We start from the raw sequence: 57,671 nt of genomic DNA, 5'->3' as shown, positions 1-57,671 counted from the left end.
AAGATTTCCCGTAAAGAATTGGTGATTGACCCAAAGGTGTGGTTTCAGCATGATTTTCATTTGATGGCGATGCGCAAGCTTAATGCATTCGATGATTCCTGCGGTACTTTCTCCCCACCATTGTTTTTTATGATTGTAGATGACAGCAGCCTTATCCATGTCTACGAAGGCATAGGGAATAAGTGAAATAGAATTTATATGATGCTCTGCTAGTTCTTGAAAGGTTATTTTATCGATGGCCGATCTGGGTGCGACTAAATTCATGCCTTTGTATTCCGGATTGTATTTAGCAACACATATTATGGTTTTTGCAGTGCTGTAAAGTGCAAAGCCACTTAGCAAAACCGTAATAAGTAAAAGAAGAATGATTGCCGACTTTTTCATACTTGTAAATTTAGTCAAAAAGGAGGATTAGTACGTTTTTTTGGCTATAATTAACTCTTTGGCATTGTATTAGGAAAACTACAATTCAAAACAAAATATTCCTATGCAAACGAATTTGCACAAGGGATAGCAGTGGAAATTCTTTTTATTATGTAGCGATAGCGGAATAATAAAAAGATTGTAACGAATAGCCCGACCGCACTGAAACGGAGTGGAAGTGGGGTTGTGCCCTAATTGTTTTAATCTTCTTGCTCTTGTTCTTGTTTTTTTTCCTCTTTTTGAGGGATATGACAAAAACTATCAGGTTGGCGGGATTTAGCATATTCATAACCGTCATTCCACCATTTTGTCATTTCGGCGGGGTCGAAAATCAAGGGGTTGTCTGTGAGTTGTTCAGGAGTGAAGTAAAAATTGATTTTGATATTTTGGTTTAAACCAATGAGTTTTCCAATGATGATGTCCTTAGAGTTGTTAGTGTTTTTCATGAACTGAAAAGTTCTAAACAGAAGCGAGAAAGCATTTTTTATTATAGGTAAATGCAAATTTTGGACTTCATTTTCGAGAATGATGACGTCAATTTCGGTAGCTCCATTTTCGATAGCACAGGAAATAGGAACGAAATTCCCAAAACCGCCATCGGCATATTGGTACCCATCTTTGCTAAACAAACTCATGAAAGGAGTGTAATTAGACGAGGCCCAAGCCCAATCGCAAAACTCTTCATGGGTACATTCCTTTGAATTAAAATATTCGATTTGGTTCAAGGTTAGGTTGGAAACCGTTACGATGACTTTTTTATTTTCTTCTTGTAGTCGATTATACTCCTCGGCAGTAATGCTCTTTTTAATAAGACGTCTCAGGTTGTGGCTTTCGCCAAAGGTAGGACAGCCCTTGATAAAGGATAATACAGAATTAAAGTGATTAATTTTAGTATCGTAGCCGTCTTTGGTTTTTTTGATGATAAAAGGAGAAATACTGAAAATATCTTCTTGAGAAACAGAAGTATATATTTTTTTAATTTTTTCAATTTCGCCCAAAGCTAAATGAGGCAATAATAAGCAGCCCGTCGAGCAACCTACATACAATTCGTATTGGTTGCAACAATCATTGATTAAATATTCGGCTATTCCACCTGCAAAAGCGCCTTTGCTGCCTCCGCCTGAAATGATTAATGCTCTCATTAATGCCTTTTTTTTGGGGTTATACTTTTTTGATTTGGTCTATAATTGCGTTCTTTTTTTCGGGACTTAATTTTTCTGTTTTATTTGTCTCACTAAATCTAAACCATCGGTTGATTAAACTATCAATGATTTTAGATTGTTTTTCATAGGCATTACAAGTCTTACACATCGCTTTATGTGTTTGTAATTGGAGCTTTTCCTTTACAGATAGTGGTGTTAATTGTTGTTTGTCAATTAGCTCCGTAGTTATTTTACAAGATTTTACTAGCATTTGCATTAATTTGTTCATTATGTGTCTCTCTAGTTAGTCCCATTTTGATTCTAGACATTGTTTCAAGAGCAATTTGGCTCGGTGAATAATTTGCCAATAGTTTGACGCTTTGATATCCAGTTCCTTACAGATAAGCTCTGCTTTGTTATTGGATAAATATTTAGCCGTAACGGCTAGTTTCCATTTTTGAGGTAGCTCTTCCATACAATATTGCATGACAAGGTTAAAATCTGGATTGTCTAATAGTTCCTCGTCTTGTTCCCAAACTGGATTTATGTTTTTGTCAATCCAATTTTCGGTTGAATTGAATAAGCCATCAGAAAGTTCAAAACCGCTATCTTCTGTAAGATGAAAGTTGTTTTTGGTTGTTCGAGCTGACTGACGATAATAATCTATTACTTTATTGTTTAAAATAGCAAACAACCAAGTTTTAGGTTGGCTTTTACCTTGAAAACTATCTATTTTATTGAAGGCAGCTAGAAAGGTTTCTTGAACCAAATCCTCGGCTGTTTCTTTGGAAGAGGTCTTGTAAAATGCCCAAGAATAGAGTTCGTCACCAAATTGATGAACCCAGCTTTCTACAGCTGATTTTGTGTTTTCTATAGCGATACTCATTGTATATTGACTTTCTAATGATGTTTAGTCCAAATATACTGATTTTTTAAAGGGAAATTTATCACGAAATTCAAAAATTAGGAATAAAATAACGATACTATATTCTACAGCTATCAATATGAAATTCTCTTTGGAAGTGGCATTAGCGTAAGCACTATAACTTAAAATTACGGTTAAACTCCAAATAATGGGATAGTTGAAACGAGTGAAAACAGCAATTAAAACCAAATTAATGATGTACCAAGGATGCACTGTAGTGGAACTTAAAAAATAAACAGTAAGCACTATCAGAAAACTTTGTAGCAATTGAGTTGTGGTTTTGTTTTTTCCGATTAGCGCTTGGTACACGATAAAAAGCACCATGATTATAGGGATAATTTTTCCCGTGGTATGAATGATATTATAGCCTTTGACCCAAAATCCTATTTCTCGAATGATATAATAGAGACTCGCATTGAATTCAAAATTTGTAAACCAAAGTCCGATAGTTTCGCTGTAATTATGAATCAATTCAGCCGAAAGAAACGGGAGAAAAAATACGATGTTGAGTCCGATGATGATACTGTAGAAATAGATGATTTTTTTCCAACCAATTTTTTGTAAAAACAATGGTAATAAAAGTAAAGGCAATAGCTTAGTCGAAATGGATAAAGCTAGAATTACGGCTGCCCATTTCCATTTGTTTTGGTGTAACAAATAAAGGCTCCAAGTTAAAAAGAACAACATCACTCCTTCAAAATGAAGATTGGCAGTCAATTCGATAATGACTAAAGGATTGAGAATGTACCAAAAGATACGGTGTTTCTCGAAGCCGAGTTGTTGCAATAATTTGGTTCCAAAATAAAGCGTCCCAATATCAGCCAAAATAATAATGACACGCATTCCGATGACCGCACCAAGAATCGTATTGTTGCTAAAAAAAGCAGCAATAGCAAAGAATAATTGATTAACAGGAGGATAATTGGAGAAATGACTGGCACTCAAACTGCCCATGCCTTGGTGTAATTCGGCTGTATTTGCAATAGTAAAGTTGGGTTGTAAAATTAGATTGTCGGGTAAATACAGATACGGATTGATTCCTTCCAATATCAAACGACCATCCCAAATAAAACGGAAATAATCCTGCGATAAATTGGGGACAACCAAAAGTAAAAGCAACCGAATAGCAATGGCTGTTGTTATTAAAAAGGAGGTATTATTTTTTTGTAATTGAATGATTTGATAAGCACAAAAGAACAGCAATACAAATCCAACAACCAAAAGCGCAAATTCCTTTCGTTCCAAAAAATATCCCAAATAGCCATACAAAAACAGACTCAGGCTGAGGAATAGGTATGATTTAGTATTATTTGAAACCATCGAACTCATTTGGGAACAGCAATAGATTGAACAAAAACATAACCATAACCAATACTAAGCATAATGTGTAAAAAAGACAAACTATAATCCCCAAGATAAAAGGCGCTGTATATTCCAAAGGAAAAATAGAGCATCAATAAACCTTCAAAAAAGACATTTTTGGATAGCTTTTTGGGTAAATAACTGTTTTGTTTCCATTTGTCTTTAAGACCTTCGATATTCAATTTTGGTGTGCGTACAAATTCACTTTTCTTGCCCCATAATCCTTCTAAAACCGCTACCGTATTGTGAAATGAAAATCCCATGGCTATGGTGTAAAAGGTAAAAAACAAACCAATGTACTGGATGAAATTTTTGAAACCACCGCCATGAATACTCTTGTAAGTAAACCAATAGCTGATAAAAAACAAGATTGAGGTAATAATGAAAAAGAATAAAAAATGAAACAGGTATTCAAATTGGGGATAACGCTGTTTGATAAAAAGCACGGGAATACTCAATATAGCCATGATAAATAGTGCCAAAAACATCGAGCTGTTTAATAAATGCAAAATTCCGTGTGCTTTGGTTTTAAACGAAATAGTATCTGAGTTTAAAACACGTTTGGCATTTTTGGAGAAATTTTCGGCGCCACCTTTGTTCCAACGAAATTGCTGTGAACGAGCCGCACTGATGATGGCAGGCAATTCAGCGGGAGTTGCAATGTTTTCGAGGTATTTGAATTTCCAATTTTTAAGTTGGGCACGGTAACTTAGATCTAAATCTTCGGTTAGGGTATCGCTCTGCCAATTTCCGGCATCCAGAATACAATCCTTTCTCCAAACGCCAGCCGTTCCATTAAAATTAATAAAATGGGATTGCGAATTGCGACCTACTTGTTCCAATGTAAAGTGCGCATCCAAGGCAAAAGCTTGAATCTTAGTTAGTATCGAATAATTGCGGTTCAAATGTCCCCAACGGGTTTGCACTACCCCAATTTTAGCATCTTTAAAATAGGGAATGGTCAGTAACAACCAATTTTTTTGAGGGACAAAGTCGGCATCAAAAATAGCGATGAATTCGCCTTTGGCAACTTCGAGGCCTTCTTTGAGCGCACCAGCTTTGAAACCAGTTCTGTTCGTTCTCTTTATATGAACAATATCCAAACCAGTTTGCGTTAATTCTTCAATTAATTCTTGGGTTTGGATGACACTTTCATCAGTACTATCATCAAGTACTTGGATTTCAAGTTTGGATTTCGGGTATTCTAATTGGGATATGGTGCGCAACAAACGTTCGGTTACATATTTTTCGTTATAAAGCGGTAATTGTACAGTAACAAAAGGGTAGGCGTCTCCTTTTTCAAAATCATATTGTGGAGCGTTCTCGCTTTGTTTTTTACTTTTCAAATAATTGAGTAGCAGGTTGAATTGTGCCAGTCCATAAAAGAAAATCAATACAATCGAAATAACGTAAAGGATTAAAATAATATATGATAGTATTAACATAGTTTATTTGAAGGTGTATTTAAAAATCCAACCGATGATTTTGATTCCAGCCATAATAGTTCCCTTGACCGTACCAGAAACTTTGGAAACTCCAATTCGATTTTTGTAGCGCACAGGAATTTCGATATAAGTCATTTTTTGTTGGAGGACTTTCAGTTGCATTTCGACAGTCCAGCCATAGGTTTTGTCCTCCATTTTCAAAGCTAACAATTTTTGGTACTTAATGGCTCGAAACGGACCTAAATCGGTGTATTTAGCTTTGAAAAACAGTTCCATTAAAAAAGTAGCCAACCAGTTCCCGAAAATTTGTTGGGGGGTCATCGCGTGTTTTTCGCGTAAAGCGGATACTCTAGCACCAATGACAAAATCGATATTTTCGTTTATAATTGGATTAGTAAGTTTTACTAATTCTTCAGGATAGTCAGAATAATCGCCATCTAAGAATACCACAATATAGGGCTTGTTTTCTTTTTGGGCGAGGTATTCCAAGCCTTTTAAACAGGCATAACCATAACCTTTTTTATTTTCGGATAAAACCGTAGCACCCGCTTTTTGCGCAACTGCCATCGTGTTGTCAGTAGAATTGTTGCTCACTACAATAATTTCGTTTACAAAATCTGGAATTTCGCTGATAACATGACCAATGGCTTTTTCCTCATTGTAAGCGGGTATAATTACGACAATTGAATTCATTTAGTGTTGTCTTTTTGGTAGGCCGAAAGGCTGTTCCATTCGTTTGTTTTACTGCCCATTTTATATTTTTCGGCCTTGACTATTTTTCCGTCTTTGTAGAGGAGGTTTAGTCCGTGTGGTTTGTCGTTTTGATATTCGGTTTTTCGTATAAGGGTTTCATTCGAATCATAAAACAGCCACCATTTTTGTTTTTTGTTGGCAAGATAGTGTCCTTCTTCTTTTTTATTGCCATTTTCATAATAGAAAAACCAATAATCGACCTTTTGGTTTTGGCTTAACCAACCTTCACATTGCATTTTTCCATTTGGATAATAATTTTTCGAATACTGCTTTTGTTCGGAAGTTCCGAAAACAGTCATCATTAAAAGCAGAAAAAGTCCTTTTGTCATTTTATTATGCTCAAATTAATTTTTTTAGCCACAGATTAAAAGGATTAATGTGTGCTTATCCTTTTAATTTTCTGTAATCCTTTTTTATAAATCTGCCTCATCTGCAAAAATCTGCGTGAAAAAATTTGCACGCAGATTTGGCAGATTTACGCGGATAATAATTTAGATTTTATATAAATGAAAGTCCAAATCTACTTTCTTGTAATTTAACTGTACTTATTTTTGATTCACTAAATCCATTAAATCCACATCATTTCCTAATAAGATTTCGTTTGCATTGATACGACCTGAAGGCGTATCATTTTCTAATTTCAATACGCCACGAGGACAAACTGCCGCACAAATTCCACAACCTACGCAGGATGAACGTACAATATTTTCTCCTTTTTGAGCATAGCTACGCACATCGATTCCCATTTCGCAATAGGTTGAGCAGTTACCACAAGAGATGCATTGACCGCCGTTAGTCGTGATTCTAAATCTTGAAAACAAACGTTGTTGCAATCCTAAAACCGCTGCCATAGGACAACCAAAACGACACCAAACTCGATTTCCCATAATGGGATAAAACCCAACGCCAACCACACCACTAAAAGCTGCTCCAATAGCAAAACCGTACCATTCTCTTAATTTATAACTATCGATAAAAAAGATGTTTTGGTTGCCCGAAAAATAATTCATTATGATAGCAAGCACCATAATGACTACTAAAGTTAGCATGGTGTAAACTGCATCCGTATCCAGGTCTTTTCTTTTGAAAGCATATAAAAGCGAAGTGAAGATTCCTAAGAAAATAACGATTCCCCATACAAATTGGTCTCTGGTAATAAAGCTCATTTCAGGATTGTTAGAAAGAAATGTAAATATCACCGCAATGGTACTCACAAAGGCAAATACTAAAACCGAATGAATCATCCAGCGTTCAATTTTCCAAGCTTTAACCGAGTTGTCACTCAAATGTCGGAAACTATCTCCAGCAGTTTCGGCTAGTCCTCCACAGCCACAAACCCAAGAGCAATACCAACGTTTACCATAAAAATAAGTAAGGATAGGGGAGATGATAAAAATCAACGCCACTCCAAAAATCAACATAAAAGCGCCTAAATCGCCACCATTGATAAGGTTTTTTAAATGCCATTCGTCAAAAAAGTAATAGTTCAACGGCCACATATTTTTTAAATCTTTGGCAAAATAAGCTTTCTCAGGATTTAGCTTTTCGAGAATTTCAGGAATTAAAAAAGCAAACCCCAACTGGAAAAACATAACCGAAAGCGTACGAACCAACTGGTATTTGTTATGACGGTATTTTAAAATGAATTTGTAACCCAATCCTAAAATAGCAACCGTATAAAGTGTTCCATATACAAACCATTGACTGGCTGGTTTTCCGTTTAACATCAAACTCAACGGGTCGAAAAAACCAACAATTCCGGTATTTGTTCCGCCTTCTGAATTCAGTCCGAGATAGCTAGGGAACCAATATAACACTACATAAAAGGTTGTCAAAATAATTCCTATCATCCAAGCGACTGTTCCTTTGTTTGTTAGTCCGGATGTCCACACATGGTTATTTTGGATTCCTTCGGGTTTGTTCAGGTAGGTTCTGTTCGAATAAACAAGTATTCCTGTAAAAATAGCGATTATAGATGCTGTCAGCCAAATTTCTTTATTGGGAAAATTAAAATTGAATAGCGCCAACGCCATGATAAACAAACCGATTAAACCAACAGCAATTCCTGATTTTTGGATGCTGTCAAGACCGTTGTTCTCGTGTGAGGCAATCGATATGTTTTTAATTGATTTACTCATGTTATGCAGTTTTAATTTCAACACCTTGGTTAATGAATTGTGATTGAATTTCTTTAGTATGACTTTTGTATAGTTCAGGGTCAAAATTGGCTTGATTCAAATGTTGAATGACATAATCAATTGTTTTGTTTTCAGTGAGAACTTTATCAAAAAAGGCATGACGCATGCGGATGCCGAAGGTGTTTATGCCTAGGAATACTCCTGTTTCTTTGTGATACGAAATTCGGATGGCTTTTTTGCCTGTCTTGTCTTCCCAATACAATTGGGCTTCGTATTCCTTTGGCTGAGCCCAAACCCAACCGTAAGTTTGGTATTCGATATCGAAAAATTTAGCCGAGTTGAACCAATGTCCCGGTTTGTATTCAGTGCGTTTTCCTGTGAGGGTTTGTGCCAAAGCTTCGCCCATCATTCTACCCGTGTACCAAACGGCTTCAATAGGTCGTCGTAAATCAATGCCTTCATGTTGCTCGGCACAATCGCCAATGGCATAAATATCCTTGCAATTGGTCTCTAAAAACCGATTCACTTTGACACCTCGCCCTAATTCAATTCCCGAATCTTTCAAGAAGTCCACATTGGGAGAAACGCCCGCGGTCAATCCTACGATTTGGCATTCGATGGTTTCGCCTTTGTCAGTGATAATGGCTTTGGCATGACCATTTTCGTCTGAAATGATTTCCTTCAAACTGCTGTCTAATCGCAAATCAATATGATGTTCTAGAATATGACGATTAATCATTTGGCTTTCGGCAAAAGGCAAAACACCATCCCAAAAACTCTTTTCACGGACCAAGAACGTCACGGGGATTTTACGCGAATGCAGCATTTCAGCCAGTTCGATTCCGATTAAGCCACCACCCACAATCACGGCTCTTTTAGTAGTAGAAGCCCATTGTTCTAAGTTTTCCAAATCTTGTTTGTGGTATAAGCCTGTAACCCCTTTTAAATCTTGTCCTGGCCAGCCAAATTTATTTGACTTAGAACCCGTAGCAATGACTAATTTATCAAAAGTAAAAACTGTATTTCCGTCTAAAATGATAGATTTCTCTTTTGGAAAAACTTGGGTCACTTTTTTATGGAGTAGGTCAATCTTGTTTTTTTTCCAAAAATCATTTTCATACGGTTGTGTGTGCTCAAACTTCATATGTCCCATAAAAACATACATCAAAGCCGTACGCGAAAAGAAAAATTCTGTTTCCGATGAAATGATGGTGATTTTAGAATCCGATTGTTTCCGAATGTGTCTGGCGAGTGTAACTCCCGAAATTCCGTTACCAATGATGACAATATGTTCCATAAATAGGTGGTATTATGTGAATAGCTTTTTGAAATCGATTTTAGATAGTTTTAAAATCGGCAGCAGGGGTAAAAGTATTGGCATCTACTTTTATGAATTTGATGTTGGATAGCGTTGCATTTCCAATTTCTTCGGTCAAACCTTTATCAGCTGCCCATTCCCAAAAACTCCATTTTGTTGCCACAGGAATGCCGTCAATAGTTGTGTAATCTGTATATTTTATAGCATGCGGATTTTTCTCGGCTTCTTCTTTGTTTTTATTAGCAGTGACAATATAAGCCGCTTTTTCAATTAAATTGGTTTCTTTATTGGAATAAACCACATACCAATCATCAGGAGCGTCGCCCGTTCCTGCTTCAAATGTTAGGCGTTGGCTGTCAAATTTTTCGTGATCAGATTCTTTGTTTTCATAGTTTTCCCATTTAGTACCGCCATCGCTCATTTTATATGGGAATAAAAAGAAATACGACCAAGTATAAGCGTCAAATCGAACCGATTTTTCAGAAGGAACATCAGAGGAGTAAAATACTTTGTCATGGTCTGTAATAATTTTGGAACCATTTTTAAATTCAATTAATCCTTTGCTGGAATTGGTTAAAAGTGTTACAGTAGCGTTCAAACGTTCTTGGCCACCAAATAATAATTGGATGTCAAATTGTATCGCTTCTTTTGCGCTAAAAGCTTCTTTTTGGTGTGCTTTTTCGGTTTTTTGAACGAAAGTTTCTTCTTCTTTGTTTTTTTCTTCTTCTTTAGATGATTTACAACTTGCTAATGAAAGTGTTGCTAGAAAAAGTACTACGGCCGTTTTTGTAAATGGATTCATTTTTATTATTTTTTTAAGTTTAATTCTTTGAAAATGAGTTGTGTTTTTGTGTTAAAGGTTTCAATAAAGGAAGAGAAATCTTTGGCAAAGAAATGTTAACGTTCATTTATATAAAGACATTTTTAAATTAATATCTGCATAAATCTGTCAAATCTGCATGCTGATTTTTTTAGCAGATTTGGCAGATTTTGTTACAATTAAAATGAAATATTTCAAATCTTTAAATTTAGATAATTCAGTAAAACTAAATGATACTTAATTTCTTAATGGTTTTATTGTTTTAGATAATGTTTCTATTATAATATTCTTGTAAGCTATTTATCGAATGTCCCATCCTTTTTTTGAGATGAATCACTCCAAAATGGTATTGTAATTTCCAAACCCCGTTTTGTTTGTGTTTTCGTGCCGATGTAATCAGGTAGTGCGGTATCACAACAAATTGTTTTTTGGCGTAAAGCCGTTCTATAATTTCGTTGTCTTCATAAATAATGCAATTTTCGTCAAAGCCAATGATGCTGTCAAACAGTTTTTTGCATACAAATAATGACTGGTCACCACCACGACAACTCTTGTGATTAAACCGGGTGAACCACTGGCAGATGGATAAAAGCGGGTGTTTCAGGTCAAATTTCATTCGGAAACAACCCGCTTGATTCCCTTTATTAATTTCCTTTTCAATCAATAAATCGAAATCTTGGGGCGGGAAACTATCACAATGCAAAAAATACAAAATTGTTCCAGTTGCCCGTTTAGCGCCCGCATTCATTTGTTTGGCTCTCCCTTTTTCTGATGTTATGCATTGTATTTTGTCTGAAATATTGATTTGTTCCAAGGAACCATCGGTACTTCCGCCATCAACTACAATTACTTCATAAGGGATTTTTTTCGAAATCACATTCTCAAGATACAACAAAACAGACCGAATGGTTTCAGCCTCGTTGTATATCGGGATGATTATCGAAATCTTATTCATTCAAACTCCAGTTATAATCTTTGTAACTTGTTTTTGCTTTAGCATCAATTTTTACGGAGCTGTATTGATTTAAAAAATCAATCAACGAACCTTTGGTTTTAAAATCGCCAGCAAACCAATTGAAAATTTCAGAAACTTCAATTTTAGATTTTGTAATGGTATTTTTAGTTTTATCATTAATGAAACTTTTGGCAACTTGTGCTAGTTGTTTACTTAAATTGGCTTCTGTATAGGCCTCGTTTAACAAATTCGGACAAGAAAATGAAGCACAGTTAATAGCAAAATGGATGCGTGGTTCGCCCATTTTACGTAGAATTTCATGCTCTACTTGTTCTAAACTATATTTTTGACCGCCTAAGGCGAAAAACTTTTTACCCCAAGGATTACTGATTTCTTTGATGCTTTTGACAGGGTAATTATCAATAATTAATTTAACTGTAAAGGCATTGTAAACATTAATCCAATACGCTAAAGTAGCATTTCGGCTCCATGATTTTGAAGGTACATTCGCTTCTAAAACATCTAAATAGGCTTCTAAAGCTGTCTTGTCTTTTAGAAACCCTTTGTAGTTTACATTTCCATTAGCTGAAACATGTTTTTTTAATAAGGCGTCCCATTTAGAGTGATCCACATTTTTAATGGTTTCTGAAGCAATTATCTGAATTGAATTTGGATTAGCGGATGTTTTTTTTTGAATACATCCCATAACCAATAAGGGTATAAATAGGAGGGATAAAAGTATTTTTTTCATCTGTTTATTTTTTAATTATTTAATAGGATAGTCGGGAAGCTTTGTTTTTCCTGACAAAAAATATTATTTTTTTAAGGGATATAATTCTTGTTCGATAAAATCTTCTGGAAATTCGTTGTCATTTTCAAAACCCAGTTCGATATTTTTTCCATCCGATGGAATATAATTGGTTTTAAAAAGATAGTCCCAAAGACTTAAGGAAATCCCAAAATTGATGCCGTATTTGTTGGGGATTTTTTTGCTGTGATGCCAAATATGCATTTTAGGATTATTGATGATGTATTTGAAGATACCATAATCCCAACCAATGTTGGCGTGATTCAAATGACCAATGGCAATGCTGATAAAATGAACGATAAATACATCTTGTAAATTTACGCCACCTATTATAATGATTGGAATATATAATATGGATTTATAGACAATGGGTTCCATCCAATTGTATCGAAAGTGCGCTGCAAACCCCATTTCCTTAACACTATGATGGGTTTGATGGATTTTCCATAAAAACGGAATGGTATGTAGCAATCGGTGAACGTTCCACTGAATAAAATCGCTGATGAGGAAGAATATTAATAACGACCAAACTCGAGGCAATTCTGAAATCGAAAATAACTGAATAGAGCTCAATTCGAGACCAAACAATCCTAGAAAATCATTGATGAGTTGCTCCGAAACATTAGACAACGCAATTAATAGAATAAGATTGAGCAAGAAAAAATTAAAGAATAAATAGAATAAATCCAGCCAGAAATCTTTTCGTAAGACCTTTTGATTTTTTCGCCAAGGAAAAAGCAATTCTAAAATCCAAACACCTAATGAAATAGCGATTAATCCATAGAAATAGTTGTCCCAATTTGGGAAAAGGATTTCGTTTTTTAAATAATTAAAATAGCCTTGGTAGGAATTGATTATGGTGTCAATGTATTTTTCCATTACTTCAAAATGTAATTGCTTTTTTCTAAATCGTCGATGGTATCGATATCATTCAAAGTTTCTAATAAATGTACTTGATTTTTTTCTAAGTCTTTCAAAGTAGATTCCAAAACAGAAGAAGTGCCCCAATCTTTATTTTGAAAAATAAGTTTGTTGTTCTTTTTTAAACCTAATAAATAATAACCACCATCTTCGGCTGGGCCTATGACGGTTTCTATTTTATCTAAATCTTCAAACGCTTGACGGATAATAGCAGTTTTCAGGTCGAATAAATCACTGCCTATGATAATACACTTTTGGTAACCTAAATCAAAAAGCAATTCAAAGGCTGCGTGCATTTTGGTTCCTAGATCGCCTGAAACTTGTACTTTTTTGTGATAATCATTGGGGTTCCAAATGTCATTTTCGATAACAATGGTGTCGTAAAAAACATATTTATCACAATCCAAATTTTGGGTTTGTTCCATGGTATGTTGCAATAAATCTTTGTACACTTGTAAGGCTTTTTCATCGCCGATGGTTTTTGCCAATCGGGTTTTTACTTTTCCTAATTCGGGATTACGGGTAAAAATAATGAGTGCCTTAGTCTTCATATACTTTGATTCCTTTTTTTAAGTAAACACTCCATTGCTTGTTAAAAGCATGAACGCTATCTGTTTCTATGTTATTTGAGTTGACGACTTTACCTCCTTTGTTTTTATACTCAAAAATCCCGCCATATAAGTTGTAAACATTAGTATAACCAGCTTTTTTAAGTTTTTCTCCTATTTGTTCGCTGCGCACACCTATTGAGCAATAGACGATAATAGGTGTTTTTTTGTCTTTGATTTTAGTAGCAAGGTTTTTTAAGTTAAACTGGTTATACCCCACAGCAATCGCTTTAGGGATGTGGCTTATTTTGTATTCTTTAGGTTCACGTGTATCAAGTAAAAGACAATTCGTGCTCTTCAATTCACCAACATTGATGTAGGGAACCGTTTTTTTATTGTATTTTTCGAGTACTTCAGGAATTGAGTTTTGCGATTTAACCACAAAACCCAATAACAATAATAAGGATATAATTAAATAGCGCATTCTAGTTTTTTGATAAAGGTATTTAATTTGGTAGACGTTCAAAAGAAAAATCCTGACAGGAATTCAATAAGCTCTTACTGCTTAGGGGCTAAATTGACTTTGAGATACAAATTTTATATAGAGAGATACAGTCTCAGCTGCTATAATGATTTTATTTGCTTAACTATTAACACGATTAATTATTATTCCTTGGGATAAAATCAAATAAATGATATATGATGAATAAAATAATTTATTTAACCATTGCCCTAATGGGGTTTGCTTTTTTGAATGCACAAACTCAAAAACCAAATATTGTTTTTATTATGGTAGATGATTTGGGGTATGGTGATGTGGGATTTAATGGTTCTACTTTTTATGAAACGCCTTATTTAGATCAATTGGCTAAAGAGAGTTTGGTGTTTGATAATTCGTATGCATATCCTACCTGTTCGCCATCTCGAACAGCAATCTTTACAGGAAAGCAATCATTTAGAACAGGGGTTTATACGGTACCTGTTTTGGAAAAAGGTGATGATAAAGAGAATATATTTTCCCGATGGACAGTTGGAAGAGAACATCCTATTTATTCAGAAGATTTAGCAAAAGCAGGTTATAAATCCATTCATATTGGGAAATGGCATATTGTGGGGCCTAATCCGCTGGTTGAGTTAAAAATGAAATACCCGCTAAAAGAAAAACTAGGACAGCCTAATCCGGGAGAGTACGATTGGGTTGCTCTACATAAGTCCAAAGCAGTTCAGCAATATTATCCAGAAGGACGTGGCTTTATCAAAAATATAGGAGGAACTTTTAGAGGAGATCCTGCTTTTGAATTGGGAGGATATAAAAGTGAAACCAAAGGATATTTGGCACCTTTTAGTAATCCGTTTATCGAACCTAAACAAGGTGACGAATGGTTGACTGATCGATTAACCGATGAAGCAATTGGGTTTATAGCTGAAAATAAAAGGGAACCTTTTTTAATTAATTTGAATTTTTACGCAGTCCATAATCCTATTTTGCCCCGAAGTAAAGCTGCATTGGAGAAATACATGAATAAAGCGGGAGATTCGATTACGGGTCAAGGACTTGGAAAAAGACGTCAAACGATGGTGGAGTATGCTACTATGGTTGAGTCAGTGGATCAAAATATTAAGCGAATCGTGGATTATTTAGACCAAAATAATTTACGTGAAAATACGATGATTATCATTACTTCTGATAATGGTCATAACGAAGGCCCAAGTACTAATAATAGACTTCGAAATGCTAAAGGTTATATTTATGAAGGAGGTATCAAAGTGCCTACGATGATTAACTGGCCAGGAAAAATAACGGCTAGAAGGAGTGAAGCATTGATTTCAGTTTTAGATTTTTACCCTACTTTTATGGAAGTAGCAGGAATCAAAAATCACAAAGGGGTCTTAGATGGGAATTCTTTAGTAGGACAATTTAAAAGTGATAGTGAGTTTTTTAATAATCGCTCTTTATTTTGGCAATTATCTAGTCAATACAAGCATGGAACTTGTACTGCTGTTCGAAAAAATCAATACAAGCTTATTCAATTTTTAGCTGATGGAAAGTTAGAATTGTATGATTTAAGTAAAGACCCCTTGGAAGCTCACAATTTAGCTGATGTTAATAAAGAGGTTATGCATTCTCTTTTAAATGAAATGGTTCATTGGCGTCAAAAAAACAACGTGCCTTTGCCTCCTAATGCAGTGGTGAAATAAATACTATAGTTTTGATACTATTAGAAAGAGCAGTCGAAAGTTTGCTCTTTTTTCTTTCTATTAATCTTGGTTTTTTGTTTAGATGAAATAATCTTTAAAAGCAGGTTGGTCTCTTGTTTAATACTTTATACGGCTGTTTTAAATATTTTTTTTAACACAAATTAATAAAATTATTTCAGGGTTATGTGTTTTGGTTAGTTATCTTGTTATGAATAGGTTATGTTCTTGTTTCGCCTTTTATTTACTCATAAAGACATCTTATTTACCAGTAGAAACAAACATTGTTAAGTTTTTTTTAACCTTTACAATCTGGAATTTTATGCGAAAACAATAAAAATACTTATGTTTTTTTATGGACTATAAAAAAGTTGTCTAAAAATATCCGTGTTTTCGTAAAGAAGAACAATTGATAGATTTAAAGGAACCTAAAAATAATTTTTGAACTAAAACAAACTAAATGATGAAAACTAAAAAACAAAAAAAGGAATTTACGAATTCAGGTTAAAATTGATTATCAGATTGAGTGTCTAAAAAAAAAATAGATTCTCTAATAATTATTAAACATTAAAATTTAATACCGCTTTATTTTCTAATTTAAGGAATACGACTGTTTTATTAGAACAAAAAAAAATAAAGTAAGGATTGAAATTACTTAAAAATTAATCAAATGAAAATTAAAAAAACAATGAAGTCTAGTAGAAAAGTATCTCATTTTTTGAAAATGATGATGATAGTGCTTTTCTGTAATTTCACTGCTCAAGCTCAAGAAATAGTAGTTCAGGGAACTGTAAAAAGTGTAGATGATGGATTTCCTATTCCTGGGGCTACGGTTTTAGTAAAAGGAACAAAAGCGAGTACAGTAACTAATTTTGACGGAGAATATTCTATAAAAGCTAAAATGGGTGATTTGCTCGTGTTTAGTTATATCGGAATGATGACTAAGAATGTTCCTGTAAACGGTAAGTTTATTAATGTTACAATGAAGTCTAGAGCTCAAGAACTTGATGATGTTGTCGTTATTGGGTATGGTACTGTTAAGAAGAAAGAATTAACGGGAGCGGTATCACAATTAAAATCGGATGATATCGAAAGATTTATTACGCCTGATTTAGGTTCTGCAATGCAGGGACAAATTGCTGGTGTGAATATTACAGCTAATTCTGGTGAGCCAGGAGAGCAATCTAGTATCCAAATTAGAGGTATTACCTCGCTTTCGGGTTCAAATACACCTTTATTCGTAGTGGACGGAATTCCGCAAGAAGGAGATCCACGATTGAGTAGTAATGAGATTGAAACCATTGATGTCTTGAAAGATGCCGCTTCGGCTGCTGTTTATGGAACAAGAGGAGCTGCTGGGGTAGTTTTAATTACTACTAAAAGAGGAAAAGATGGTGCAATGAAAGTTGATTTTAATACCACTTATGGTGTACAACGTCTTGGACCAGGTACACCTTTGATGGATGCATCTCAGCAACTTTACTTTGAGGTACAGCAGAAGAACAACTATCCAAGTGCATTTGATCCAGGGCCAACCCGACCAGAATGGTTAACGAATGATAATGATTTAAGAGATATTGTATTGGTTAATGATGCAGAAAGCAAAACCTATAATTTAAATATCTCAGGAGGAAATAAAAATATTACTTATAATGTGGCAGGTGGTTACTTTAATGCTGATGGGGTATTGATAGGCTCTAATTTCAAACGATACAACGGTAGAGCTTCGACAACCTATAAATCAGAACACTGGAAGATTGATACTAGTATTGGATTTATAATTGAGGACAGAGATAGAGCTACGAATGGTTTAATTACAAATGCGATTCGTTACAAGCCTTATTTTCCTATTGTAGATAATACTTCAGATACTTTTTATACGGAGTCAGGTCAAGGAGGAGTAGAAACACCTCTAAATCAATTAGCACAAGATCTTAGACGTAAAGATAATCAAAGAAATGACAAGATAAACCTTAGCTTAAGTGTAACTAGAGACATAACCAAAGATTTAAAATTTACAACAAGGTTAGGTACAAATGTTGATAATTCTATTCGAAATATTTTTAGACCAAGATATGAGTTAGTTGATTTAACGACTGGTTCTGTTGAAGTAGATCCGTTAAAAAGTGGTGTTGCAGCATTTGCTTCACGATTGAATGTTTTTAGCTGGGATGGTATTTTGAATTATAAAAAAACATTTGGGAAGCATAACTTAGATTTAGTTGCTACTGCTTCTTTGGATGAGCGTACTTTTCAAGAATTTAATGCTGCTAGGAATGGAGTGATTTCCAATGAAGTAGAAGTTATTAATAACGCTGGTCAAGATCCTTCTGCTTATTCTGGGATAAATTATGTGCGAAAAAATGAAGGATTTATGGGGAGAATTCAATACAATTACGCTGGTAAATATTTGTTATCAATAGTAGGTCGTAGAGATGGTTCAAGTAAATTCGGTTCTGATAAACGCTGGGGGACATTCCCATCTGTTTCGGCAGCATGGAACGTATCCGATGAGAAATTTTGGGAGCCTTTGAATGGTACGGTTAATAATTTTAAAATTAGACTAAGCCGTGGTACCGTAGGTAATGATAACTTCGATGATTATCAATTTGCTTCTGTTATCTCAGGAAGAAGAAATTATATTTTTGATGTCAATGACACAAATCTAACTTTAGGTTCAGCAGTTGTTTCTTATGCTAATCCAGAGGTAAAATGGGAAACTTCTATCTCGAATAACCTTGGTGTTGATTTGGCTTTCTTTAAAAATAAATTCACGCTTACAGCTGATTATTATGTTACTAAGAAAAAAGACATGTTGTTTCCTGTACGTTTACCAGGATCAACAGGGGTTGTACAAGGTCAAGAACAGGATGTAATTCTAAACATTGGAAATATGACTAATAAAGGTTTAGAAATTGGAGCTAATTATCGTGAAAAAATTGGTAAAAGTTCTTTGAATCTAGGGGTTACATTTACTAGGAATAGAAATGAGATAACGAAGATTGTTGATGGGGTTGATATTATTTATAATCCAAATTCTCAAGTATTGGGTAGTGCAGCAACAGTATTTAAAGTTGGGCATGAAGCGGCTTCTTTTTGGTTGTATCAAACCGCTGGAACTTTAAAAACAGATGCTGAGGTTGCTGCTTATAATAATTTTAGTGGTGGTATCGCTACCAAAGGAGATTTAAGATATGTAGATCAATTAACTGAAGATACCAATAATGATGGAATTCCTGATGCAGGAGATGGGGTGTTAAACGATAAAGATAGAGTGTATTCAGGAAGTGGATTGCCAGATTTCGAAATGGGCTTTAATTTGAATTGGACTTACAAAAATTTTGATTTAGCTATGAACTGGTATGCGACAGTAGGCGCGGAAATCATTAATGGTACTAAGGCAGATGCTTATGCAAGATTCCGTCATGCCGACTTAGTAAATATGTGGACTCTCGACAACCCAACATCAAATATTCCATTAGTAAAGGATAGAGATCATCCTAATGCTAGAGGAATTACAGACCAATTTGTAGAAAATGGGGATTATCTGAGATTAAAATTAGTGACTTTAGGATATACTTTTTCAAAACAACTGTCTAATAAGATGGGTATTAATAAACTAAGACTTTATTTATCAGCTCAAAACCCATTAACAATCACTGGTTATGATGGCTATGATCCTGAAATTGGTGGAAATAATATAGCTCAAAGAGGGTTAGATTTATCAAGATATCCATTAACATCATTGTACTCTTTTGGTGTAAATGTTAGTTTTTAATAAATAATAAATAGAACATATGAAAAAGATAGTTATAATTATGGTCATTGTATTGATAGGCTCAATGCAATCCTGCTCCGAATATTTAGAAGAAACCAATCCAAACTTCCTTTCTACAGATACCTATTGGAGAACTTTAGATGAGTCTGAATCTAATCTTACATCCGTTTATGGAGCAATGGTAGATCATTATATTTTAGATTTAGAAAGAGAATTGTATCGAACAGATTTGGCTTTTCCAGGACAAAGAACTAACCCTACTACAAATTGGTTGCCATGGTATCAACACCGTATCAATTTTGATGATAGCGACCTACAAAGACGTTGGGAATCAAAATACCGTGTGATTTGGCGCGCTAATCAAGTAATTGAAGGACTAAACGGAATGTCTGATGATCTTAAAGCACAAGCACGTTGGAAAATACAAATGGGACAGGCTCGTTTTTTTAGAGGATTAATGCATTTTTATTTGCATTCTGAATTCAATCAAGGAAAAATCGTTATTCGTGATGCTGTGCCTAAAAGTGCTAAGGATTACGCTAAGTCACTATCGACTTCTGATGAAGTAAAAACTTTTTTCAGAGCCGATTTAGAGTATGCCTACGCTAATTTACCAGCTAAAATGGAACCAAAATCAAGAGTTGATGGCGGAGCTGCAGCTACTATTTTAGGGACCAGTTATTTGTACGAAGGGAATTATGATAAAGCCAAAGAATATTTTAATGATATCATTAATAATGTAAAAGGAGATTACGGCTATGCCTTAGTGCAAGATGTAAGTAAAATGTTTACAGGAGCTAATGATTTTAGTTCAGAATCTATTTTTGAAATCAATTATGCCGAAAACTTACAACCAGAAGATGCAATTTTTGATGAAGAATCCTTTTTTAATAGACTGGCGAGATGGACAGCTCCTCCAGCTAGAAATTTAGTTACAAATGATAACTTTGGAGGTCAAGGTCAATTATTACCTTCCGCTTGGTTAACCTATGAGTACTCAAAAGAGCCAATGGATACAAAGGATGTTCGTAATCATACCAATGGATTATTGACTGGGCCAATGCGTACCATTCCATTAAGAGCTTCTCAAAGTATAGCAGTTGTAAATGACGAAATATCTCCTTATTATGGTAACAAAGCTCCTCAAGTTTTCTCTTTTGGAAATACTAGGTTTTCGTTGTTTAAGAAGTATACTAATCATGCTGCACCTGGAATAACTAATGAATTTCAAACGGCGACATCACCTTGGAAATCGGGTAGAAATATCGTTATAAACAGATTGGCTGGGGTGTATTTAATGCAAGCAGAATGTTTAATTCAAGGTAGTGCTCCTAATGTTCAAGGTGCAATTGATTTAATCAATACTGTTAGAAAGAGATGGGGATTACGATTATTAGGTACAGGAAACACAACCTTAAATGATTATGATGGAGTCGCTTACACTACAACTACCTTAATGAATCATTTGATGTATAAAGAGTACCCATTAGAGTTATCGTTTGAAGGGTTTAATACACGTTTTAATGATATGCGTCGTTGGGGGATTACAGCGCAACGTTTTAATTCTCTAAGTAATGAAATATATAGTGTTGCTAATTATACATATACGAAATTACCATCAGGAACAGCAACAAGAAATAATAGTTTATTGGTAAAAGGACCTGGGAACCTTCAGTTTACTGAGTACAATGAGGCCGCTCAAGTATGGGCCGCTAAAGATTTGGGGTATTTTCCAATTCCTCAAAATGAGACGCTTAATAATAACAGTATTAAATAATTAAAATAATAACGAAATGAAAAAATATATAATTATTAGCGCTTTGTTATTTACGGCTTATGCAGTACAAAGTTGCTCTGACAATGGATATGATTTACCTTATGATGATTATGCTAGTTTTACCTGGTGGTCGTCTCCTAAGACAACCTATAATACTACTACAAAAACGGCTAAACTCAATAAGTTTATGGCTTTTCAAGATGTGTCCAAAGGAGATCTTTCACATGAGTGGATTATTTCACAAGGGACTGCTTTTATGAAGCCTGGATTTTCTGAAAATGATTCACTTAATTATGCCAAATTTATTATACCTGATGCAGGTTTAGTAACCAATGAAAAATTGGCTTATGTTCTGTTTCAAGAAGCAGGTGTAAAAACTATTAAAATTAAAAACACCTATAAGGATTCCATTCGTGGAACTAAAAAAGTAGATGGAGTTTGGACAGCGGAACAAACTATTACAGTAACGGTTTCGACTCCTGTGATTCCTTAAATTTACTAATGTTTAAATAGAAAGTCTATGGTATTCTGGTTTTTTAGGATTAGATATCATAGACTTTTTTTTATTTTTTTAAATCAATTTATATGAGTTTTAGAACTATACTTTTATATATCCCAACAGTATTATTTTTTGGAGCAATAACCAATGCTCAATCGAATCCCAATCTACTACAAGATAAGTATTACGGCTTTGAAGAAGCTGGGACGGGTTGGACTACAAATAAACCCGAAAATTGGTCTTTTGATAATACCAAAGCCGCCAGTGGAACCTATAGTTTGAAATTTAAAACTATCGAAAAGTCTTTAGACAGTAAAGATGTCAATTACACCATATCGAAAATTAGAACCGCTATAAAAGACAACAAGTCCTATATCGTTGCTTCTAGTTACGAAGGGACTGTTTTAGGATTACGATATGATGGTAAAAAAATCTGGGAAAACAAATTATCAGGTTTTATGAATCATGACCTTTGGTGCGAAGACATTACAGGTGATGGTATCGATGAGATTTTTGCAGCAAATGCCAATGGTATCTTATATTGTTTGAATTATGATGGTACATTAAAATGGCAATTTAAACCCAATGATGCGCCCATGTATGCGGTCTGTGTGGTTCAAAAAGATGGGATTCCTTATGTAGTTTGCGGCGGTTATGACAAAAACATCTACTATTTGAATGCCAATGGAACAATCAAACAAACCTTAGCTTCTTCGACCTATTCAGATAATAGAGTTTTTGGAGGAGCAACAGCGCCTACCAAAGTACATATTGCCAATTTTATTCGAAAAGTGAAAAAAGCAGATGGAACGGATATGGTAGCAATTGTAGGCGCTAATAACAGCATGCAATCTACAGGAAATATGTATTTGTTTGATGTGTTAGGTACAAGCCTTCTTACCCCAACAGTAAAAATTAACTCCTCAAAACCAGTGGGTGAAATGAGAGTTAGTTCTGTAAATGGTATTACCAAAATTTTAATGGGAAATAGTACTCATAAAAATGACGCTACAGCAGTTGAATTTGATCCCTTAAATCCAAGTGCTGCTCAGGAAGTAATGGATATTTCGAGCATTATAAGTAAATTTAAAAATACAACTTATGTCGTGGCACAAGTTGAAATTATCCCTAATGGAACTTCGTATCAATATTTTATTTTATATGGAAATTACATTGTGCTGTTGCCACCAAATCGCAATTTTACAACTGCCGAAGTGTTAGAATGTCCCTATGCCTTCAATGATATGTGGAAAGATACTGTAACCGGGAAAATTATTTTGGCTAGTAATCAAAATGGAGGTAGCGACATCCATGTTATAGATCCTTCTAGTACGGATTGGAAAACAAAATATATAAATATCAGTTCGCCAGGGAAAACCCAACAGGTTTTGACTAATACAACTTCTTTGGAAACGCAATTAAATGGATTTGTAAAACCAAGTTGGGAACGCAATCCTTTCGAAATTAATTTGATGTACACCAATACTTCTGGAATTAATACCTCTTTATATAATGCGCCTATTTTTATTGACCAATTTTTTACTTCTCATGCTCAGGATGGTGCCACTTGGGATAGACAAAATTTAGCTAACCTAAAATATAGAGATGTCCGTGATAGCAGGCGAACCTATGACTGGACCGAGGCTCAAGCCTTGAGTTTTATTTTTCCAAAAATAGGGGCTAACGGAATCGCCTATTGGGGCGGACATGGAAATGACCCTTATATGTTTAGTAAAGAAACCACTAAAAAAGTAATTGATGAGGTCAATACGGTTTCAGGAAGAAAAACGGTTTTAATTTATCCAGAGTTACAGGATGATAGCGCTGATTTTGAGTTTGTTTTGAATGATTTGTTTTATCCGTTAGCGACTTACGGACAAGACAAAAACCTAAAATTGTTTATTCGTTCTAAGAATATTTTTTGGCAAGGGAGTACTTATTTACCTATGTGGTCTCGATTGCTTTCAGGTGAATTCAAGAATGTTTTTGTTCCTGCGATGGAAGAGACGACTGATAAAACAATGGAGTTGAGTTTGGCTTCTCGAATGGGAATTTGGGCAAGTGGCGCTGTGGATAGTTGGGGAGCCAGAGCGGTTCCAGATAATGCCAGTTACGATCGTATGAGGCAGTTTTCAAGTCAGACCTTAGACAATCATTTTTTACGCCAATTGGTTTATGCTGCTGCCAGTGGCGCACAGTATTTTGATAATTTTACTAAGCCAGAATTGTTTGCAAAATTGTTAGCCAAAGGCGCTTTGTTTGTCCCTAAACGTTCGGAAATTGTGAGTTTGTCTCCAGTGCATTTAAGTATGCTTGCACCAGATGCTCATTATCTTGAAGAAGGTTCAGAATCAAAATGGCTCACCAACTTTGATCAAGCTTTTGAAGATGCCAATCCTTTTGTTTTTAGTCGAATGAATGGGAGTTGGCCAGGAGCGCCTTTGGCCGATTGGGATTTTTCAAAATATGCTGCCGGAATGAAAGAACGCCGTTTGAACTTCCTGCCCAATTATCCTAATGGGATGGTCATGATTACACCCCCGCAAGCAGGAGCCAAAGCTGATTTGACCGCCCCTAGAGGGTTGATGAAAGACAAATTACATTCTTTATATCAAAATATATTAAAAGAGTATTATACGGATGGGCGTTATTATTACGCCGCTGATGGGGTGACTAAATACAATGCCAATACCTACTACCAAACTATTAAATCTGAAATTGAAGCGGGAGCAACCAAAATTCCGATTACCGTTACTGGTGATGTGGCTTGGGTAGTTGCGCAAACTTCTCCAACCCATTTAAGGTTGACTTTAATTGATAACGGCTATATTAATCCTACTGCCAAAAACGCAGTCGTTAAGTTTAACACCGTTACTCCTGTAAAGATTGTCGATTTAATGGATGGAAAACAATTTTTTGTAACCAATCAAACGACTACTGTAGACATTCCTATTGGCTTGTTTCGCTTTATTGATGTCGAATTAAATTCCCCTTTATAAAATGAAAAATTTTAAAAAATACAGCAAATACTTCTTATTCTTCGTTTTACAATGGGGAACAACAGTAATATTTGCTCAGGAAAATACAGCTGTTCCTTATACAATTCGTTGCGGAGAAACCGTCAATGATGCCAAAATTTCCCTATCTTCAGGGAACTACAAAATGTATCTAAAAGTTTGGGTCGCGAATGGTACCGACATCAAGGGAATTAAAACGAGCCTGAATCCAGTTGCTAAGGAATTAAGTTGGGATTTTAAAAATCTGGTCCAAGGACAGTGGGTCACTTTAAGTCAAGAATTTTCGATTGAAGAATCGATAACAGATCAGATTTTTGAAGTGGAAATACTCGAGGACGATTATTCAGGAGTGGGTGCTGGAAATTTTTATTTAGATGCTTTTTATATAGAGTTTGTCTCTAGTTTAGGGACGGAAGATTTTGAGAATAGTACCGTAACTATTTTTCCTAATCCTGTTACGGACTTGCTTAATATTAACTGTCCAATAGGGAGTTCCGTTATGCTTTACAATAATAGTGGAATGCTAGTCAAAAAAATCAATACTCATGAGGAACTAAGTCAGTTTCCTATATCCAATTTGGCTTCTGGAGTTTATGTATTGAAGATAACTAATGCTGAAAAAATATTTTCAAGAAAAATAATTATACGTTAAACTCCTAGTAAAATCAAGGGTTTGTTGACTTATTTATTGAGAGATACATTTTATTTACGCTCACAAACACTAGTTTTTTAGGTTAAAGATACTTTTGAAGTATTAATAATTTAAATAAAAAATATTATGAAAAAATTCTACCTTTCAATTTTATTTGCTATTGCTTTTATGGCAATAACAAATGCGCAAACTTTTAATTTTACTAATTCTAATGACAATTTTACACCAACGGGAAGTTCCGCGGTAACTTTGAATCCCACTACAATTACCTATACAATTACTGGTGGTAGGACTAATTTCTATATTGATCAAGCTACTGTAGCTAACGGGGGCTGGGCTTTAAACTCCGCAAACTACAATTACGTAAAAGTGGTCATGAAAAACAATTCTAACCTAGGTTTTTTAACCATTAGAAATGGTGGTACTAACCTAGGAAACACAGCAGTAACTTTAAGCAAGAATGACACGGAGTTTAAAACCTATTATTATCAACTTAATGCAGCAGCTTACACAGGAACTATAGATGGATTTAGAGTGTTTTTTGGAACTGGAACTACGGCATCTACTGACAATATTGAGATTGATAAAGTTGAATTCATTAATTTCATAGCTACACCAACAAGCAATGGCTTCGTTAAGAACCCAGGTTTTGAAGATCAGTTAGGTAATAGCACACCATGGAAAACGAGCAGTAATGCTTATGTAAAAACGTTACTTGATTATGCTAACGGAAGAACTGGACAAGCAAGTATGAAATTTGAATACTTAAGTAATGACACGCCTGCAAACATGTTTATCTTTAGTGACGACACAATAGGTGTTGAGCCAGGTGCCCCGGGAGCAACATATGGGGTAGGATCTGTAATAGAAGTAAAGTGTTGGATAAAAACTACTGTAGGAACTCCTGCCTTTAATATGTTGATGAGATTCCCTTTAAGAGATGGAGTTAGTACAACACCTCTAAAAAATGTAGATGGAATAGGAGCTGTACCTGCAGGAGATGGTAACTGGCATCAAATAACGTTTAGTTACACGACTACGGCTTCTGATCCAGACTTTAAGACAATAGGAATTTGGCCTGGTATATTATCATCTGAGGGATTAGGTGGCTTAAATACTACACATGCTGTTTGGTTAGATGATTTTACCTCTACCTTTACAGGTATTACTTTAGGAACTAAAAAGAATACTCTTGAAGGAGTTTCAATTTATCCTAATCCAACTACTGATGTATTAAATGTAAACGCTCCAGAAGGAAGTTCAATTGAAATTTTTAATACTTTAGGAGCAGTTGTAAAAACAGCTAAAGGAACAACTTCAGTTTCAGTTTCAGATTTAGCATCAGGTTTATACTTAGTAAAAGTATCTAAAGACGGTAAAACCTACCAAGATAAGATAGTTAAAAAATAACTATAAAACATTTTTTCTAAACCGCCCACAAATTTGTGGGCGGTTTTTTAATTAATAATTTAACCAATAAAACCATAAAAAAAATGAAAATTAAATTAGTATTCGCTTTTGTGTTATTAACTACTAGTGTTTTTAAAATGTCGGCTCAAGAAATAAGCTTTGATTTTGAAGATGGTAATAAAAGAATTTGGACTAAAGCCAAAGAAGTATTTATGGTTACTAATGAAAAAGCAGTTTCAGGAAAATCAAGCTTAAAGTATAATGTCACCGAATTGCCAGCTAATGAGAAAGAAAATTTTCAACTTTTTCTAGGTGGAAATGAAAATGTAAAATGGAGTTCTGGAACCTATATTATTTCTTTGAAATTTATGGCCGATGAAAACTTAAAAGCAACAGGTTTTAATATCAACGTTATGAAACCTTTTGCGGCAGCTAATTTTAAAATTAATAAAGTTGAAAAAGGAAAATGGATAGACCTTTCACAAGAATTGGTAATTGCTGAAGATAGTGAACGATTGAGTCTTTCTGTTTCTGGAAATCCTAAATGGGGTGGAACAGGAACTTTTTATGTTGATGATATAAAAATTGTTAAAAAGTAATCGCAACTAAACAATAGTTTATTTGAACAAAAAACGATATTTATTTTATATGACTATCCGTTATGTGTACCAAAAAAATATAATCTTTTTTACACCATTAAGAAATTAAGAAAATTAAGTTTTTAAGCTTAACTAACCTTAATTTCTTAATGGTTTGTAATAAAAACAACTTTATTTTTATTGTAAGGTTACAAAATTTTTAATTGGTATTAGAAACGGATAGTCATATAATTTTATAAGTATCGTTTTTTGTTCGATTAAAGAAATTTACCAGTTACATTATTTTATCTAAACTTATATTTAAAAATGAGAAATAGGAAGAAATTAAATACATCATTTACACTTTTAAGAGTGCTGTTCTGCAATCTTATATTTATTGCGGTAGCCACAGCACAAACTACAGAAAATGATGTTCAGCAAAAAATAAATCAGCTGAAAACCACTATCAAAAAAGCACAAAACAAAAATATAAGCACGCTAAAGGAAGAGACAGCAATCCGTACAGCCGAAATCTTTTTGGAATATGCACATTGGGATGAACAAAACATTGCTAAAAATACCAAACATTTTAGTTTAGTTACGAAATACAAAGACGAAGCGGAGAAGTATGCTAAAATGTTGCCTGAATTTGAGCGAAAAGAAATGGCAATCATGCTCGATGATGCACGTACAGAATTGGAAAATGTGCTAAACGGAAAAATAAAACGCTTGCCTACTTCAAATGTAGATTGGACACAAACCAAAATTGAAAAAGATCAGATTTCGTACAAAGGCAATCCCGTTTTCCTTGCTGATTGGACTTGGAAACCTGATAGTAAAAAATATACAGACTATCATGGTAATCAAGATGGGTTTTTTCTGTCGCCTACCTATGTAGTCGATAATAAAGGAAAGGTTAATCCTCAAAAGATAAAGGAACTTACTACTAAGCCCGAGGGTTCTATGGGGTTTGTTTTTTTTAATCATAGTGCGATTCCTACTTGGGCTAAAAATGAATATCCCGAAATAGCCGATGGACCAGGGCTAAAATATACCGCTTATGATATCAATCACCCAGTAAGTCGTAAAATACAATCGGATTTGATTGCTGCTACTGTCCCTTTGATGGCGGGTAAACAATATACCAAATTAGGATATATGTTGTGTAATGAACCCCATTGGAACACTATCAAAAAAACTTGGACTTCAAGTCCGATTTCTGATTTGGCAGCCAAAGATTTTAAAAAATGGTTGGAAAAAAAACATGGTACTATTGCGGTTTTGAATAAAATATGGAAAACTAATTTCAGTAGTTTTGATACAATTGTAGTGCCAAGAGAGTTAGAAACTTCACAGCAAGGTACGCCACAATGGTTTGATTTTGCCAGCTATAATATGGATCGTGTTACTGATTGGTTTTTGTTTCTGAGAGATGAAGTCAAAAAATACGATCCAGCGGCTAAAACCCACATAAAAGTGATGCCTAATTTATGGACGGATAACAAGCGTGACCACGGAATTGATATGGAAGCTTTGACTCGTAATAGCGAGATAATCGGGAATGATGCCAGTACATGTGGACCTTGGATGTGGGGAAAACCAAAGGAATGGGAAAAGCATTATAACTTTGACTGGGTAGAAATGTGCATGTCTTATGATTTTTATAAATCAATAAGTCCAGAGAAAATTATGTACAATACCGAAGGACATTTTCTTTCCACAGGTAAATACCGTGATTTGTATCAAACCAAAGACTATGTGCGTTGTAATTATTGGCAAGCCTATGTTCATGGTTTAACGGCTATCCAAACATGGTATTGGGCACGTTTAGAAGATGGTTCAAGTCGAGAACATTTTGATTCAAACGGCTATGCAGCTTCAAATAACCACCAGCCAAGAGTAGTAAATGAAGTGCATGCCACAGTAGCCGATTTGAATTCGGTTTCAGATATTATTATGGGCTTACAGCGTCAGGAAAAGCCAATTCGTATTTTTTATACCAAAGCTTCTTCTATAAACAAGGAGCATCATATGGAAGATGTTTTTAAAGTATACGAAAAAATGTTTTTTGAAGGTACGCCTGTTGGTTTTGCAACCCAAGGTATTATTGAAAATAACGACAATAAAACATGGGAAACCATTTTGATTTCGGATACACCAATTGCGACTGAATCAGATATGAGCGCCTTGCAAAAATACCTTAACAACGGGGGAGTGGTTATCATGGATGAGAATAGTTTGAAAACGAATGAATATGGTATGCCATTGACAAAATCCTTAGTCGCTAACAAAGGAAAAATCATTTTGGTAAAATCATTAGATGAAATGAAAACCAAAGCATTTGATCTTTTGAAAATGAAGAATAAATTACCGCTACTAAAAGTAGATGAAACAAATGGTTTGGATCAAAAAGCTTGTGATTGGAGAGTGTTTGCGGGTAAAAATGGTGCGCAATTTTTAAACATTGCCAACTATGGTAAAAATACCGCAAGTCTATCTTTAACCTTGGCGAACGGGAAAACACCAACTTCGGTAACAAATTATCTAACTGGAGAAAAAATGTCGTCAAATTTTAAAATGGCGCCTAATGTTGTTTATTTATTGGAGGTAAAATAATCGAATATTAATTCATTTTTACTTTGTAAAGAGAAGTTATCCTTAAATTAATAAAGAATGCCCGAGAATGAACATGCCCCAAAAAGTTAGACACTATTTCGGGCATTTTTTTATGGGTTAAACTGCATTTCACCTTAGCTTCTAAAAATATTTTGCCACATATTTCCGTAAAAGAATTGGTGCTAATTCTTGAAATGTAGAGTTAGGAAAATGCTAAATAGTTATTGGAGAATCGATGCCTATCCGTTAAATTTCTAAATTATGTGTTCCAATGTGTTTTTAGATTTAAAAATCCGTTTGAATTATCAACAGATACAAAACATTAACGCAAGAAGACAGCTTGATTGTAACCTTTGGGTAACTTTGAAGTGTTAATTATGAAAAAAAGACTTTTTAAAAAACTATAAATGAAGACTAAAACCCTATTCTTATCAATGCTCTTTTTGAGTGTTTTTGTTGTTTCGAATGTTCAAGCTAATTCAAAAGAGAATCCCCCATCCAAAGGTGTTTTCAGTATCGAAACGGGTTATACCATTACCAAGGTGCGTACCGCACTGGATAAAAAGCAATCCTACGTTGTGGCGAGTAGCTACGAAGGAATGCTTTTAGGAATTTCGTATGAAGGTAAAATTCTTTGGAAAAATGTCTTGTCAGGATTTATGAATCAGGACATTTGGTGTCAAGATATTTCAGGTGATGGTAAAGACGAAATTCTAGCGGCAAATGCTGATGGAACTTTGTACTGCTTAAATTCGGATGGGAAGTTGTTGTGGCAATTCAAAAAAGACGATACGCCTATGTACGCCGTTTGTGTAGTCAAAAAAGATAAAGTCCCTTATGTCGTTTGCGGAGGATTTGATAAGAGTATTTACTACCTCAATGCCCAAGGAAAAGAGATAAAACAATTGAAATCCAAATCGTATTCAGTGGAGAAAAATTTTGGAGAAATGGAATCTAAAGTTCCAGAAAACAATACACATACCCCCAATTTTATTCGTCCAATTCCGCAAGCTGATGGGACTGAAGTATTGGCTATTTTAGGAAGTAATAATCATATGAGTTCGTCAGGGACAATTTACTTGTTTAAACCGCTGGAAGACCAACCTTTTCGTAAAGATAAAGTAGCTGTTCCTAGAACAATGGGAGAGTTTAAAGTGATGGATGTTAATGAGGATAATCAGATGGAAATATTCTTAGGAAATTCTGCCAACACTAAAGATTCTAGTTTCGGAATTTATAACCCAATGACAGGTAAAACCAAAACGGTACATCTGAAAATTAAAGACTTAAATACAGGGTATTTGGTTGTACAAGGAGAAAAAATTGGAATGGGTAAAAGTAGCCAATTGTTATCTCTAGTTGGAGACCGCATCTTGCTTTTTGATCAAAATATGGATTTGAAGAAGTCGGAGAGTTTAGTGTCTAAGCATTCTTTTAATGATATTTGGAAAGACGCTACGACAGGCAAAATCATTTTGGCAAGTGACCAGAGTGGCGGAAGTTGTATTCATATTATCAATACTGAAGATTCTAATTGGAAAAAGGAATATATTAATCTGAACCCTCCAGGGAAAATCCAAACCATTCTAAAAAATACCGATGCTGTTAGAGAAAGCATCAAAAAGTTTAAACCATTGGCATGGGAACGTAAGCCATTGCCAGTGTATTTCATGTCCGAAAGTTTCAAAACGCCTTTGGCAATCTCGGTTTCTGATAATATTAAAAAGTATTACAACAGTCCGATTTTTTTGAATAGTAAGCACATGACGCAAGTGCAATCACCAGAGAGTTGGAATAGAGCAGCAATGCCAAATGAAAAGTACCGCAATAAACGTGATAAACGAAAAAAATACGATTTAACGCAGCAACAAGTACTGGATATTTTAGGGAAAGAATACATTAATAGTCCAGGTTTAGCCACTTGGGGAGGTCATGGGAACGACCCTTATTTTTATAGTATCGAAACCACTAAAAAGTTAATTGATATCGCTGGGGGCAAAAAAACAGTGCTTATTTATCCTGAATTGCAAGATCATACAGATGCTTTTGAATTTGTATTGAATGATTTGATCTATCCATTGGCTAAATATTCGCAAGGAAAGAATACCAATTTGTTTTTGAGAACCAAAAATATTTTTTGGTTAGGAGCCATTTACCAGCCGGAATGGAGTGGCTTTATGTCAGGTAAATATGCTGATGTTTTTGTTCCTTCAATGGAAGAGACGACTGATAAAACCATGGAGTTAAGTTTGTCAGGTCGTTTAGGAATCTGGACTAGTGGAACTACAAATAGTTGGGGTTCACGTGCAGTGAGAGACAATACGAGTTTTGACCGTCAACGCCAGCATTCGTACCAAACTATTCCCAACCATTATTTGCGAATGTTAGTGTATCATATTTCGTATGGAGCGACTTATTTGGACAATTTTCCAATAGATCAAGATTATATGAGTGTGCTTTGGGACTTGATTGCTAAAGGAGCTTTGTATGTTCCAAAAAGTGAAGAAATATTGAGTTTTTCTCCAGTTCATTTGGGGATGACTGAACCTGATGCTAATTACATCCAAGAGGGGGGAAGTGTAAAATTCACTACTTTTTTCGACAAAAAGTTTGAAGAGGAAAATCCAGCCGTTTTCAGTAGAATGAACGGAAGCTGGCCAGGGGCACAAGTTACGCCTTGGGATTTTTCGAGATATGCAGCTGGAGTTACAGACAGAAGATTGAACTTTTTAGCGCCTTATAAAAATGGAATGGTGTTAGTGGTGCCTCCGCAACAAGGTGCCTTAGCTAAAACCAATGAACCTCGAGGAAAACTAACGGATCATTTGCATCCTTTCTATAAAAATATCACCAAAGAGTACATCACAGATGGAAAAGATTATTTATCAGCAGATGGCAAAGAACGTTTTCCTGCAAATACCTATTACAAAGGAGTAGAAAAAGACATTCAAGACAGTGCAAAGTTGTTGCCTATCACCGTTTCAGGTGAGGTGGCTTGGGTGGTAGCTCAAACAGCGCCAACACATTTGCGTTTAACTATCATTGATAGTGGATACATCAATCCAGCCGAACGCTTGGCCAATATTAGTTTCAACGGAATTAAACCTGTAAAAATCACGGATATTTTGACAGGTGAAAAATGGGAGGCTAAAAATGCAACTGCATCCATTCCTGTACCCTTAGGTTCTTTCCGTTTTATAGATGTAGAATTAGAAAAGGCTTTTTAAATTAAATAGATGATTACCTGCAAGGTCTTTTTTGACCTTGTGGGTTTATTTGTGATTAAGGTTTGGTTAATTGGAATTATTTTAAATAAGACTAAATTAAAATAATCAATTAAACCTTATTTTAAGCTAAAGGTCTAAATAAGCATAACGAACTAAAAAAATAACTAAAATGAAATTAACCACTTCCATTGTACTTTTTGTACTTCTGCTTTCAACAGCAACAACTTTTGCTCAAGAGCGATTAACGGCTAATGAAGACCGATTTTATACCAATAGAATTCCCAATAAAGAATTCGAAATAAAATTAACCGGTAAAAAAGACAAAACCGACAGTGAATTGCTTAATGATAAGATAAGTTCCGTATCTAAATCAGGTGGTGGAATTATCCGAATTAAAAAAGGGAATTACACGTTTAGCGATATCAAACTAAAATCTAATATTCATATCAAAATTGATGCTGATGTAACCATTGAGCCCAATTTAAGTGGGGATACTAAAAAGAAGAGCAGTGTGATTTTTGATGTAGGAAATGAATTTTTAGTCGAAAATGTAGCCATCACTAATGCAGATGAAAATAACGAAGATAAAAAAACTTGGTATCAGGTAAATTTCCCAAAAGGCGAGTATCGAATGAAATTGATTGAAGGTAGTAACGTGCGAAACTTCAAGTTTTCAGGTGCTCAAATCATGGATTCGTACACGCCATTTTCGGTTATTGTTTTGAATTTAGCGGATAGTGGGGATCGTAATGAAATTCCGTTTAAAGGGATTGTCAAAAATATTTTGTTAACCAATGCACATGTGGGCTATGGTGTCATCCAAATTCAGGCGGGTAAATCTATTTTATGTAAAAACCTCGAAGGAATTGGCGGTGTAACAATGCGCGTAGAAACGGGTAGTGGTGAAACAGGAAAGTTAAACGAGATGACTGTTGATGATATTGTGGGAAGAAATATCCGTGTACAATACGGTGATGCGGCTTTCAATTGTTCACCTCATAGAGTCGATCAAGGACGATTTGATGTAGAAGGTGTAGTGGCTGTTAATTCGACTTTTGCGGTGCAAATAGCGGCTGGTTTTTTGGATAAAAAAGAAGGAGGAGTGGACAATATCGGAATTTTTGATTCTCGTTCTTATGTAGGAGATATTACAGTTACTGGTGGAAAAGGAGCGCAAATCAAGAGCAAAGACTTTATCTATTTTGATTGTGCCGAAAGAAAAGAATTAGAACTAAAATGTCAAAACGATGATTTTGAAAGTACATCTTGGCGTTCTATTGGAGTTATTCGTACCAATGCAACCCTAGCAAGTGGTTGTAAAAATGGTAGTGATGGTGGTTGTTACGAAGTAAATGTTGGAAAAATAACCAAAACTAATGCTGATTTTGTAAGTGCTGGAAACTATACGTATAGAAGTATGGCAATTAATGGTTGTGAAAAAACGAAAAAGCCTGAGAATAGTGATTGTTTAGAACACAAAAAAGATAAAAATAAAGGCGTACATAAACAAAGTAAAGAAGTTAATGAGCCGTTGAAAAAGAAGAAAAAACAAATCTAATGAAATGAAAAATAAATCATTTTTAGGATTACTACTGCTTGTTGCTTTAGTATCTAGTTTTACTTTACAAGCTCAAAAAAATCAGAAAACCAATTTAATTTGGATAATCACTGATGAACATAATTTCAGAACCATTGGTGCTTATAGAGACCAATTAACTCCAGAGCAAGGCTTGTTGTGGGGGGCAAAAGCCTTCCCTGAAACCCCAAATTTAGATGCTTTGGCCAAGAACGGAACTATTTTTAACCGCATGTATTGCAGCGCACCTGTTTGTTCGGCTTCGCGTAGTTCCATGTTTACAGGGATGTATCCCGTGACCTTAGGGATTCCAAATAATTCGAATAAAAATGGAGATGGAAAATATTTAAAACCAGAGGTTACCACCATTGCCGATGTATTGTCAAAAGCGGGTTATATGACAGGTTATGCTGGAAAATGGCATTTGGCAGAAAGCAGAGATGCTTCTGGAGATAAAGACCATGACGAGTGGTGGTCGCCTTATCCTGTAGGCACACCAGAAGACACCTATGGTTTTCAGGACAAACGATTCATGTTCAATGGTGGACATGATAAGTACAAAGGGATTGATGCGAATGGGAATCCATACGCCGCAAGTAAAAATGTAAAACTCATTGGAAAAGACAAATATGGCCAACCTTTATTTGAGGATGCCAAGTCTAAAAATGTAAAACATACCACGGACTTTTTGACGGATAGAGCTTTGGATTTTATTGATGCGAATAAAAACAAACCGTTTTATCTGGTAGTAAGTATTCCTGATCCTCATACACCTGATGTAGTACGTGCTCCATATGATACGATGTATAAAGGAACGGTAACGCAATTGCCAGGAACATATACAACAGCTTATGAAAACAAAACAGATCCAGACCTCCCTTCTTGGCAAAAACCAGACGCTAAGACAAAAAATGAGGCCAAATTAAAAAACGAAATTGAGCAGTATTTTGGAATGGTCAAATTGATTGATGACAATATTGGTCGTTTGGTTCAAAAACTAAAAGACGATGGGGTGTATGAAAATACAATTATCGTTTTTTCATCCGATCATGGAGATTTGCTAGGAGAGCACGGTCGTGTAAACAAAGGAACCATTCACGAGGCATCTTCTAAAATTCCTTTTATTGTTTCGCAAGGAGCAACGGGAAAATCACCTCTAATTCCGAGAGGAAAAGTAATCAATGAAGCCGCAAATACAACCGACTGGATGCCAACATTCCTAAAAGTTTTAGGTGTAGATTGCCCAAAGGTCGCTGGACGTGATTTATCACCTTTGTTGAATAAAAAACCAGCGAATTGGAAAGATGTGACTTTTGTAAGGCTGGGGTTTTATGCCGCAGTTACGGATCAATATAAATTAGTTTTAGCTCAAAAAGACGAGCCTTGGTTGCTAGATATTAAAGCTGATGCTACCGAAAGAATCAATTTTATCAAAGATCCAAAATATACTGCTGTGATTAAAAAATTAGCTACTGAATTGAAAGGCTATATGAAAAACAATAAAGATAAAAACGAAAAAGTGGCTGCTACATTAGACGAACTTATTTCTAAATAAAATAACGAATAAAATGAAAAAATTAGTACAAATAATTTTGCTGTCTATCTGCTTTGTTGAAGCAGGGCAAGCACAAGTTTTACAAGAAGCTAAGGACTTAAAATCTTCAGTAAATCAGCCGTATGTTGATGTTTCGGATATGGATTTATTTCCTCCAATATTCGATTCGAATGATGCAGGATCTACAGCAGAAAATACTCCTGGACCTATAAAAAACTTTAGCCATAGTAATGGGAAAGATGATAGCAGTCGTTTGAATGAGCTTATAGCTGAATTGACGAAAGGCGGAACAATCAATATCGCTACTGGTAATTATGTTTTTGGTAGTGTACATTTAAAATCGAATATTCGCATCAATTTTGCACCTGGTGTTGTTGTCAAAATTCCAGAAGGGAAAGATGGATTTTATATTGGTTATGAGCCCAATAAACCTAGGGTCGAGAATGTTAAATTCATCGGTTTAGGAAGTATTTCTAGCCGACCTAAATTCATATTAGAAAGAAATGGAAAAAAAATAACCAGACTGATGCAAATAGGGTATGCGTATAATGTCTTAATCCAAAATTTGACTATTGAAGACCATCAAACCAAAGGAGCTGCTATTGCCTTCAACCCTGTTAAAATAGGAAAAACGACTACGGCTAATAGACCCGAAAAAGTGACGGTTACGAATGTGGGATTAACAGGTGGGTCAGTAGGTTACGGATTGGCACAATTAAATGTGGGTCAAAACATAACCCTGAGAAATTTAAGTTGTGAAGGTGGCGTAACCTGCAGAATTGAATCACATAATGGCCGAAAATACGACCTTGGAACAGCCGACTTACGAATGTTTAACGTTACTAATAAAAATGGTTTTGCTACGGTATTATTGCAACCCCATTCGGTTGAAAATGGAACAGTAACAGTGGATGGCGCCGCTTCCTATGGTAGTGCTTTTACCGCATTTATTGTAGAAGGTTTCGTAGCCAAAGAATCTAAGCGAAAGCAAGTAGGAACTTTTGCGGCTAATTCGTCATTTAAAAATATAAGTATGGTGGCTACAGATGATACCGCTACGCTTCCTTTTAAAAACTTGAAATACTTAAATCCCGAATTGAATGCTTTATACAGTCAACCTAATTTTAAGATTGACAATATGGATGTCAATGTAGAATTTGATGCTCAAGGTTTACCTACGAGTAATGCGCCTCTGTTAGGACCTTCGGTAGCTGCTATATATACAAGTGCTGTAAGCTATCAACCGCTATTCCCAGCTTTGAAAGAAATTAGTTTAGAAGGAAAAATAATGCATAGAGAGAAAATTTTACGCAAACCAAAAGCGAAATAATTTTATCTCAGAGTCACATTAGGATGTTGTAATTTTTTGTAAGAAGCCATCAACTTTATATTGAAAGACAGGTTAAGAAGATTTTTTTAGATTTCATGGTTTTAATACAATTTAAAAAATCCGTGTGAGTCCATTTCTGCTGAGTAACTTGGAATCCAAAGTCTAATCCAGATTTAAATTTAACGGCCTATTTGATAGTATAGAGCAAATTCATCAGTTTTTTAACTGAAGCATTTGCTCTTTTTTTATGAATGTTTTTCTTTTTTTCAAATATCGAGATAGTCCTTAATCATTGAGACGTTATCCTTTAACTAGCTTAAAACAAAGTGAAAACAAGACAAATGTTTGTTGTATTTCAAGATAAAAACTGTCAAAGACACATTAATAACGGACAGCTACAAAGAATTTCTAGTATTTGTTGAATTTAGTACTCAGTTTAAAATAGTGAGTTATAACCACTATTTTTTGCCTAACACCAAGTTAAACAATGAAACAGAAAATTAGATTATTTAGCATAATTCTTTTTGCACTGCTGTGTAGCGGAATGGATGCTATTGCACAATTTTCACCTCAGTTTGATGGTGTCGTGGGGAACTATGAAAGAACATTAGTCGTAAATAATTTTAATGATGGTACAGCTGCCTTGCAAGCTTTAATTGATGATGTTAGTTCACAACCAACAGGTGGAACCATAAAACTTTCTGGAAATATCAAGTTGTCCAATGTTTATTTGAAATCCAATGTTCATATTGATATCGCCAAGGGTTCCATTATCAAAGGGGATGTTGCATTGACTAAAGTGGCCATATTTGAGATAGGAAATTCTGCGACTGCAATACAAAATGTAAAAATTTTTTGTAGCCAAAGTGATCGTACCAAACCGAATGAAGATATAGCTGAAAAATTTGTATTTGACTTAACCGAATTTGGAATGAACGGTAAAGTTAGAGCTATCTTTTTGTCAAATGTGACTAATTTTTGGCTTTCAGATATCTATATTAAAGATGCGCTTACGCAATTCAATGGTATTACCATGAATCCTTATATTCTGCAAACGAGTACGGATAATTCGATTCATCCAGGCTTAAGAGATTATCAAGTAGTAGGCTCTCCTTCAAAAGGTGACGTTCATAATATTTATGGGAAAGACCAGCACTATGGTTATGGGTTGATTCAAATTCAAAGCGCTAGAGACGTAAATTTTGTAAAACTTTCAGGAAATGGTGGTGTGATTCTACGTTTGGAATCAGGTTCTAATATCCAATATGTAGGTACAGATAATGAACAAGAATTCGGAGTTATCAAAGGAATAAAAGCAAGCGATATTAGTCAAACAAATGGTTTTGCTGCGGTAATGTTATCGCCACACGGACGTGTAAACGGTGATGTGTATATGGAAAATATTAAATCGACTTCTTCTGCTTTTGCGGTGGTGATGGCTGCAGGTTTTTTTGATGCCGAATTAAAAGATACTAATGGGAATTTAGTGGATCCTGTAAAATTTAAAAAAGGTAGGTTCTCAGGTCCAGTAGTGATTAAAAACGTTCATGCAATATTTGGTTTAAATGCATATGGGCGATTAGTACAAGAATATAATTACGTTGAAAAATCGGTTCAAGCTCAATATCCGTGGGCAACGCTAACGGTTTCAGCTGAAACTGATAAAGCACGAATCATTCCATCGGCAGCGGCTATTGGACATTTGTCTCTTCCTTCAAAAACGGCAATTCCTGACATCGTTGAAGGTGAATATGTTGCTCAAATTGATGGACCTATTACTAGTAGTGGTTTTCAGCCTTGTCTTACTTCTTATTATAATAATACGGTTTATGAAAATGACAGTAAAAATGTAGATTGTTCCATTCTGTCCGTTCAGAAAAATGAAGTGGAAGAAGTTGAATTGGCCGTGTTTCCTAATCCAGCCAAAGACTTTGTAGCAATTAATTCGAAATATAGAATCAACCATTTAGAGTTGTACAATGTTACAGGGGTTTTAGTCAAATCTTATTCGGAATTTGATAATGAAACCTCAATTCGATTGAATCTAAGTGGGTTGACCAAAGGAGTTTATTTCTTCAAAATATGGACTAATGGAGAGGTTGTTAAAAAGAAATTAATAGTTAATTAAAGTTTATATAAGGGTAAAATAGAAGAGTGGTAGGTTCGATTTTAAGCTTAAATAGAACGCTACTTTTTAAAGAATAAAAAAGAAATATAAAATGAAGTACTACGTAAAAATATCTTGTTTAATCGTATTGTTAATGGTTGTTTTTTTATTGCTAATTACAGGATGTAAAACCAATAAAGAGGCAAATGAGAAGGGTAAATCAAAACCTAATATCATCCTTTTTGTGGCTGATGATCACGGTATGGATGCTTTAGGTTGTTACGGAAACCCCGTGATTCAAACCCCTAATTTAGATAAATTAGCAGCCGAAGGAACTCGATTTACCAATGCGTATTGCACTAGTGCTAGTTGTGCTGCCAGTAGGTCGGTGATTTTATCAGGGAAATATGGTCACGCTACAGGTTCTTATGGTCATGTACACGATTACCATCATTTTAGTACCTATGATGATGTGAAGTCATTGCCTGTTTTATTAGAGGAAAACGGATATTTAACGGCTAGAATTGGTAAGTACCATGTAGCTCCTGAAAAAGTATATCATTTTCAAGAAGAATTAAAGGCTAATCCAAGAAACACCTATGAAATGGCTGAGAAATGTGCTGATGTGTTAAAATCAGACAAACCATTCTTTTTGTATTTCTGTACAGATGATCCACATCGTGAAAAATCAACTGATCCTAGCAGATGGGATGCTCCCAATAGTTTTGGAAACAAACCAGAAGGATTTCCTGGGGTGACCACCAGAGTGTATAACCCTAAAGATGTTTTAGTGCCATCCTTTTTGCCCGATACCCAACAATCTAGAGAAGAAATTGCGCAATATTACCAAAGTATTTCTCGTATTGACCAAGGTTTTGGAAAGTTAATGGATATGTTGAAAGCAACAGGAAAAGATAAAAACACTATTGTATTTTATATTTCGGATAACGGAATGGCTTTTCCAGGCGCAAAAACAACGGTTTATGAACCCGGAATTAAACTACCTTGCATCATCAAAGATCCTTTTAAATCGAAAAAAGGAAATGTAAACAACGCCATGATTTCGTGGGTGGATTTAACACCAACTATTCTTGATATGGCTGGAGTTAACGCCAGAGAAACCAAATTTCATGGTCGTTCTTTCAACGCTATTATTGACCAGCAAAATCCTAAAGGCTGGGATGAGATCAATGCCTCACATACTTTTCACGAAATTACCATGTATTACCCAATGCGCGTAGTGCGCAAAGGAGATTACAAATTGATTTGGAATATCGCTTACCCATTAGAATATCCTTTTGCATCTGATTTATGGGCTTCGTCGACTTGGCAACAAGTGTACAGAGATAAAGTAGATCATTATGGTAAACGTAAAGTTCAGGATTATTTACACCATCCAGAATTTGAATTATTTGATTTGAAAAACGATCCTGATGAGGTAAACAACTTGGCTACCAATAAAAAATATGCTTCTACATTAGAAGCAATGAAAACAAGTTTAAAGGAATTTCAAAAAAATACGAGAGACCCTTGGATTATTATGTGGGATCACGATAGTAGTTTTCAAGGAACAGGTGTGAATTTATAATATTGACTATATATAATTAAGAAGAATGAATCATTTATTTTTAAAATTAATGGCTGTTGGATTGTTGTTTGTATCCGTACAATCATCAGCTAAGGCGGTAATCGAAATCAAACATCAAGCAGGCGATATGACAACTATTGTCAGAAACGCTATTGAGAAGAATACAGATAAGGACCTTAAAATTGTATTCGAAAAAGGAAAATACCTTTTTCTACCTGACTATGCTCAAAACAAATACAGTTACATTACCAATCACGGAAACGGACTTAAGAAAATCATTTTTCTTTTAGAAAATTATGATTCAGTAGAAATTGAAGGCAATGGTGCTGAACTTATTTTTCACGGTCAAGTGGCGCCTTTTCAAATTAAAAATTGCAAAAAAGTAACAGCCAAAAATTTGACTATAGATTGGGATATTCCTTTTTTGTTTCAAGGAGAAGTAACTGCTGTAAACAAAGCCGAGGATTGGATCGAAATAAAACCATTTACAAAGGGGTTTTCGTGGAAATTAGATGGCGAACAAATTTCATTTCCAGATATTGATGGGTTTTCTTTTTTTGAAATGGGCAGTACTTTAGCCTTTGATCCAAAATTAAAACGCGTGGCTCATGGTGCATTTGACCTTAGAAGTCGGCCGCGTAGAGTAGAAAAAAGACCGAATGGAATTTTAAGAATTTATGAAAAATTAAAAAGATACACACCAGAGGTGGGTAATGTTTTAAATTCAAAAGGAGAAAGTGAGCAAAACCGTTACGCTCCTGCTTTTCAAACTATGAATTCGCAAAATATCCTTTTTGAAGGAATTACTATTCATCATGCACTTGGTATGGGTTTTTTGTTTGAAAGATCTGAAGATATTGTCATCTCTAAATGCGGTGTATTTGTTCGTCCCGGTTCTGACAGAGTGGTTTCTACTATTGCCGATGCTACTCATTTTTGCAATTGTAAAGGAGATATTTTGATCGAAAATTGCAAATTCCAACACATGTTGGATGATGGTACCAATGTACACGGAACTTATGTAGAAATCAATAAAATTATAGATACTAAAACAGTTGTTGTTGAGCTAAAACATTTTGAACAATTAGGATTTGAATTTGCAGGAAAAGGAGATGAAATGTGGTTTATCCAACAACCAAGTCCTGATAGAGCATCAGTAAATACAGTAAGTTCAGTAAACACCATCAACGACCGATTTATTCAAATCGCTTTCGAAAATAATTTGCCAACCAACCTTAAAATTGGCGATAATCTTGAAAATAAAACCTGGAATCCCGTTTTTACCATGCGTGATTGTACCATAAACGACCATCGTGCTAGAAATGTGATCATCAAAACGCCATTGAAAATTGTGATTGAAAACAATGATTTTTCTTCTATGATGTCTGCCATTCAGTTGCGTGGGGATAATTATTTTTGGTTCGAATCGGGTGCTGTCAATGATGTAACCATTCGCAACAACCGTTTTGTGCATTGTGCTTATGGTGGTGGTGAAGCTGCTATTTTGTATGTAACCCCACGATTAGGGAAAATTTTTGACGATACGGCCTTATTTGATCGCAACATTCGTTTTGAAAACAACACCATTGAAACTTTTGGAAACCGCATCATTTGGGCAGATAGAGTAGATGGACTGACTATTACAGGAAATAAAATCACAAAAACAAAGGAGGCAAAGGAGCTTTATCCTGAAGCACCACTATTTGATTTAATTAATTGTAACAATGTAGAAATCTCTAAAAACACTTATACTGGGGATGCAAAGAAAACCGTTGTCGCCGATGAAAAATCAAAAAAGAACTTAAAAGTAAAAGGGAATAAAGGGTTTTAAAAACTATTTACTAATGATTTCATCAAGTAATAGACTTATAAATTATTTAATAATACACTATGGAACGTAGAAAGTTTTTTAAAACAGGGGTTAAAGGTGCGATAGCAGCTGGTTTTTTACCTTTGTTCGGAGATATAAATGCCCATCCTATTGAAGAAGGCGAAATCCAATTATTTGATTTAGAAGAATCAGATAAAAAAATTCAAACCCCTACTAAAAGAAAAAAAACGGCTAAGTATGAAGTAGTAGTGGTTGGGGCTGGTATGGCAGGAATTTCGGCCGCTGTTGCTGCCGCCAGAACTGGTGCCAAAACAGTTTTGATACAAGATAGACCAGTGTTGGGTGGGAATGCATCGAGCGAAGTTCGTGTGACTGTTAATGGTGTACAAGGATTACACAACAAGCATAAGGTTGAAAGAGAAACGGGGATTATCGAGGAGATAATGATCGAAAATTTACATTATAATGCGCAAGAATCCTATCATGTTTGGGATCATGTGTTGTATGACTATGTAGTGCGTCAGCCTAATTTGACCTTGATGTTAAGCACACAAGCGACAGATGTGGTGATGGGTGGAGATAAAATTAAAAAAGTAATTTGCTGGCAAATAACCAGCGAAACCGAATATACTATTGAAGGACAGCAATTTATAGATTGTTCGGGAGATGGATTAATGGCTTATATGGCAGGTGCCGAATTCCGTACGGGACGTGAAGGAAAAGCGGAGTTTGGAGAATCATTTGCTCCCGATAAACCTGATAATTGGGTAATGGGGGATTGTATTATGATGAGTACTAAGGACATGGGAAGACCAGTGCCTTTTTATCCACCATCGTATATGTTGCCTTTTGATGCTAAAAAAGCTTTTAAAGACAAGCATCGAAAAATCAATCAATTAAAAGAAGGCTATTGGTGGATTGAAGTAGGTACTGATATTGATATCATTGATTTGCGCGAAGAAAATCGTCATAAATTGATGGGGTATTTTTATGGGGTTTGGAATCATATCAAAAATTCAGGAGATTTTCCAGAAGCAGCCAATATTGCTTTGGATTGGGTTGGCTCTTTGCCAGGTCGCAGAGAATCCCGTCGTTTTATGGGGGATTATATTTTGAACCAAGTCGATTTAGAATCGTATAAACATTTTCCAGATGCTGTAGCTTTTGGAGGTTGGTCTTTGGATGAACATTGTCCTGGTGGAATCGAGAATTTAGATGAACCTGCTAGTTTTTTTCACTCCAATTTTAAACAAATCTATGAAGTTCCTTTTAGGAGTTTGTATTCAAAAAATATTTCAAATTTATTATTTGCAGGGCGAAATGTCAGTGTGACTCATATGGCATTATCATCTACTAGAATCATCAGTACCTGTGCGATGATGGGACAAGCGGTGGGAACAGCAGCGACTATGTGTATCCAAAAAGGGATTAGTCCTCGAAAATTAGGATCAGAATATATTAGTGATTTGCAAGAACAATTATTAAGAGATGATTCGTATTTTCCTAACCATCCAGCCAAAGACGAAAAAGATTGGGCTCGAAAAGCAAGTTTAATCTTTGCTTCTTCAACTAGTTCAGGCGATGCTAAGTTGTTGATTGATGGCGTTGGTAGAGATGAGATCGATAAAATACACCATTGGCAATCCGATGGTTTGAATGCCGAATTACAATTAGAATGGGATAAACCGATTAATATATCAAAGGTAGAAATGAAGTTTGATACTAATTTGCAACGTAAAATCATGATGCATAAAAATCCTGATAAAGCAGCTCAATTAGGTCAAGTGCCAGGGATTCCGCCTGAATTAATCAAAAACTTTAGTGTGGAAGCACGTGTCAAAGGACAATGGATTGAAGTGGCAAAAGTGAACGACAATAAAACGCGTTTAGTAAAAACGCAATTCCCTTCGGTTTCAGCAACGGCTGTTCGTTTGAAATTAAAAGAAACCCATGGGGCCAAAAATGTAAAAATGTTCGAAATTCGCTGTTATTCCTGATAAAAAAAAAATCAACATTTTATGGATAATTACCTACGGAAATCTGCAAAATCAGTGTGCTAAAATTTTTACGCAGATTTTGCAGATTTTTTTTTGATAAAGAAGTTAAGTTGGATAATTCATATCCTAACAGTTTAATTCGTGAATTCGTGGCTTTCATTTTATAATCAAGTTTTATTAGTGATATATAAATGAAAACAGACATCTTTTTTACTATTACATACAACAGTTGCATCTGTTTAAACGTGTTTTGTATCTCTTGACAACGAATAATTCATTAATTCATTTTCAAGAGATCATTAACTAACAACCATTTTAAAATGATAAAAAATATAAGTCTTGCTTTTGTATTAGCAACGAGTTTTATAGCAACTGCTCAAAACTTCGTGACCGAAGGAAATAGCATTCGTGAAATTAAAACCGCCAAGGTTAAAGGGAATAATGTCCTTTATATTTCTGAATTGGACGGTGCCGTATCTTGCTATACTGTCGATGGAAAAAAATTGTGGCGAAATCCAACCCAATCACCAGCAGTGTTATTCGAAATTATTGCTGCAGATATAAATGCTGATGGAAATGAGGATCTTTTGGCCGCTAGTGCTGACGGTCATATTTATGGTTGGGATAGTAACGGAAAACTACTTTGGAAATTCAATCCTAGTCATAAAGTGCGTTTTTCTGAAGTGGCTGTGGTCAAAAATAATGCTAAAATCCAAATATTTGCCGGCGGTAATGATGGTAAATTATACGAACTAAGCAGTACTGGGAAATTAGTTTCTGAAACTCCTATCAAAGGAGTTTTTCGTAAAATTGAGTCGGGAAAATTTATAGATGCAACTAAGGAATCCTTGTTTGTGATGACTTATAGTCATGATAAATTTCGTTGGGAGTTAATGGGATTTATGGATGCTGAAACGAAGAAAGTAATAAAAAACGTTACCATTGATGACAAAAGAATGAAAGAATTAAAAAATGTGATGGTTACGGATATTGCCATTGCCGACATCAATAACGATAAAAAAGACGATGTTTTATTCTTTGCTGATTTGTCTTTCACGCCCTTTATGACTGCATTGGATGCTAATTTTGATGTGTTGATGAAATTTAAAGCAACCAAAAATGAGTCACAAAGATATGCCCATTCTCAAGGGACATTCTTACCAACCAGAAACGAAATTATGTTTCAGCATGGCGGTATTATGTTTGTTTTGGATACCAAAGGGAAATTAATAGACAGTTCAGGTAGTCGTTATGGTGAAATGGTTTATTCGGATTTTGTTTTTGAACCCCAATCCAATCAGTTAATTGCTGCAGGTGAAGTAGACGGAGGAAACGCTGTTTATTTTTACAATACTGCCAAAGACAATTGGTGGAAAACAACACATAAAAAACAAGGTCGAATGCTCGAAGTAGAGCAGAATTTAAACAGTCTTTATGAGCAAATTTTGAAGTTTACCCCTCCAAGCTATCAAAAAAAATCAGACAAAGATTGGGTCATGATTACTTCTAAAGAAATGGATGCTAAAGTTGCGAAGTTGAAAGGACAAGACATTCAATTTGCTATTCAAAAAACACCCAAAGAAGGAACTGATCGTACTCCTATGGTAAAAATTATTGGTGAATCAGCCTTGAAAAAAGATGGTCGTGGGGATTATAAAGACACTAGAGAAGCAATTATTGAAATGGCTCGGAAATATGAAGCCCAAGGACAAGCTTTTACATTTTGGGCAGGACACGGGAATGATCCTTTTTATATTCAAATTGAAACCTTGGAAAAAATATTAGAAGTAGCACCCAAAACCTGTTACGGCTTTGTTTATGCCGAAATGGATAATGTAGATGATCCAAGAGTACAATATTTTGTCAAAGAATATGTGCCTCGATTGGCAACAGCTATTCGTAAAAATAATAGAGCCAAATTGTATTTCAGGTATAAAAATATGTTTTGGGCTGCAACTTCGCATTTGCCATTATGGAAAGACATGTTTTTCTCAGGGAAATACAGTGATATTTTAGTCCCAGCGTCTGAGGATACCAGTAATAGAATCCAAGACCTTAATTTAGCAGGGAGAGTAGGGATGTTTGCAGGGGGTTATGTCAATGACTTTGCGATGCGCTTAATAGATGATAATCCTACTAGTTGGAGACCCTTATCGCCAGGAGGTCAAAACTCAATTTCGCCCTATTTAAGACAAGGAGTCATGATGGCGGCTTATGGAGCGCGTTATGGGGTAGTGGCTGATAATAGTTTTGCAAAAGGGCATGGATTAAACGTTTTGTTTGGCTTGATGAAATCGGGTGTTTTGCCTATTGTAGATAAAGAGAATATTCTATCTATAGGTTCTTGGCACTTGATAAAGGAAGTGGATGAAAAATTGGTCGAATCAGTAGATAATCACCACTCTTTAAAACAGTTTAACAGTGAGGATGAAAATGCTGTTTTTTCAGTAGGGCAGATGCATTGGGCAGGAACGACTGTGCCAGAGTACGATTTTTCAAATGCGGCCTTGGGCGTAAAATACCGTTGGTTGAATTATATGCCTGAAATGCCACACGGGATGGTAGCTGTTGCTCCAATTGAATCTGAAGAATGGGTCAAAAAACAACAAAAACCGTTTTTTGTATCGAATGCTAAAATGGGAATTGTAGGCGATAAAAAAGTGCCAGCAAATTTATTTGGTGAAACCATTAAAACAACGGTTGCAAAAGGAGAAGAAAATTTACCGATAGTGGTCAAAGGAGCTTCTTGGAGTGCTATAAAACTAGATGACAAGCATACCCGTTTGATTGTAGTTGATCCTGGTTATATATCCCCTCAAGAGCGTGAAGCAACGATTATTTTTCAAGGAAAAACACCTATTGAAGTTATTGATATTTTGAGTAAAGAAAAGTTAAAAACAAACGAAAAATCTGTAAGTTTAAAAGTTCCTGCTGGTTCAATGCGTTTTATTGATATTAGTTATTAAAAATTAGTCATGACAAATAAATTTAAAAATTCTCTCGTTTTGTTTTTTTTAGTAGCCATGGCAACTTCTATAAATGCTCAAAAAAAGTCGCCTAATATTGTAGTGATTATGGCAGATGATATTGGTTTGGGTGACATTGGGTATAACCATAAACAACGCACCGGAAAAGATGCGGTAGCACCTACCCCAAATATTGATGCTTTGTTCAAGCAAGGAATGCGTTTTTCTGACGCACATTCACCTGCATCTTTGTGTGCCCCAACACGTTTTTCGATGTTAACTTGAAATTGATTATCAAAGGAAACCCATCGGCCGATATGAGTAAAAACAAAGCGATTGCACTGTATGATTTGAATGATAATCTAAACGAAATTGAATCTAAGAACTTGGTTTCTAATGTAAAGTATTCGGATAAAGTAAAAGAGATGTTGGCGACTTATGAAGGTTTACGTACTACAGGAGCTGCAACAGTGAAAACGACTAATTAAGCACAAGGAATAACTTAGTTAAGAATATTTATTCCTAATAGAATTTGGGAATTTCTTTAAATATTAATATGGAAACACTTGAAAATTTATTTTTTTAAGTGTTTTTTTTTGAATATAACAGAGGTAGGGTAAAAAACAGCATATTAAGGGTAAAATTGAATAAGGTTTGTTGTTGATGTTTGATGTACTTTGTATTTAACATTTTTTTGTGAATATATTTTTATTTGTGTGCACTTTAAATGGGAACGCAAAGAGTGTTGTATTTAGATAATCTTCATAATTAGCATCTTGAATTCAGTAACAGGAAATAGCCTATCTCTTAAAGAGTATAAAGTATTGTTTGATACTTATTATACCTCTTTATGCTTATTTGCAAATAAGTATTTAGGGGATTTGGATTTGTCTAAAGATGTAGTACAGGAAGTTTTTGTAAAGTTATGGCATCATCAAATAGTCCTTGAAAATGAAAATGCCATCAAATCCTATCTTTATACCTGTGTTAAAAATAAAAGTCTTGATTATTTAAAAAGCAAATCCTTTAATTCCTGTCAACAACTAACAGATAAGGAACTACAGTTGTGTGAGTCAGAGCAATTTTTTGAAAAAGAACTGTTATTAGAGGAGGTAGAACGCATGGTAGATATTGCCGTTAATACGCTTCCTTTTAAATGCAAAGAAATTATTCGATTGAGTTTAAAAGGTTTTAAAAACAATCAAATTTCTGAAGAATTATCTATTTCTATCAATACAGTAAAAACACAAAAAAAGATTGCGTATCAAAAATTAAGACCAGTCCTGAAAGTCATGTTTGGCTTTTTGATGGTATTCTTCCTTTGCAAATAGTCTACTAAGGACCATTATTTCTTTTTATTAAAAATATTTTAATTTTTTTTCACCCTATTTCTTTTCTACATCGTCTTAGGTATAAATGATGGTATAACTCCATTGTAATATTTTGGATAACGAATGAAAGTAGTAGATAAAATAGTGTTGTTAGCTCAAAGAATTACCGTTTCAATTTTGAAAGGGGATTCTATTGATAAATCGGATATCAAAAAGTTCTTTGATGAAAAAGATTCGGAGAATATTATAGAGCAACTCACCAATAGAAAAACTAGAAAAAAAAGAAATGAACTTTACAAGCTTGTCGATCAATCCAAAAAAGAAAACTGGCAAGCTTTAAAAGAAATAATAGAACCTGATTCGGAACCAATTGATTTTAGATTTTGGTCACTGATAGCTGCTGGGATTGTTTTGTTCTTAGGGATTTCCTTTGTTTATACCAAGGCAGACAAGTTTGTGGTTAAAAACAATAGTGAATTAGTTAGTAATAATGAGATTATTCTAAAATCATCCGATGGAACGCTAAATGTGATAAAGCTGGGGAAGACCCAAAGCATTGTGGACACTAATGGCAAGCTGATTGCCAACCAGAATGGGATGGAACTCAATTTCAGTATGCCCAATTCGATAAGAAGTAAAACAACTGCTGTTTCTTATACCGAATTGACTATTCCATACGGTAAAAAAATGAAGCTCATACTTTCAGAAGGTACGGTAGTGCATTTGAATTCGGGCTCAACAATAAAATTCCCAATACATTTTGCAGCGAATGGAAACCGAAAAGTATTCTTAATAGGAGAGGCTTTTTTTGATGTAACCAAAGATAAAAAACACCCTTTTATTGTTAATGCGTCCAATTTAGACATTAGAGTTTTAGGAACTAAGTTTAATGTTTCTGCCTACTCAGAGGATAAGGCTATTAATACCGTATTAGTAGAAGGGGCCGTTAATTTATATGATTCTAAAAAGAAATATGATAGTAAAACCGCTGTCCTATTGACTCCAGGTAATAAAGCTTGTTGGGATAAATCACAAAAAAGTAGTGTAATCGAACAAGTGGATACTGCATTATACGCTTCATGGATTGAAGGTAAGATGGTTTTTGAACATATGCCTTTTAAAAATATTATAAAAAAACTAGAGCGCCATTACAATGTTACTATAGTAAATAATAATCAAAGATTAGCTGAGGAGACTTTTACGGCTAGTTTTGATATTGAAACCATTGAACAAGTGCTTAATACATTTAATAAAAGTTATCCAATAAAATATACGACTACTAAAGATAAAATTATTATAAACTAAATACTAACTATTAAAATTAACCAACTAAAATGAATTAAAACCAAACTCCCTCCGTACAAACACTTTTAAATTAAAAATCGGAAAATGCTGGAACATTTCCCGATTGGGTTTAAAACAGTGATTAAATTATTATTAACCACCAAATTCAAAAACAAAAGTATGAAAAATCAAAACCATATGACAGGTCATGCCTATCATTTATTTAAGATTGATTTAAAAATGAAACTAGCATTTATATTATTCGTAATTTCTTTTTTTCAGATTCAAGCCAATACCTATTCTCAAAATACTAAAATATCCATGCATTTGGAGAATGTAAGTATTAAGAAGGTGTTGAGGACCATTGAGTCAAAAACCGAATTTAAAATTTTCTATAATGATAACGAAGTCGATTATAATAGACTAATATCAGTGGACTTTGAAAAAGAAAAAGTGTCAGTGATTTTAGATAAATTATTTAAAGACACTGCTGTTTCTTATGAAGTATTAGACAAACAAATTGTTTTGGTTCGCAATACCAATAAAAACTCTAATGTCATAGAGAAGAGTACAAATGTCCTAGACAAAAAAATCACAGGAAAAGTTACTGATGGTCAAGGTCCCTTACCAGGTGTAAATGTGATGGTTAAAGGAACGACAATAGGTACTACCACAGATTTTGATGGAAAATTTAGCATTAATGTAAAAGATAATAATGCTATTTTAGTCTTTACTTATCTTGGTTTTGCAACCAAAGAAGTAGCAGTCAAAAATCAAACCTCATTGGCTGTTGTATTACAGGAAGATGCAGCTAAATTAGATGAAATTGTGGTGGTAGGATATACCTCTAAAAAGAAGGGGGAAGTAACAGGATCTGTGAGTACTTTAAGTTCTAAAGAGCTTCAAAATACCAGTAATAATGATGTAGCCAAGTCATTAGCTGGAAAAACACCTGGATTAATCGTTGTTGATAGAGGAGGTTATCCAGGGCAAACAGGAAATACAACTTTATTAATTAGGGGTAAAGCTACTTTAGGAAATAACTCTCCATTAATTATTATTGATGGTATCTATTCTACTGATTTTTCTTATTTGGCTCCTCAAGATATTGAGTCTATGTCAATCTTAAAAGATGGGGCGGCAGCGATTTACGGAGCAAGAGCAGCCAATGGTGTTATCTTAATCACGACCAAAAGAGGTAAGTCAGGAAAAACGAAAATTAATTTCTCATCAATTTATAGTTTATCGTCATTTTCGGTTAAAAATAGATTCATGTCTTCAGAGCAGTATGCTATTTATAATAATGAGATTGCGCAAAGAAAAGGAACAGCGCTTCCATATACTCAAGATGCTATTGATAAGTATGCGGCTGGAAATGATCCAATAAATTATCCTAATACCAACTGGGCTGATTTAACATTTGCTGATAATTCACCAATGCTTAGATCTTCATTAAGCTTTTCAGGAGGAACAGACAAGATTACTTATTTTGTAAGTGTGGATAATATAGAACAAAAAGGGATGTTCAAATCAGGTGATTTGAATTTTAGTCAAAATCAAATACGTTCCAATTTAGATATTAAAATTAGTGATGATTTTAAATTAGGTATTGATTTAAACGGAAGATTTGGTGTTAATAATCAACCTGGTGTTGATTTAGGGTATATATACAAACATATTTATACCAATGAACCAACTCAAGTAGGTATTTATCCTAATGGATTGATAGGCTGGGGTGGTGAAAATGGATCAAATCCAGCTATCATGTCCACTTCTGCCTCTGGTTTCGTAAAACGAAATGATACTAATTTAAGAGGTAGATTCACTTATGATTGGGATTTACACAAACTAACCAAAGGTTTATCGGTTAAAGGATTTATGGGTATTCGTAAAATGAGCTATGACATTAAAAATTGGTACACTCCTTGGACCGTTTATCAATATGTTGCTTCGAGTGATGAATATGTTCCTTCAACAGGATATTCTCAACAAGGAAGTGAAAGAATTTTGCGTGAAACATTTTGGAAAAATGATCAATTAATGCTCAATTCTACGTTGCATTACAATACAAAAATTGGCGATAATCATTATATTACCGCATTTATTGGTGCTGAGCAAACTACAGAAGAGCAAAGAACATTTTGGGCACAAAGAACAGGTTTCCCAAGTAAAGACCACGCTGAATTATTTGCAGGAAGTGATAATGGTCAAATCTCAAGTGGTTCTTCAAACGAATGGGGAAGAGTTAATTATTTTGGTTCTCTTTCTTATGATTATGCTAAGAAATACTATGTTGATTTTACGTTACGTCGTGATGGTTCAAGTAATTTTGGACCAGGAAAACAATTTGGTACCTTCCCAGGTGTAGCTTTGTCATGGGCAATAAACAAAGAATCGTTTATGCAAAATGTAAGTTGGGTAAACTCACTTCGTTTAAGAGCTTCTTCAGCTGTTATGGGGAATGATCAAATAGAAGGATTTCAATTTCAAACAAGTTATAATTACGGAGGAAACACAAATGTGCCTCGTCCTAATTATTACATTTTTGGTACAACAGGAACTAGAAATAACGGTTACGTAAGTTCAAATGTACCTAATCCAGATATTACATGGGAGACCGCTTATATTAAGAATTTAGGGATTAATTTCTCGTTGTTTAATAATAGGTTAACAGGTGATGCTAATTATTTCTATCAAAATAGAACAGATATTCTAATTACTAAAGCAGCAGCCATTCCTGATGCTATCGGTCTAAATTTACCACAACAAAATCTTGGAAAAGTAGATAATTACGGTTGGGAATTCCAATTAGGTTGGAATGATAAAATAGGTGAATTAGGTTATAATATTGGAGGTAATTTTACAAATACCAAGAATAAAGTAGTTTATATGGCCGAAGCTGCAACAGTTCCTGATGCTTTAAAAAGAGAAGGACGTCCATTAGATTCTTATATAGTGTATCCAACCAATGGATTGTTTAAAAATCAATCTGAAGTAGATAATGCTCCTGCTAAGATGGCTGGTACTGTTCCAGGGGAACCTTATTATATAGATACTGATGGTAATGGCAAGATAGATGCCAATGACAGAGTTCGTTTATACGCTTCAAACGTTCCTCAAATTCAATTTGGTTTAAGTGGAGGAATTGATTACAAAGGCTTTGATTTCAACTTCTTATTTCAAGGACAAGCTAAGGCTAAAACATTGGTTTTCTTTGATCAATCAGGAGCAAAACCTGAATTTGTTTATACTGATAGATGGACACCAGATAACCCAAATGCAAGCTACCCTAGAGCTTTTGCGCAGGGGGATAAATACAGTGGACAACAAGGACCGTTTACAAATACGCTAAACGCAGGTTTTGAAGGTGCTGATTTGTACTATAGAGATGCTTCTTTTGTGAGATTAAAAGAGGTTCAGTTGGGATATACTTTTGATAGAGATAAAATTAAATTTTGTGATTTAAAGTTGTTTGTTAGAGGATTTAACTTGCTAACAATGTTTTCAGATATTTATAAGTTAGGATTAGATCCAGAAGCTGCAGGATATAACAATTTTAGAGAAAGTACTTATCCTTCGTTAAAATCTTTTTCAATGGGGGTTAATGTAAGTTTCTAATTTCTAGATGAATAAATGAAACTTTAGGGTTTAAATTAACTAATAAATTAAAAATTTATAAAAATGAAAAAAGTAAAATTAATATATATATATGCTATACTGACTCTATTTACTACTATGGGATGTAGTGATGTATTAGATACTGAAGCATCAAACGCATTTGGTGAAGACCTTATTTATTCGGACCCAGCTCAAGTAGAAAGGTTAGTATTTAATGTTTATAATAGTACCGAAAGTTGGTCTGTTAATAGAAATGAATGGTGGGGCTTACGATTCAATATTGAAAATGCTTCTTTTGAGTCTAAGTTTAATTTTCAAAACCTAGATTTGTTTAAAGACCAAGCGGGCTGGACTTCAAGTGATGTAGGTATGCTCGGGAATAAATGGACAAACTATTTTTATTACATCCGTTTGTCGAATGAGTTTTTAGACCGAATTGATAAAAGCAAAGCGATGCAAGTCAATCCTGCCAAAGTAAATGTTCTAAAAGCAGAGATGCGTTTTTTAAGAGCTAATTTGTATAGTAAATTAATTAAGTTTTTTGGAGGTGTGCCTATTATGGAACATGCTCTCGGCTTGAATGATGATTTTAATATAAAAAGAAATAGCTATGAAGAATGTGTGAATTTTATAGTAAAAGAATTAGATGAAGTAGCTACAGTCTTGCCTCCTACACGTCCTGATTCTGAATTTGGTAGAGCTACTAAATTAGCGGCTTTAGCAGTAAAATCTCGTACTTTATTATATGCCGCTAGTAAATTACACGACCCAGCCTTCGCACCAAAAAATGATCCTTTATATGTATACACCAAAGCGACCAAATGGCAAGATGCTGCAGATGCTGCTAAGGCAGTAGTAGATTTAGTTGGAGCACGTAATTTAATCGCTACGGCAAATGCGACAGAGTATCAAAAATTGTTTTTGGCACCCAATGCCGATATCATATTTGCAAGACCTTATGGTTCACAGTACTATGAGTACGGAACGGATGCTAATTCATTACCTGATTTAACGCAATCCCCAAATGGTTATGGGGGATGGGCTTTATCATCACCAACACATAATTTTAGTTTAGAGTTTAATATGAATGATGGTAGCACAACAGCAGGTGCTTCGTTTAATCCCGCTGCTCCTAATGCCAATAGAGAAATGCGCTATTATGCAAATTTATTGTTTAACGGAGCGCAGTTTAGAGGCAGAGAAGTGCAATACTTTTTGTCTGAAGAGGTAAATGGTGTCCCTGTATTTCCACATGGTTTAGATTCTCCAAAGGGATTAGGAAACGTACAGCACTCTTCTAAAACAGGGTATAATATTCGAAAATTTCAAGACGAAACTGTTGCTGTAGCCGGAGGAATTTCTCCTAAGAGACCTTATGTATTGTACCGTTTGGCCGAAATTTATTTGAATTATGCCGAAGCGCTATATCATTTAAATGATGAAACTACAGCGCGTACCTTCTTAAATAAAGTTGCGTCTAGAGCTTTACAGCCTACAATTACAGCAACTGGTCCGGCGTTATTAGAAGCGATTAAAAGAGAAAGAAGGGTAGAACTTTGTTTTGAAGGACATAGCTTTTTTGATGAGAGAAGATGGATGAACGAAGCTCATTTAGGTTTTCCAATTAAAGGTTTAACTTGGAAAAAGTCTGCCGCAGGAATAGTATCGAATACAGAATATACTGTGATAACGAGACCTTGGGATGTAAAACAATATTACTTACCAATTCCTAGAACCGAAAGAGAAAAAGCACCTGCTTTAGCTCAAAATTTTGGTTATTAAATACGGAATAAAAATAAAAATTAAAAAGTTGGTTTTTTTAGTTGAAATGCCAAGAGGATTCGTTCTCTTGGTATTTTTTTTACCCCAACAGACACAAATTAAATTCTGAACGACAGTTCTCAGTTTAGATTTTTCTTTTTTTGAAAATGAAATTTTATTCACCAAAAAAAGACCATTTTGAAAAAACTATCGATTAGCATCATTCTATTGAGTATTATTTGTTTCAATACAATAACTGCACAAAAAAACCAAAAACCTAATATTATAATCCTATTAGCTGATGACTTGGGTTATGGTGAATTAGGCGCTTACGGGCAAAAAGAAATTAAAACTCCTTTCCTTGATTACCTAGTGTCACAAGGAATGAGCTTTACTGATTTTTATACAGGAACCTCAGTTTGTTCGCCTTCAAGAGCAAGTTTGATGACAGGAATTCACACAGGTCATTTAAGTATACGAGGAAACAAAGGAAAATATCCTGATAAATGGGATCGCGTACCTTTAAAAAAATCAGAGTTAACCATAGCCGAAGTACTTAAATCAGGAGGTTATCAATCAGCAATGATTGGAAAATGGCATTTAGGTATTTCCGAAGACATGTCAACTTGGGCAAAAGGTCGTGGTTTTGATTATGCTGTTCAAGAACAATGGGGAAAATCAAGTAAAGGAAACGAAATTGACGAAAGAATTCATTGGGTTAATAACGACCAAGACTCCATACTATATGATTTTACCAAATACTCTTGCTTGGATGAATTTAGAACCAACTTCGCATTGGATTATTTGAAGAATAAAAAAGAAAAAAACAAGCCTTTCTTTTTATATATGTCTTATAGAACACCCCATGCTCATGAATATCTTGTAAAGCATAATGAAATGTATGCTGATAAAGGTTGGCCTGAAATCGAACGCACTCATGCTGCACGTATCACCATGCTCGATGCACAAATCAAAAGATTATTTGATTTATTAAAAGAAAGAGGAGAACTTGAAAATACCGTTATCCTTTTCACCAGTGATAATGGACCACAAAGCGAGAACGGACATGATAACAACTTCTTTGATAGTGCCGCGGGCTTAAAAGGACATAAACGTGATTTGCACGAAGGAGGAATCCGTGTTCCAGCGATTGTATATTGGAAAGGAAAAATAAAAGCAGGAGCCAAAACCAATCAGCCCGCTGCCTTTTATGATATCATGCCTACGGTGGCTGAAATTGCGGGGGTGAAAACACCAAAACAATCGGATGGGATTTCGTTTTTGCCTACTTTATTAGGGAAGCAACAACCACAACACGACCATTTTTATTGGGAAATTCAAGAAGGTGCATCAGCCAAAGGTTTCAAGCAGGCTGCAAGAATGGGTAATTGGAAAGCCGTACGCGTAGCTGATTCTTAT

41 protein-coding genes (2 of these 41 only partly in view) are annotated in these 57,671 nt (G+C 34.8%); 25 read left to right on the top strand and 16 right to left on the bottom strand.

Features of this window, described 5'->3' with window-relative positions; genetic code table 11:
• The 16 genes from SLW70_RS16035 to SLW70_RS15960 all read right to left on the bottom strand — a co-directional run.
• Nucleotides 1-384, bottom strand: the beginning of a protein-coding gene (locus SLW70_RS16035) for a glycoside hydrolase family 113 (protein WP_320889667.1). It extends 639 nt beyond the left edge of the window; the window shows 384 of its 1,023 coding nt (coding positions 1-384); the start codon lies at nt 382-384; its stop codon lies off the left edge, out of view.
• 239 nt (nt 385-623) lie between these two features.
• Nucleotides 624-1,565 carry a patatin-like phospholipase family protein gene (locus tag SLW70_RS16030; RefSeq protein ID WP_320889666.1) on the bottom strand — a complete coding sequence of 314 codons (942 nt, stop codon included), beginning with the start codon at nt 1,563-1,565 and terminating at the stop codon, nt 624-626.
• Nucleotides 1,566-1,584: 19 nt separating this feature from the next.
• A complete protein-coding gene (locus SLW70_RS16025) occupies nt 1,585-1,842 on the bottom strand; it encodes a hypothetical protein (protein ID WP_320889665.1) in 258 nt (85 codons plus the stop codon).
• Between the two features lie 27 nt (nt 1,843-1,869).
• A complete protein-coding gene (locus SLW70_RS16020) occupies nt 1,870-2,451 on the bottom strand; it encodes a sigma-70 family RNA polymerase sigma factor (protein WP_320889664.1) in 582 nt (193 codons plus the stop codon).
• 24 nt (nt 2,452-2,475) lie between these two features.
• Nucleotides 2,476-3,810: a polyprenol phosphomannose-dependent alpha 1,6 mannosyltransferase MptB gene (gene mptB, locus SLW70_RS16015; protein ID WP_320889663.1), complete on the bottom strand. Its 1,335-nt coding sequence runs from the start codon at nt 3,808-3,810 to the stop codon at nt 2,476-2,478.
• Nucleotides 3,811-3,815: 5 nt separating this feature from the next.
• Entirely contained in the window at nt 3,816-5,297 is a 1,482-nt protein-coding gene (locus SLW70_RS16010; protein WP_320889662.1) for a cellulose synthase family protein, read from the bottom strand.
• Nucleotides 5,298-5,300: 3 nt separating this feature from the next.
• A complete protein-coding gene (locus SLW70_RS16005; protein WP_320889661.1) occupies nt 5,301-5,990 on the bottom strand; it encodes a glycosyltransferase family 2 protein in 690 nt (229 codons plus the stop codon).
• Complete coding sequence (locus SLW70_RS16000) at nt 5,987-6,379, bottom strand: hypothetical protein (RefSeq protein ID WP_320889660.1); 393 nt, start codon at nt 6,377-6,379, stop codon at nt 5,987-5,989. Before SLW70_RS16000 ends, SLW70_RS16005 begins: the two co-directional genes overlap by 4 nt.
• Nucleotides 6,380-6,595: 216 nt before the next feature.
• The gene (locus SLW70_RS15995; protein ID WP_320889659.1) at nt 6,596-8,188 is read right to left on the bottom strand and encodes a 4Fe-4S binding protein; all 1,593 of its coding nucleotides are present in this window, start codon (nt 8,186-8,188) and stop codon (nt 6,596-6,598) included.
• A 1-nt stretch (nt 8,189) separates the two neighbouring features.
• Nucleotides 8,190-9,485 (bottom strand): FAD/NAD(P)-binding oxidoreductase, encoded by a 1,296-nt coding sequence (locus tag SLW70_RS15990; protein WP_320889657.1) that lies wholly within the window; start codon nt 9,483-9,485, stop codon nt 8,190-8,192.
• Nucleotides 9,486-9,525: 40 nt separating this feature from the next.
• Nucleotides 9,526-10,308: a hypothetical protein gene (locus SLW70_RS15985; protein ID WP_320889656.1), complete on the bottom strand. Its 783-nt coding sequence runs from the start codon at nt 10,306-10,308 to the stop codon at nt 9,526-9,528.
• 280 nt (nt 10,309-10,588) lie between these two features.
• Nucleotides 10,589-11,281: a TIGR04283 family arsenosugar biosynthesis glycosyltransferase gene (locus tag SLW70_RS15980; RefSeq protein ID WP_320889655.1), complete on the bottom strand. Its 693-nt coding sequence runs from the start codon at nt 11,279-11,281 to the stop codon at nt 10,589-10,591.
• Nucleotides 11,274-12,032, bottom strand: coding sequence for a DUF547 domain-containing protein (locus SLW70_RS15975; protein WP_320889654.1), 759 nt, complete (start codon nt 12,030-12,032; stop codon nt 11,274-11,276). The genes SLW70_RS15980 and SLW70_RS15975 overlap by 8 nt, the downstream gene beginning before the upstream one ends.
• A 63-nt stretch (nt 12,033-12,095) precedes the next feature.
• Complete coding sequence (locus SLW70_RS15970) at nt 12,096-12,968, bottom strand: sterol desaturase family protein (protein ID WP_320889653.1); 873 nt, start codon at nt 12,966-12,968, stop codon at nt 12,096-12,098.
• Nucleotides 12,968-13,561 (bottom strand): TIGR04282 family arsenosugar biosynthesis glycosyltransferase, encoded by a 594-nt coding sequence (locus SLW70_RS15965; protein WP_320889652.1) that lies wholly within the window; start codon nt 13,559-13,561, stop codon nt 12,968-12,970. Before SLW70_RS15965 ends, SLW70_RS15970 begins: the two co-directional genes overlap by 1 nt.
• Nucleotides 13,551-14,042 (bottom strand): rhodanese-like domain-containing protein, encoded by a 492-nt coding sequence (locus SLW70_RS15960; RefSeq protein WP_320889651.1) that lies wholly within the window; start codon nt 14,040-14,042, stop codon nt 13,551-13,553. The genes SLW70_RS15965 and SLW70_RS15960 overlap by 11 nt, the downstream gene beginning before the upstream one ends.
• A gap of 215 nt (nt 14,043-14,257) precedes the next feature.
• Between SLW70_RS15960 and SLW70_RS15955 the strand changes: the two genes are divergently transcribed.
• The 25 genes from SLW70_RS15955 to SLW70_RS15835 all read left to right on the top strand — a co-directional run.
• Nucleotides 14,258-15,757 (top strand): sulfatase, encoded by a 1,500-nt coding sequence (locus SLW70_RS15955; RefSeq protein WP_320889650.1) that lies wholly within the window; start codon nt 14,258-14,260, stop codon nt 15,755-15,757.
• 667 nt (nt 15,758-16,424) lie between these two features.
• A complete protein-coding gene (locus tag SLW70_RS15950) occupies nt 16,425-19,532 on the top strand; it encodes a TonB-dependent receptor (RefSeq protein ID WP_320889649.1) in 3,108 nt (1,035 codons plus the stop codon).
• 19 nt (nt 19,533-19,551) lie between these two features.
• On the top strand, nt 19,552-21,309 hold the full coding sequence (locus tag SLW70_RS15945) for a RagB/SusD family nutrient uptake outer membrane protein (protein WP_320889648.1): 1,758 nt from the start codon (nt 19,552-19,554) through the stop codon (nt 21,307-21,309).
• Between the two features lie 16 nt (nt 21,310-21,325).
• Nucleotides 21,326-21,802 carry a hypothetical protein gene (locus SLW70_RS15940; RefSeq protein WP_320889647.1) on the top strand — a complete coding sequence of 159 codons (477 nt, stop codon included), beginning with the start codon at nt 21,326-21,328 and terminating at the stop codon, nt 21,800-21,802.
• A gap of 92 nt (nt 21,803-21,894) precedes the next feature.
• Nucleotides 21,895-24,807, top strand: a complete 2,913-nt coding sequence (locus SLW70_RS15935) for a hypothetical protein (protein WP_320889646.1) — start codon at nt 21,895-21,897, stop codon at nt 24,805-24,807.
• A gap of 1 nt (nt 24,808) precedes the next feature.
• Entirely contained in the window at nt 24,809-25,477 is a 669-nt protein-coding gene (locus SLW70_RS15930) for a T9SS type A sorting domain-containing protein (RefSeq protein WP_320889645.1), read from the top strand.
• A 126-nt stretch (nt 25,478-25,603) separates the two neighbouring features.
• Nucleotides 25,604-26,887 (top strand): T9SS type A sorting domain-containing protein, encoded by a 1,284-nt coding sequence (locus SLW70_RS15925; RefSeq protein ID WP_320889644.1) that lies wholly within the window; start codon nt 25,604-25,606, stop codon nt 26,885-26,887.
• Nucleotides 26,888-26,970: 83 nt separating this feature from the next.
• Nucleotides 26,971-27,486: a hypothetical protein gene (locus SLW70_RS15920; protein ID WP_320889643.1), complete on the top strand. Its 516-nt coding sequence runs from the start codon at nt 26,971-26,973 to the stop codon at nt 27,484-27,486.
• 306 nt (nt 27,487-27,792) lie between these two features.
• Nucleotides 27,793-30,081: a beta-galactosidase gene (locus SLW70_RS15915; RefSeq protein WP_320889642.1), complete on the top strand. Its 2,289-nt coding sequence runs from the start codon at nt 27,793-27,795 to the stop codon at nt 30,079-30,081.
• Nucleotides 30,082-30,488: 407 nt separating this feature from the next.
• A complete protein-coding gene (locus SLW70_RS15910) occupies nt 30,489-33,308 on the top strand; it encodes a hypothetical protein (protein WP_320889641.1) in 2,820 nt (939 codons plus the stop codon).
• A 169-nt stretch (nt 33,309-33,477) separates the two neighbouring features.
• Nucleotides 33,478-34,866, top strand: coding sequence for a hypothetical protein (locus SLW70_RS15905; RefSeq protein ID WP_320889640.1), 1,389 nt, complete (start codon nt 33,478-33,480; stop codon nt 34,864-34,866).
• A gap of 4 nt (nt 34,867-34,870) precedes the next feature.
• Nucleotides 34,871-36,439 (top strand): sulfatase-like hydrolase/transferase, encoded by a 1,569-nt coding sequence (locus tag SLW70_RS15900; protein ID WP_320889639.1) that lies wholly within the window; start codon nt 34,871-34,873, stop codon nt 36,437-36,439.
• A gap of 13 nt (nt 36,440-36,452) precedes the next feature.
• Nucleotides 36,453-37,769 (top strand): hypothetical protein, encoded by a 1,317-nt coding sequence (locus SLW70_RS15895; RefSeq protein WP_320889638.1) that lies wholly within the window; start codon nt 36,453-36,455, stop codon nt 37,767-37,769.
• Between the two features lie 487 nt (nt 37,770-38,256).
• On the top strand, nt 38,257-39,897 hold the full coding sequence (locus SLW70_RS15890; RefSeq protein WP_320889637.1) for a T9SS type A sorting domain-containing protein: 1,641 nt from the start codon (nt 38,257-38,259) through the stop codon (nt 39,895-39,897).
• Nucleotides 39,898-39,988: 91 nt separating this feature from the next.
• Entirely contained in the window at nt 39,989-41,464 is a 1,476-nt protein-coding gene (locus SLW70_RS15885; RefSeq protein ID WP_320889636.1) for a sulfatase, read from the top strand.
• 25 nt (nt 41,465-41,489) lie between these two features.
• On the top strand, nt 41,490-43,295 hold the full coding sequence (locus SLW70_RS15880) for a right-handed parallel beta-helix repeat-containing protein (RefSeq protein WP_320889635.1): 1,806 nt from the start codon (nt 41,490-41,492) through the stop codon (nt 43,293-43,295).
• 59 nt (nt 43,296-43,354) lie between these two features.
• Complete coding sequence (locus SLW70_RS15875; RefSeq protein ID WP_320889634.1) at nt 43,355-45,292, top strand: FAD-dependent oxidoreductase; 1,938 nt, start codon at nt 43,355-43,357, stop codon at nt 45,290-45,292.
• Between the two features lie 320 nt (nt 45,293-45,612).
• A complete protein-coding gene (locus tag SLW70_RS15870) occupies nt 45,613-48,258 on the top strand; it encodes a PQQ-binding-like beta-propeller repeat protein (protein ID WP_320889633.1) in 2,646 nt (881 codons plus the stop codon).
• 9 nt (nt 48,259-48,267) lie between these two features.
• Nucleotides 48,268-48,543, top strand: coding sequence for a sulfatase-like hydrolase/transferase (locus SLW70_RS15865; RefSeq protein ID WP_320889632.1), 276 nt, complete (start codon nt 48,268-48,270; stop codon nt 48,541-48,543).
• Nucleotides 48,544-48,545: 2 nt separating this feature from the next.
• Complete coding sequence (locus tag SLW70_RS15860; RefSeq protein WP_320889631.1) at nt 48,546-48,746, top strand: hypothetical protein; 201 nt, start codon at nt 48,546-48,548, stop codon at nt 48,744-48,746.
• 288 nt (nt 48,747-49,034) lie between these two features.
• A complete protein-coding gene (locus tag SLW70_RS15855) occupies nt 49,035-49,589 on the top strand; it encodes an RNA polymerase sigma-70 factor (protein ID WP_320889630.1) in 555 nt (184 codons plus the stop codon).
• Nucleotides 49,590-49,712: 123 nt separating this feature from the next.
• Complete coding sequence (locus SLW70_RS15850; protein WP_320889629.1) at nt 49,713-50,894, top strand: FecR family protein; 1,182 nt, start codon at nt 49,713-49,715, stop codon at nt 50,892-50,894.
• A gap of 159 nt (nt 50,895-51,053) precedes the next feature.
• Nucleotides 51,054-54,491, top strand: a complete 3,438-nt coding sequence (locus SLW70_RS15845) for a TonB-dependent receptor (RefSeq protein WP_320889628.1) — start codon at nt 51,054-51,056, stop codon at nt 54,489-54,491.
• A 63-nt stretch (nt 54,492-54,554) separates the two neighbouring features.
• Nucleotides 54,555-56,273 (top strand): RagB/SusD family nutrient uptake outer membrane protein, encoded by a 1,719-nt coding sequence (locus tag SLW70_RS15840; protein ID WP_320889627.1) that lies wholly within the window; start codon nt 54,555-54,557, stop codon nt 56,271-56,273.
• 177 nt (nt 56,274-56,450) lie between these two features.
• Nucleotides 56,451-57,671: the 5' portion of a sulfatase-like hydrolase/transferase gene (locus SLW70_RS15835; RefSeq protein ID WP_320889626.1), read on the top strand. 153 nt of this gene lie beyond the right edge of the window; only the first 1,221 of its 1,374 coding nucleotides appear in the window; it begins with the start codon at nt 56,451-56,453; its stop codon lies beyond the right edge, outside the window.

It is taken from the genome of Flavobacterium sp. NG2 (assembly GCF_034119845.1).
Taxonomy (GTDB): domain Bacteria; phylum Bacteroidota; class Bacteroidia; order Flavobacteriales; family Flavobacteriaceae; genus Flavobacterium.
Note: the sequence above shows the minus strand (reverse complement) of the source record. Positions and strands in the feature narration are given on the sequence as shown.

Excerpts from the sequence above, each read along its gene's own strand:
- SLW70_RS15990 (WP_320889657.1), bottom strand. The coding sequence starts at position 9,485 with ATGGAACATATTGTCATCATTGGTAACGGAATTTCGGGAGTTACACTC.
- SLW70_RS16005 (WP_320889661.1), bottom strand. The coding sequence starts at position 5,990 with ATGAATTCAATTGTCGTAATTATACCCGCTTACAATGAGGAAAAAGCC.
- SLW70_RS15890 (WP_320889637.1), top strand. The coding sequence starts at position 38,257 with ATGAAACAGAAAATTAGATTATTTAGCATAATTCTTTTTGCACTGCTG.
- SLW70_RS15880 (WP_320889635.1), top strand. The coding sequence starts at position 41,490 with ATGAATCATTTATTTTTAAAATTAATGGCTGTTGGATTGTTGTTTGTA.
- SLW70_RS15895 (WP_320889638.1), top strand. The coding sequence starts at position 36,453 with ATGAAAAAATTAGTACAAATAATTTTGCTGTCTATCTGCTTTGTTGAA.
- SLW70_RS15900 (WP_320889639.1), top strand. The coding sequence starts at position 34,871 with ATGAAAAATAAATCATTTTTAGGATTACTACTGCTTGTTGCTTTAGTA.
- SLW70_RS15995 (WP_320889659.1), bottom strand. The coding sequence starts at position 8,188 with ATGAGTAAATCAATTAAAAACATATCGATTGCCTCACACGAGAACAAC.
- SLW70_RS15840 (WP_320889627.1), top strand. The coding sequence starts at position 54,555 with ATGAAAAAAGTAAAATTAATATATATATATGCTATACTGACTCTATTT.
- mptB (WP_320889663.1), bottom strand. The coding sequence starts at position 3,810 with ATGGTTTCAAATAATACTAAATCATACCTATTCCTCAGCCTGAGTCTG.
- SLW70_RS15945 (WP_320889648.1), top strand. The coding sequence starts at position 19,552 with ATGAAAAAGATAGTTATAATTATGGTCATTGTATTGATAGGCTCAATG.
- SLW70_RS15920 (WP_320889643.1), top strand. The coding sequence starts at position 26,971 with ATGAAAATTAAATTAGTATTCGCTTTTGTGTTATTAACTACTAGTGTT.
- SLW70_RS15850 (WP_320889629.1), top strand. The coding sequence starts at position 49,713 with ATGAAAGTAGTAGATAAAATAGTGTTGTTAGCTCAAAGAATTACCGTT.
- SLW70_RS15940 (WP_320889647.1), top strand. The coding sequence starts at position 21,326 with ATGAAAAAATATATAATTATTAGCGCTTTGTTATTTACGGCTTATGCA.
- SLW70_RS15870 (WP_320889633.1), top strand. The coding sequence starts at position 45,613 with ATGATAAAAAATATAAGTCTTGCTTTTGTATTAGCAACGAGTTTTATA.
- SLW70_RS15980 (WP_320889655.1), bottom strand. The coding sequence starts at position 11,281 with ATGAATAAGATTTCGATAATCATCCCGATATACAACGAGGCTGAAACC.
- SLW70_RS16000 (WP_320889660.1), bottom strand. The coding sequence starts at position 6,379 with ATGACAAAAGGACTTTTTCTGCTTTTAATGATGACTGTTTTCGGAACT.
- SLW70_RS16030 (WP_320889666.1), bottom strand. The coding sequence starts at position 1,565 with ATGAGAGCATTAATCATTTCAGGCGGAGGCAGCAAAGGCGCTTTTGCA.
- SLW70_RS15955 (WP_320889650.1), top strand. The coding sequence starts at position 14,258 with ATGATGAATAAAATAATTTATTTAACCATTGCCCTAATGGGGTTTGCT.
- SLW70_RS16010 (WP_320889662.1), bottom strand. The coding sequence starts at position 5,297 with ATGTTAATACTATCATATATTATTTTAATCCTTTACGTTATTTCGATT.
- SLW70_RS15975 (WP_320889654.1), bottom strand. The coding sequence starts at position 12,032 with ATGAAAAAAATACTTTTATCCCTCCTATTTATACCCTTATTGGTTATG.
- SLW70_RS15935 (WP_320889646.1), top strand. The coding sequence starts at position 21,895 with ATGAGTTTTAGAACTATACTTTTATATATCCCAACAGTATTATTTTTT.
- SLW70_RS15915 (WP_320889642.1), top strand. The coding sequence starts at position 27,793 with ATGAGAAATAGGAAGAAATTAAATACATCATTTACACTTTTAAGAGTG.
- SLW70_RS15950 (WP_320889649.1), top strand. The coding sequence starts at position 16,425 with ATGAAAATTAAAAAAACAATGAAGTCTAGTAGAAAAGTATCTCATTTT.
- SLW70_RS15865 (WP_320889632.1), top strand. The coding sequence starts at position 48,268 with ATGACAAATAAATTTAAAAATTCTCTCGTTTTGTTTTTTTTAGTAGCC.
- SLW70_RS15845 (WP_320889628.1), top strand. The coding sequence starts at position 51,054 with ATGAAAAATCAAAACCATATGACAGGTCATGCCTATCATTTATTTAAG.
- SLW70_RS15930 (WP_320889645.1), top strand. The coding sequence starts at position 24,809 with ATGAAAAATTTTAAAAAATACAGCAAATACTTCTTATTCTTCGTTTTA.
- SLW70_RS15905 (WP_320889640.1), top strand. The coding sequence starts at position 33,478 with ATGAAATTAACCACTTCCATTGTACTTTTTGTACTTCTGCTTTCAACA.
- SLW70_RS15965 (WP_320889652.1), bottom strand. The coding sequence starts at position 13,561 with ATGAAGACTAAGGCACTCATTATTTTTACCCGTAATCCCGAATTAGGA.
- SLW70_RS15925 (WP_320889644.1), top strand. The coding sequence starts at position 25,604 with ATGAAAAAATTCTACCTTTCAATTTTATTTGCTATTGCTTTTATGGCA.
- SLW70_RS15970 (WP_320889653.1), bottom strand. The coding sequence starts at position 12,968 with ATGGAAAAATACATTGACACCATAATCAATTCCTACCAAGGCTATTTT.
- SLW70_RS15985 (WP_320889656.1), bottom strand. The coding sequence starts at position 10,308 with ATGAATCCATTTACAAAAACGGCCGTAGTACTTTTTCTAGCAACACTT.
- SLW70_RS15875 (WP_320889634.1), top strand. The coding sequence starts at position 43,355 with ATGGAACGTAGAAAGTTTTTTAAAACAGGGGTTAAAGGTGCGATAGCA.
- SLW70_RS15885 (WP_320889636.1), top strand. The coding sequence starts at position 39,989 with ATGAAGTACTACGTAAAAATATCTTGTTTAATCGTATTGTTAATGGTT.
- SLW70_RS15910 (WP_320889641.1), top strand. The coding sequence starts at position 30,489 with ATGAAGACTAAAACCCTATTCTTATCAATGCTCTTTTTGAGTGTTTTT.
- SLW70_RS15960 (WP_320889651.1), bottom strand. The coding sequence starts at position 14,042 with ATGCGCTATTTAATTATATCCTTATTATTGTTATTGGGTTTTGTGGTT.
- SLW70_RS16020 (WP_320889664.1), bottom strand. The coding sequence starts at position 2,451 with ATGAGTATCGCTATAGAAAACACAAAATCAGCTGTAGAAAGCTGGGTT.
- SLW70_RS16025 (WP_320889665.1), bottom strand. The coding sequence starts at position 1,842 with ATGCAAATGCTAGTAAAATCTTGTAAAATAACTACGGAGCTAATTGAC.